Here is a 57,671-nt window from a genome sequence, read left to right as displayed (position 1 = left end):
CCTTCCAGACATATCCGAAGGGCTGGACGTGAGCTACACCGTCATCGGGAGCCTGGTCTCCATATTCGCGCTCAGCTATGCGTTCCTCGCACCCACCATATCCGGCGTCTGCGCAAGGTTCGGCCGCAGGAGGCTGTTCTTCGCCATGGCCGCGCTGTTCGTGGCATCGGACGTCTGGACGTTGCTCTCCGCCTCGTACGTCTCCATAGCCGGCTCCCGCATCCTGACCGCCGCATCCAGCGGGGCCCTGCTGTCTGTCGGGATAACCTATACCATGGACATAGTGTCCCCCAGGTACAGGGCATCGGCGGTCTCGTGGATATTCTCCGGGTTCAGCATCGCATCCGTGTTCGGGATGCCCCTGGGGAACACCATGTCCCACCTCCTCGGATGGAGGAGCGTCTTCGTGCTCATACTCGTCCTCGGCATCATCTCGATCGTCGCCGCGGCGAGGATCCTCCCCAAGGACGACCCCGAGCCTCCCGTCAGGAGGAGAGGCTCGTCCGGAAGGATGCTCCGCGACCCCCGCATACTGCTCGGGATGGTCATAACGATGTTCGGAGGCGGGGGCGTCTACGTGATGTACACGTACATCACCCCGATCCTCGAGGACGAGCTCGGCATAGACCCGACGATGGTCCCGATGGCGCTGATGGTGATCGGGTCCTGCATGCTCGTGAGCAACCTCGTGTCCGGGAGGATAGCGGCCGGCAACGGGATCGGGACCCTCAGGATCACGTTCCTGATCGAGTCCGGACTGCTCGTGCTCCTGCCCATGGCCCTGGGGTCCTTCGTCACGGGGATGGCCGACCTGATGCTGATCGGGCTCATGTTCTACCTCATGAACAGCCCCGTCCAGATGCACATGATAGAGATAGCCCAGAGGGACTACCCCGAGTCCCTGATACTGGCCTCCTCCCTGAACCCGTCCTCGTTCAACGTCGGGATAATGCTGGGTTCCCTGCTGGGCGGCGTCATATACGACTCGGCCGGAGCGGCATCCCTCGGATACGGGAGCGGTGCGATGGTCCTGCTCGCATCCGTCTCCGCCGTGGTCCTGTATAGGATCCGCAAGAAAGAATTGACATGAATGATGATTCATTCTATGCAGGACCCCGCTACAATCATATCTCACTTACTGTTACTATCTTATTATGGCCTACATTCTCATGCATAAGGACGTTCCGGTCGTATCCATTAATCTGACTGATAGTGGACATCTTGAGAATGTGAACGACGTATTCGACATAAATCGTATGCCTATCGGCACCACTGTAAACAATGATGTTTGCATGGATGGTTTCAGATCTTGGTGGAACGGTCGTTCGATACCAGCCAGTCGTGGGGGCCTTATCAGAATGATGGAGACATTGGGGATTAATGACACCAAAGCACTCCTCTCCAAATCAATGGGACTAAGCCTATCTGATCAGTACTGGATCAAACGGCTTCATGACAACATAAAATGGAATGATGTCAATTTCTTCACCAACTCATTCACAGATGATATTGGGAAACTATTATTTGGAGAGCAACTAAGTGGTGAAATAGATGTCTCATCACCAGACAATACCTCTGATGGCGTCCTGAGGAAGAGATGGACCATCCTCGACGGGAGACGGTGCCTGATCAAAGGTGGCAGCGAACCGTTCATGCAGGAGCCGTTCAACGAGGCCATCGCAACGATCATCATGGATTCGCAGGGCATAGAGAACGCGAACTACACCATCATGTGGAAGGATGATGTCCCATTCTCGATCTGTGACGACTTCATAGATGCGGACACGGAGCTGGTCACGGCAGCGAACATACTGAGAGGCATCGACAGACCGGATTGTGACTCCTATCGTGATATGTATGTCGACAGATGCGCCGAATCGGGACTGGACGTCCGCGACTCGATGTCGCGGATGGCCTTCATCGACCATATCATGCTGAACACGGACCGCCATCTCGGGAACTACGGGATCGTCAGGGATGCGGACACATTGGAATGGGTACGTCCCGCACCCATCTACGATACCGGGACCTCGTTGATGTGCAGGAACACGACCGAACGCATACGGAAATCGATCCCATCGGCGAACGACGACATGAGGATGGAGAACCGCATCTTCTCGACCGACCTGGACTGGCTCGACGTGGACGCCATGTACGGGACGCTCCCCTCGATCGACAGGCTGCTCCACTCCGCGGCCGACGATCATGGGAGCCCGGAGATGACCTCCGAACGTGCCGACGCCGTCCTGATGCTCCTCGAGAGGAGGATGGACGGCATAGCGGACATGCTGCTGTGAGTCACTCCTTCTTCTCCGGCTCCAGGAACGACTTGTCGACCTTCTTCCTCTGACGGCCCCCGGTCTTCTTCAGCTTCCCCTGGTTCATGGCCCACTCGAAGCTCTTCTGCTCCGGAGGAGTGACCAGGACGCGCTCGCCCTTGGCGTACTTCCTGCCCGTGGCCCAATTGGTGAACGGCGCCACGACGCGGTACTCGTCGGCATCCATGACGATCTCGCGGACGTTCTGCCTGCCCTTCATCTCCGAGTAGGTCCCGGCGAACTCCGTGGCATGCCCGTCCTTTACCTCGATCATCTTGGTGCAGACGGTGTCCAGGAAGTACCTGTCGTGAGTTACGGTTATGACCGTCCCGTCGTACTCGTTCAGCGCCTCCTCCAGGGCGTGCTTGGCGGGGATGTCCAGATAGTTTGTGGGCTCGTCCAGCACAAGGAGGTTGGTGGCGTCCAGCAGGAGCATCGCCATCGCGACCCTGGCCCTCTGTCCTCCGGATAGCGTGGATATCGGGCGCTCCACGTCCGTGTTGAATAGGAGGAAGCGGGAGAGCATCTTGCGGGCATCGGCCCTGCGGTCCTTCCCGACGACCAGGAGCAGCTGCTCCTCCGCGGTGAGCTTCGGGTCCAGCATCTCGTGGTGCTGCGAGTAGTACCCGATCTTCGCACCCGGCGCCATCCAAAGGTCCCCCGTGAACGGTATCTGCCCGAGGAGTGCCTTGACCAGCGTGGACTTGCCCTCGCCGTTGCCGCCGAACACGCCGACCTTCTCGCCCTTCTGGATGTCCAGCTCCACGTCGGACAGGATCCTGTTGCCCTCGATGTCCACGCAGAGGTTCTTGCAGATGAGGACGTTCTTCCCCGACTTGGGCGCGGACTGGATGCGGACGGTGACCTCCTGGACCTTCTCCGGCTTCTCCTTGACCTCCATCTTCGCGATCATCTTCTCGCGGGTCTTGAACGTGGTCATGTACCACTGGTCCTGGTGGAGCTGCTTCGCGATCTCCTCCTGGTGCTTCTTCTGGGCGGCGTACTTGCGGTACTCCTTCTCCATCCTGTCCAGGTCCAGCATCTTCTTCGTTATGAAATCTGAATAGTTGCCCTTGTACTCGCGGGACTTCCCGCGCTCGATCTCGAGCATGCGGGTGGCGATCTTGTCCAGGAAGTACCTGTCGTGACTCACGACGAGGACCCCGCAGTGCGATTTGATGAGGTAGTCCTCGAGCCACTCCACGGTGGTGATGTCCAGATGCGAGGTGGGCTCGTCCATGATCAGGAGGTCGCAGTTGTCCGCCTGGACCACTATGCGCGAGAGCATGACCTTGGTGCGCTCCCCTCCGGAGAGGGTGGACATGTAGCGCTCCATGATGTCGGCGGACAGTCCGACCTTCTTGAGTGCGGCGACCTTCCCGTCCTCGTCCTCGGCATCAGCCTTCGCGAGCTGCGCCTCCAGGGCGGAGTTCTCCTCGGCGAGCGCGTTCCAGTCTATGTCCCCGCCGGCCAGCATCTCCTGCTCGATCTCGTCGAGCCTGCGCTTGATCGCCTCTATGTGCCCGTACGGGCGTCCAAGCACCTCGCGCACGGTGACGTCGCCGGACTCCGCGAACTGCTCGAAATACCCTATGCGCTCGCTCTGGCCTATGAGCTCCCCGGTGTCCGGCTTTATCCTTCCCAGAAGGATGTTCAGGAAGGTCGTCTTCCCCGCGCCGTTGACACCGATCAGTCCGATGCTGTCCCCCTCGTTTATCTGGAGACTGACGTCTTTCAGCACCTTGACGGGTCCGAACGCCTTGGCTATGGACTGGGCCTTCAGCAACATGGGTGACGGGATTGGGTCACAATATAAGTGGATTGGGCAGACCGGGCGCGCACGCTCGGACGTACACGTCGGGGAGCTCTATCGGCCGGGCCTTCCTCTCGCTCAGGTCCGACAGCCTCCTGAGGAACTCCTCCCTCCTCTCCACCGGGACCTTGACCCTGATGTCGACGCGGTCGGTGTACTCGCATTCCGGGCGGCATGCCATGAGGTCCGCCATCTTGGACTCGAATGCGCTGTAGGCGGAATAGTCCAGATGGAACATGTAGGCGCAGCATGCGCGCCTCGCGACCCTGTCCACGCCATTGAGCGCGACCTTCGCGCCCTCCGTGTACGCATGGACCAGGCCCCCGGTCCCCAAGAGCGTCCCGCCGAAGTACCTCACGACTATGACCATGGCATCCGTCAGGCCGGACCCCCTCAGGACCGCGAGTATGGGCTTCCCCGCGGTGCCCGACGGCTCCCCGTTGTCGCTGGACCTCTCCCTCCGGTCGGAACCGTCGACTATGGCCGCCCAACAGTAGTGGGTTGCATCCCTCCATCTCGCGGATATCGCATCCAGGTTCCTCTGGATGGAGTCCTCGTCAGGGCAGGGCATGGATATCCCGATGAAACGGGAGCCTTTGAGCGTCAGCTCCCCCGTGCGCTCGGACGCTATGGTCTCGTAGTCTGAGATCCCGGCCATGACGACCCATTCGGGCGGGAGACTTCAATATAACGGTGATGACCGCCCCCGAAGGGGCGTAATTTGTTTGTCTCACTCGGTTGTGTTCTCGGTGTAGGTCTGCGCCGCATCGAACTCCTCGACCGCCTCCTGGGGAGGCTCGGGGGTGAGCAGGGCGACAACGATACCGACGACCAGAGAGATGAGGAATCCGGGCAGCAGGGAGTAGATCTCCGAGGGTCCGAACGTCTCCCAGAGGATGACGACGATGAAACCGGTGATCATGGCGGCCATGGCACCCTGCAGGTTCATCCTCTTCCAGAACAGGGAGAGGATCATGAGTGGTGCGAACGCGGATCCGAATCCGGCCCATGCGTATCCGACGAGGCCCATGATGTTCTTTCCACCGAAAAGTGCGATGAACACAGCGAAAACCGCGATGACCATGACTACGATCCTGGAGATCCACATGAGCTTCTCATCGGAGAAGTTGAACCTCTTGCTCTTCCCGAGGACGTCGTTGGTGATGGACGAGGACGAGACGAGGAGCTGGGAGTCTGCGGTGGACATGATCGCTGCCATGACGGCGGCGAAGATCACTCCTGCGATGAACGGAATGAACAGGTCCCCGGCCATCATGAGGAACGCGTGTTCGGGATTGTAGTCCACCGACGGGGTAAGTCCCTGGGCATCGAAGTACGCCCTCCCGACAAGTCCGATGAGACATGCGGCGGCAAGGGCGATGACTATCCAGACCAGTGAGATCCTACGGGCCACCTTGACCTCGTCGATGCTCCTGATGGACATGTACCTGACGACGATGTGAGGCATACCGAAGTATCCGAATCCCCACGCCAGGAGCGAGATTATCGCAACTGCGGACATGGGCGCCCCATCGCTGTAGAACAGGTTGGTGAACCCGTCCATGCTGTACTTCATGTTCACGTATTCCCAGCCGGGGGTGACCGCGTCCCATCCGCCCATGGAGCTGATCGCCGCTATGGGGACGATGACGATGGCCACCACCATCAGGATAGCCTGGAAGAAGTCGGTCCAGCAGACCGCCTTGTATCCGCCAAGGAAAGTGTAGATGAGAATGATCGCGGCACCGATGATCATGGCCAGCGTGATATCGACCCCGAACGCGTAGTTCAGGACCTCTCCGCAGCTCTTGAACCCGGACGCCACGTACAGGACGAAGAACACCAGGATGACAACGGAGCTTATGAGCCTCAGGTATCCTTTGGTGTCCTTGTAGCGATTCGAGAAGAATTCCGGCATCGTGAGCGAGTTCCCGGCGACGACGGAGTGTTTTCTGAGCCTCTTGGCGACGACGAGCCAAGAGATGTACGAACCTATGGCGAGTCCGATACCGATCCAGACCTGTCCCATTCCGGCGACGAGGATGGATCCGGGAAGTCCCAGGAGCAGCCATCCGCTCATGTCGGATGCCTGCGCGGACATCGCGGTAACATAAGGCCCCATCTTCCTTCCGCCGAGGAAATAATCCTCCATGCTGTGGGACCTCTTGTAGAAGTAGAGTCCGATACCCAGCACAAGGGCGAAGTAGAGGATGAAAGCCAGCAATATCTGGTAATCCAATCTAGCACCGATGCCGTTGACGCCTTACATCACATAAAAAACCCCCTCATGGGTCTTAAAGAAGGCAACGGCGTTAACACTATTCTATGCATCCTTGAACGGGATTGTTGCTCGGCGGAAGTCGAGCAATATGTCACGCGACCTCTCTGGAGAGAAGGGCCTGCTTGACCGTCGGCGTGGCGATTATCCTGCCGTAGATCTTGGTGCTGGAAACGGTCTGCTCGATGAGCTCGGGGGTCACGTCCTCGTCGGCATAGACGATGCCGACCAGCTCGATGTCCGTCTTCTTCCCGTCATCCCTCAGTTTCTCGAGATTTCTGCGGCTGAGTCTTACCGCACGGAATCCTACTTTGTTGGTCATTGGTATCAACCCCCCGTATCTCTCGGGTACAACCACATTAACCTCTAGATATAAATGTTTAATGTAAAACGATAAAGATGTAATCTTATGATATGATTGTATGTGTCGTATTATGAGATATTGATTTATAATGAAATGATATGGTAACGGATGATGGCAGGCACGAATAGTCTGACGAAGCTCAAACGGATCTGCAAGGCAGCCGTCTGGTTCTGTCTGATACTGGTGATCTTCACGGTCGGAATGACCATTATGAACTCGGTGGTCCTGGGGCTGTATCTCACGGACCCGGGGTTCACGATCATGGAATGGACCCGCAACGAGACGCTGGCCAGTGCCGCCAGGGGGGTCCTGTACAACATAGTCCTGGTGTTCACCGCGATAATGACGTACCGCATCACGGCCACCATCAGCAGGGAGGAGACCCCTTTCAGGGAAGAGAACGTGAGGAGCATCAGACTGGTCGCATACGTGGCGTTCATAGGACTGATCGTCCATATCACCCTGGAGGTGGCGATGTACGTGCTGACCAACGGCGATGTCCCGTTGGCGATCTCGCTGGCATACATCATCATCGCCACGCTCGCATACTCGTTCTCGCTGTTGTTCGAATACGGCACGGTCCTTCAGACCGAATCAGACGAGTTCATCTGATACCATGCCCATAATACTCAGACTGGACCGCATCATGGCAGACCGGAAGGTCACGCTGAAGGAGCTTGCGGAGAACGTGGGCATATCCTATGTGAACCTCTCCAAGATAAAGACCGGGAAGGTCCAGGGCGTGAGGTTCTCCACCCTGGAGTCGATATGCGAGACCCTCGGATGCCAGCCCGGCGACATCCTGGAGTACATCCCTTCGGAGAAGGGACGGGACAAGTGAATCCGTACCTGGGAAGAAGGTCCGGACCCGCGAGGGGTCCGGTTTTCATTGTAAAGGGGGATGTCCCCCGTTTCAGATCTCCTGTTCCTTTTCGGGAACGGGCTCCTTGGGCTGCATGAACTTCGGACCCTTCCAGTTCCAATCTCCGAGGAGGTGCATCACGGCCGGGACGATGTACGTCCTGACGACCAGCGCATCCACGAGGATGGCGAAGCACAGGGCGAATCCGAACTCCTGGAGCATCTCCATGGAGGACAGCATCAGCGTTCCGAAGGCACCGCCCATGATGAGTCCGCAGATGGTGATGACGGAACCCGTGTGGAGGACGGCCTGATGGATGGCCTCGTCGTTGGACATGCCCTTGGCCCTGACGTTCTCCTTGATCCTGGTGGTCAGCAGGATGTCGTAGTCCATTCCCAATCCGAGACATATTACGAGGAGGATCAGCGGGACGAGCCACATGACCTCCCCTCCGAGGATGTTCACGAACACTATGTGGGTGATCGCCAGGGTCCAGCATATGCTCATCAGGATCGTGAGGACCGACCTTATCGGGATGGTGTACGAGCGCATCACCACGAACAGCAGGATGATGATCAGCACGATGACGAGGACCTCGATGTTGTTGAACTCCCCGCTGATCACGTTGGACACCTCGTACATGACGGCCGCGGTACCGGTGATCCACGTGGCCTCCACGAGACCGGTGTTGTCCGCCCTGTACTCGTCCACGGATGCGGAGATCATGTTGATCGACTCCATGGACCTGGGCGCCATGGACGCCTCGTTGGTGGGTATCGACAGCTTGACGTAGGTCACATCGCCGGAACCGGTCTCGGAACTGGCATAGGACCCTCCGAGGAGACCGCAGTTCGAGTTGACGATGTAATCGATCATGGGGCTGGCGGGCTGGGGGCTGGTGACGTCTATGAGCATCCCCTGAGCGGTGCCGATGATCACTTCCTCGGGAGTCCCCTCCGGGAATTCCGACTCTATCATCTTCACGTAGTAGTTGGTCAGCATGGGGATGGACATGTTCAGGATCTGTGCGATCTCCGCATTGGAGTTCTTAACGATCAGGTCGAGGATCTGAGCGGGAGTCCCCTCCGGGAGCTGGGAGACGGCATCCGCGACTGCCAGCGACCACTCGAACGGGAGCGTCACCGCACCTATGTTGCTGTTCTCGCCGCCATCGCGCTCGATGATGTTGTCGACCAGGTCGTTCAACTGATCGCGAACACCACCCTCGCCCGTATACGCATCGTCCCACACCAGGTTGTACATCCCCTGTATGGCGACGCCGGTGGATGGATCCAGCACAGGCTCCACGTGTGCCAGGACGTCCTTGTACTGGATGACCACATAGTTGGGGTTCAGCATACCCTCGTCGGCGTACTCGCCGATCAGGTCCATGCCCTCTCCGGAATCGCCGTTCTGCATGGCGCCTATCATGTCGTAGGAGGTCTCGGATGTCAGTGCTATGTATGCGGCGGGGGCGGTCGCGAGGACCGCGACGATCGTGATAGCCTTGGCATGCTTGAGGGAGAAACGGGAGGACCTCTCGAAGTATCTGTGCCCGACCTTCCCGAACCAGTTGTGCCAGCCCCTCTGGGACTTGCCGGTCTCCTCGTAGCGCTTCGCGGTGGAGGGCCAGAATATCCTGTCGCCGACGACGGCGAGTATGGAGGGGATGAGGGTCAGTGCCGCGAGGAGCGCCACGATGATTCCCAGTGCGAGGCAGATCCCCATCGTGGAGACCATGCTGAACGAGCAGATGGACATGGCCCCGAACCCGATGATGACGGATGCTCCGGAGACCGCGATGGACTCTCCCGCCCACTTGACGGCCTCGTGCAGAGCGGCCTCGTGCTCCTTTCCGGACCTGAGCTCCTCCCTGTACCTGGCTATGATGAATATGCAGTAGTCGCACCCCGCCCCCATCATGGAGACCAGCAACATGATCTCCGTGATGAAGAAGATGTCGAACAGGTTCCCGAGGAAGAATATCATCGCGAGGACGAGCACGAACGCCACACCGATCGTTATGGGAGGCGTGGCGGAGGTTATGAAGGACCTGAAGAACAGCCCCACCAGTATGAGGATCAGGAGGATCGTGAACGGGTCGATCTTCTGGATGTCGCTCATGGCACCCGTCATCGTATCGTAGTTGATAGCGGGGGTCCCGGTCAGATAGACCTCCAGACCCTCCGTGCCAGTGGAGACGTCCTTTATGAACTGTCTGAGCTCGGGGGTGTCATCGGTGACGGACAGACGGGGATCGTCCCCCTTCACGAGCGACTGGTTGTACATCACCCCGACCATCATGACGCCGGGGCCGGTCTCCGAGGACACGGTCGCGGTCACGAAGGGCCCGGGCTGCATGTTCGTGTTGAGCTTGTACGTCCCGTCCTCCATCGTGAAGCCGGTCGCTTCCTGGTTCAGCTTGTTTATCAGGGCCTCTGCCGAGGCCAGACCGTCCGCATCGTCGTACTGTATGACGATGATGGGCGTCGCAGAGATGTCGGCGGACGAGCCGGGGAAATAATTGGAGATCACCTCCATCCCCTGGACCGATTCCGAGTCCTCCCCGGCCATGTCGTTGACGTCGTATTTCATGACATCAGCCGCCTTGAGGGCCAGAGGGACTGCGCAGAGCAGCACCACCACCCATATGGCCAGGATGGCCTTATGGTGACGGACGATGCCGCTCGCCAATCTATCGAATATCATGCCGCCGTCCAGGAATTGTGATATTAAATAGTATCACCCGAAGGGCATGACGGGGGACGAAACGTCGCACGGCTGCGGACCCTCGTCTCCTTTTTATATCTCATTATAGTACGCAGGCGCGTTTATTATGGCACAGTACGACTCGGCCTCCATTGAGAAGCGCTGGGAAGAGATGTGGAAGGCCAAAGAGGTCTACCGCTTCGATCCCGCGTCCGACAAACCCGTATTCAGTATCGACAACCCTCCCAGGTACACGTCCGGACCTCTCCACCTCGGACATGCCACCGGATACTCCCTGATCGACTTCGTGGCGAGATACAAGAGGATGAGAGGACACAACGTGTTCTTCCCGCTGTGCTTCGATGTGAACGGGACCCCCATAGAAGTCAAGGTCGAGAAGAAGCACCACATCACCAAGCTCGACACCCCCAGGCAGGAATACAGGAGACTCTGCGAGGAGTACGCCAACGGGTTCATCGCGGAGATGACCCATCACTTCGAGATCCTCGGGGAGAGCATGGACCCCAGCATCTACTACCAGACGGACGCCCCCTACTACAGGAGGATCACCCAGCTCTCGTTCGTCGAGCTGTTCAACAGGGGACTCGTGTACAAGGCGAACTATCCCGTCAACTGGTGCCCGAGCTGCATGACCGCCCTCGCCGATGCGGAGGTCGAGTACAGGGACAATGTCAACAAGCTCAACTTCATCAAGTTCCAGGTCGCGGACTCCACCCCCGACGACTTCGTGCTCATCGCGACCACCAGGCCCGAGCTGCTGTGCACATGCCAGGCGGTGGCCGTCCATCCCGACGACAAGGAGAAGGCCCGCCTCGTCGGGAAGGAGCTCGTCACCCCCCTGTTCGGCAAGAGGGTGAAGGTCATCTCCGACCCCAAGGTCCAGATGGAGTACGGTACCGGGTTCGTCATGATCTGCACGATCGGCGACAAGGACGACCTCGAGTGGGTCATGAAGTACCACTTCCCCCTGGAGAAGGGGATCGACGAGGCCGGAAGGATGACGGAGCTCGCCGGGAAGTACGCCGGCATGACCGTCACGGACGCCAGGGAAGCCGCCATCAACGACCTCAGGGACGTGGGCATCCTCGTGGACCAGAAGGACAACCCCCAGCAGGTCTCCATCTGCTGGAGGTGCCACACGCCCATCGAGTACCTCCAGGTCCCCCAGTGGTTCCTCAGGACCCTCGACTTCAGGGAGAAGATCCTCCAGAGGGCCGACGAGATCAACTGGCATCCGGAGTTCATGAAGACCAGGCTCAGGGACTGGACCAACTCCCTCCAGTGGGATTGGGTCCTGAGCAGGCAGAGGGTCTTCGCCACCCCCATCCCCGTGTGGGAGTGCTCCAAGTGCGGACATGCTGTGTGCGCCACCAAGGAGATGTGCTACTGCGACCCCACCCTCGATGCGGCGCCCGTTGAGAAGTGTCCCGAGTGCGGCGGGGACCTCGTGGGATGCACCGACGTCTTCGACACGTGGATGGACTCCTCCGGATCGTCCCTGTACAACACGTTCTGGGAGAGGGACGAGGAGCTCCACAAGAAGCTGTTCCCCATGTCCATGAGGCCCCAGTCCCACGACATCATCAGGACCTGGGCGTTCTACTCCATCCTGAGGGCGGAGCAGATCGAGGGGACTATCCCCTGGAAGGACATCATGATCCACGGGTTCATCATGGCACCCGACGGGACCCCCATGCACTCGTCCATCGGTAACGTCATCGACCCCATACCCATCCTGGAGAACTACGGGGCGGATGCGCTGAGGTACTACGCGGCGACCTGTTCCCTCGGCATCGACCATGCGTTCAGGGAGAAGGACGTCGTCCGCGGAAGGAAGCTCTGCAACAAGGTGTTCAACCTCGGCCAGTTCGCGGGAAGATACGTCGAGAACGCCCCGAAGGAGATGCCCGCCGACCTCCGCACCGCGGACAAGTGGATCCTCTCCGTCTACTCGAAGACTGTCGATACCGTCACCGAGTGCTTCGAGTCGTACCAGTTCGACAAGGCCATGAAGGAGGTCGAGGGATTCATCTGGCACGAGCTCGCCGACAACTATGTGGAGATGGTCAAGGGCAGGACCGACGCCGCCGTCCGCTACACCGTGTACACCGTCCTCCTGGGAAGCCTGAAGCTCCTCGCACCGTTCATGCCCCACGTCACCGAGGAGGTCTACCAGACCCTCTTCGTGGGGACCGAAGGGATCGAGAGCATACACCTAACTGCCTGGCCCGTGTCCGTCCTGAAGGACGATGCGGCCGAGGCGACCGGGGAGTCCCTCAAGGACGTCCTCGCAGGGATCCGCTCCTGGAAATCCGACAAGAAGATCCCCCTCAACGCACCGCTCGCTCTGATCGAGATGGTCGGCGCCGATGCCGCGAAGCTCGAGTCCGCGAAGCAGGACATCGCCGAGACCACCAAGGCGGCGGAGGTCAGGATCGCGCCCGAGGCGAAGCTCACAGAGGAGATCGTCGGTGTCAAGCCCGTGCATGCGAAGCTCGGACCCGCGTTCAAGGCCCAGGCCAAGGCGATCGTCGCGGCCATCTCCGCGATGGACCCCGCCGATGTCGCGGCGAAGCTCGCCACCGGACCCGTCTCGATAGACGTGGACGGGACGCCCGTCGACGTCGGTGCGGAGTTCTTCGAGCTCGAGAAGCGCCTGATGCTCGACGGAAGGGCCGTCGAGACCCTTCAGATCGGGAACATCCTCGTCCTCATCGAGCAGTGAAACCGGAGGTCGGCGGGAGCCGGCCTCCATCAACCTTCAACAATCACATAGTCCCTATAGACGGTCACGGGTCCGAGAGGCGCCCGTTGTCGTCCCATTCGCCGTACATCCTTCCGTCCCGGGTGTTGTCGACCAGTTTCCGGAGCCTGCGACGGAAGACCTCCGGCTGACCCCTGGTGACCTGTATCGTGTCCACACGTACGCGCTGATAGAGCGGCGGGAAGGATACGAACATCTCCCAGACGTCCCTGTCCGCCTGCAACGCGCTCAGGACGTCATCGTCGATCACGAAGCCGGAAGGGGACATGTCCGGCAGGACGGCGCGTCCGGCATCGGTCATCCTCCCCAGCCTCTCCATCCTCCGACAGCGCTCCTTGTTGAGCTCCGACCATCTGCCGCCCTTCCTGCGGGGGGCCAGCCTCTGGGCGGTCACTCCGCTGTCCAGTCTCTTGACGGTGCTGTCTATCCATCCGAAGCACATGGCCTCCTCCACCGCATCCACATACCAGAACGTGCCGTCATCCCTGGGCCTGCCGCGCTTCACGACCACCCAGCACTCCCTCTCGACGGGATGGTTCCTCTCCAGCCACTGCCGCAGCTCGTCGCGGTTCGCGACATCCAGGAGATTGACGGGTTCCATGTACGTGTCCCGAAGGGATCACTCGTGGAAGAAGCACTTGGTCTGGTACTCCGGCTCGCTGGATGCGTACATGCCCAGCTTCTTGTACAGCCCCTCGTCGACCTGCGATATGACAACCGAGGAATGGACGTCGCATCCCTTCAGCTCGGGAAGGACGGCGAACGCCCTCTCGGCCTCGGGATGCGTGTTGGCGACGATCGACAGTGCGACGAGCATCTCGTCGATATGGAGACGGGGATTCCTGTTCCCCAGATAGTCGACCTTTAGCCTCTGCATAGAACGGATCGCGTCCGGAGAGATCAGGAACACCTCATCATCCGTACCGGAGAGGATCTTCAGAGCGTTGAGGATCATCGCAGACGATGCCGTCAGCAGAGGCGATGCCTTGCCGGTGACGATCCTGCCGTCCGGGAGCTCGGCTGCGACCAGAGGACGCTCCGACTCCGCCATGAACTCCCTCACGGTCCTCACGGCCGGACGGAACTCCGGCGTGATCCCCGCCCTCTTCATCAGGATCTCCGACCTGAACACAGAGTCCTCGTCGGCCCTTCCCTCGCGGCGGTCCCTGAGGACGTTGAAGTAACGTCTGATGATCTCGTAATCGGCTGCCCGACGGACCGCTCCATCGTCCGTGATGCAGTTGCCCGCCATGTTCACGCCCATGTCCGTGGGCGACCTGTACGGGGACTCGCCGGATATCTCGCTGAGGATGGCATTCAGGACCGGGAATATCTCGACATCGCGGTTGTAGTTCACGGTGGTCTTCCCGTATGCCTCAAGATGGAACGGGTCGATCATGTTGCTGTCGCTGAGGTCGGACGTCGCCGCCTCGTACGCGATGTTCACAGGATGGTTCAGAGAGAGGTTCCAGACGGGGAACGTCTCGAACTTGGCATACCCGGCACTGACCCCCCTCCTGTGCTCATGGTAGAGCTGCGAGAGGCAGACCGCCATCTTCCCGCTGCCGGGGCCCGGAGCCGTGACGACGACCAGCGGCTTGGTGGTCTCGACATACTCGTTCTTGCCGTACCCCTCATCGGACACGATCAGCTGGATGTTCGACGGATATCCGGCAATCGGATAGTGACGGTAGACCTTCAGACCCAATGCCTCCGCCTTCCTCTGGAACGCATCCGCCTGGGACTGGCCGGTATATTGGGTTATCACCACGCCGCACACTGGGATCCCCCTGTCCAGGAACGAGTCTATCAGCCTGAGGACCTCCGAATCGTATCCGACACCGATGTCCTTGCGGACCTTGTTCTTCACTATGTCCTCGGCATTGATCACCACTATGGCCTCGGCATCCCCTCCAAGGGACGTCAGCATCTGGATCTTACTGTCTGGATGGAATCCGGGAAGCACACGCGAGGCGTGATAGTCATCGAAAAGCTTTCCGCCGAATTCAAGGTACAGCTTTCCTCCGGAGCGCGAGATGCGCTCGCGGATGTGCTCGGACTGCGTCCTGAGGTATCTGTCGTTGTCGAATCCGGGGATGGGCATAACGCCTTCAGAGAAGAAATGGATAAAGATTTTTCGACAAATGCGAAAACATCTGCACATGCTGCACAACTGAAGGATGACGGGTCACATCGCGTATCATAGCTTGACAGAAATAACTTTAAATGTTGTTTTAAAACAACAAAAACAGCTTTTTTTACTGCAACATAAATATATTCGATATGTATATTCACAATACATGCTAAGACGCAAGGCCTTGGACCGCCTGATGAAATGGAAGGAAAGGCCTTCGCACAAGAGCCTCCTGATCAAGGGACAGAGACAGGTCGGCAAGACGTTCATCCTCAAGGAATTCGCAAAGACGTACGAGACCTCTGCTTACATAGACCTCTCGAACAATGCTGACATGAGAGCCGCGTTCGACGGGGACATCGATGTCGATGACATAGTGACGAGTATCGAAATCTCGAATCCGGGTCTTGAATTGAGGCCGGGAAACTGTCTGATAATTCTTGACGAGATCCAATCCTGCCCGCGTGCAAGAACATCCCTCAAAACATTCACAATCGATGGGAGATACGATGTCATAGCTTCGGGATCCCTGCTCGATGTACGCATGGGGTCGACCTCCGACACATCCCTGATCCCCGTCGGATACGAGGAGCACATGAGGATGTACGGTCTTGATTTCGAGGAGTTTCTATGGGGGAAAGGGTACAGCGAAAAGACTGTGGATTCGGTAAAGAAAAGCATAAGGGACCGTACAGAGCTGAAACCCGTCGTCCTGAAGGCAATGGAAGAGGCATTCAGAGACTTCATGACAATCGGCGGGATGCCAGAGGCCGTACAGCAGTATGTCGACAATGAAGGCATCGTCGAAATCCAAAGGACCCTGGACAACATCCTGTTGTCCAGCAAGGACGACATGACGAAGTTCAGCCCGGAGAATGAGACGCTCAGGATAATACGTTGCTACGACTCGATCCCCAATCAACTCTCCGAGACCAACAAGAGATTCATGTACTCCCGCATTGACGGAACAGGATCCAGGACGGGTTCGAGACAATACATGGAGGCGCTCCTTTGGATAGAAGGGGCGGGTATCGGCAATTTCTGCTACCAAATGACCGATCTCAATGCCCCCGCATCGAAGTCCACCAACATGGACCAGTTCAAGGTCTACATGTCCGACACCGGCCTACTGATTAGAAAATCTGATGGAAACACGAACACCATACTATCGGCAATCCGTAACAGGGACGAAGGATTCAATCAAGGTGCGGTAATGGAAAATGAGATCGCCGAATGTCTCATGAAATCCGGATACAAACCACACTACTACATCAAAAGGAACGGGAAGGACATGATGGAGCTTGATTTCGTCATCGACCTTGGATCCGAACTGACTGCGATAGAGGTGAAATCCGGAAAGGACAGGTTCGCCCCATCCTTGAAAAAGACCCTCAAGATGGATTGTAAGATCGATAGGAGGATCGTCTTCGAGAATGCGAACATCGGAGTGGATGATGATGGCATAGAACACTATCCTCTGTTTGTCGCATCGTTCATGGACCTGTTGAGGACTGATAGCGAGCTGTCCATAGACAACGACCCCGTCGTGGATCTGGATTGACACGTATCATGATTGTCAGGATCCGAGAGGTGGAATGGTGGTCATGCCCAACATCGACCGGGATCCTAGTTCCTAGATGACAATGAAACGGGAAAACCACGATTCATCGTAATGATCCGTCGGAAGAACTACGATGACATATCCCGAAGTAATGCATCAAAAATCGACGAACTGAGTTACCAGCAGGTTGGTAATCTCTGAAAGACAGGGGACATTCCCGATGACCCTCCTGTCATCCCCGATAACATCATGGACGATGCGACATCCGTGAGGCACGGAAAACATCCGCACGACCGATGACAGGGTCGAACATTACTGCGACCACGTTCATCGACCCCGTTGAGAAGAAACGGAACGGACCGGAGCCCCCGAGGCCGTCAAATGGGTCAGAAGGTATGAGGGACCCCGAAGGGCCCCTCCGTAATGTTTTTGGATCAGTTCTTCGCGATCGCCGCGTCCACGTAGCCCTTCCAGACGGCCTCGAGGTCGGGCCTCTGGATGGTCTCCATGATGTACTCGGCGAACTCGTCACCGGTGGCGCCGGTGTCCCTTCCGGTCATGACCAGCTTCTTCTCGAACTGGACGCACACGTCGAGGGCCATCTCGAGCTGCTTGCTCTTCTCGACCTCTCCGATGTGGTTCATCATGAGCGCGACGGCCTTGATCATGCTGCAGGGGTCCGCGTACTGTGCGCGACCCTCGGTGACCATCCTGGGGGCGGAACCGTGGATCGCCTCGAACATCGCGTACCTCTTCCCGATGTTGGCGGAACCGGCGGTCCCGACGCCTCCCTGGATCTGGGCGGCCTCGTCAGTGATGATGTCACCGTAGAGGTTGGGGAGGACGAACACCTTGAAGTCGCTCCTCCTGGCGGGATCGATCAGCTTGGCGGTGGTGATGTCCACGAACCAGACATCGTGCTTGACACCGGGGTAGTCCTTGGCGATCTTGTCGGCGAGGTCCACGAAGAGACCGTCGGTGGTCTTGATGATATTGGCCTTGACGATGATCGACACGTAGTTGGTGCCGGCCTTCTTCGCGTGCTCGAACCCAGCGCGTATGATCCTCTCGGTCCCCTGGACGGTCGCGACGCAGAAGTCCATGGCGAGGTCGTCGGAGATGAAGAACCCATCGGACCCGAGGGCGTAGGACCCCTCGGTGTTCTCCCTGTAGAACGTCCAGTCGATCCCGAGCTCGGGAACGGAGACGGGCCTGACGTTGGCGAAGAGGTCGAGCTCCTTCCTCATCGCGACGTTGGCGGACTCGATGTTGGGCCAGGGGTCCCCCTTCGCAGGTGTCGTGGTGGGTCCCTTGAGGATGACATGGCACTTCTTGAGCTCCGCGAGCGTGTCGTCGGGGATGGCCTTCATGACCTCCACGCGGTGCTCGATCGTGAGTCCGTCGATCTGCCTGATCTCGACCTTTCCGGCCTTGATCTTGTCAGCGAGCAGGAACTCCATGACCTTCTGTGCGGATGCGCATATGTAAGGTCCTATCCCGTCACCGCCGCATACACCGATGATGAGCTTGTCCAGCTTGGAATAGTCGATCCAGTCTCCCTCGTTCTTGAGGACCTCGACCCTCTCGAGCTGTCTTCTGAGAAGGGCGCCGAATTTCTCCTGCGCCACCTGAATGGCTTTCTCGTCGACCATTTGTATCGCTCAGCGGGATGTACCCGTACTATTAAAACGCGCATATCCGCGACACGTGAGCGGGTCCCTGTCAGGACGCGTACCGCAACGTGTCAGAGGAACATCGCCATGTAGACGGGGATGTATACCAGGTCCCCGTCCACGCGCAGGTCCTTCGTGTGTACCACATACATCTGGTCGATCCATTCATCGTACTTGTCGGCATACCGGTCCAACGATGCATGCTTCGTCGATTGACCCGATTTTACCTCTATCGGCATCACGCGCTTCGAATCGGCTATGAGGAAGTCCACCTCATACGACCTCCTGTCGGTCTGATCGACAAACCGGCCGAACCAGAGATGATGACCTGATGCTACCAGGGCCTGAGCGACCGCGTTCTCCAGAAACATGCCCTTGTTTATGCCCAGCCTACCGCTCACCAACGCCTTGTAGATGTCACTGCGGTCTCCCGAATTGGACATGAACGTCGAAGTTATCAACAGTCCCGTGTCCGCCATGTATAGCTTGAACATGGACTCGTCGACGCTCAGAGCCATCGCGGGACTCGGGTCGGATATCCTGAAACATCCGTTGACCATCTTAGAGTCCATCAGCCAATTGACGGCCTTGATGTACTCGCGTGTGCGGCTGTCCTTCCTGATCGCCGAAGGCGTGAATCTCTTCTCATGCCTGGACAGCATCGCGGGGAGCCTTGTAAGAATCTGTCTGGTCTTGGGCCCGAGACTGGCGCCGCTCTTCTCCGTATCATCCAGATATAGGTTCAGGATCCTGGTCTTGGACTCCTCCACCCTATCGAAATTGTTGGTCTCTATGAATTCGGACACTGCCTGGGGCATCCCTCCGACCAGCATGTACTCCGTGAACTTCCTCATCACGGTATCATGGACCTCGTTCAGAGGGGTCCTGTCATCGAACGACCTCCGGAGCAGTTTGGAAGTGACCATGTCCCCTGTTGCCCACAGGAACTCCTCGAAATCCATCGGATTCATCTGTATGCGGTCCTCCTCCGAGGGTATGAGTATCTCCCTGGATGTCCCGCGTATCGAGACGAGCGAACCCGTCTCGATGTAATAGTAGCGGCCATCCTTCACGAGATGCTTGATCATCTGTCTGGCAAATGGGAAGAATTGGATCTCGTCGAACACTATGACGCTCCTCTGCTCGAACAGTTCGACCCCGAATTCCAACTGAAGATATAGGAAGAGCGAGTCCAGGTCGTTGCTGTACCTGTGGAACAACCCTGTGACATCCTTGGAGGCTATGGAGAAGTCTATCAGCAGATAGCTGTCGAATTCGTTCCTGGCGAACTCTTCGACAACAGTGGTCTTGCCAACACGGCGAGGACCCTCTATGAGGAGTCCGGTCGAACCTTTGCCGGCCTTCCATTCCATGATCCTGTCGTAGACCTTCCTCCTGAACATAGTTCATGTGAAAGTCTTACGGACTAATAAAACAATCATGTCTGGATGCACGTATTCCGAACTTGTTTCATGGAAAATATACACGTAGCGACAACTTCCGAAACATGAGATATACACGTAGCGACGACTTTCGAGCATCGCCCGTGTCAGACGCGGTCCTTCATCTTGACCTTCTCGGGCGCACGGATCGCATGGACGCCGACCGGGCCGAGACGCCTGCGCTCCGCATCCCTAAGAACCTTCTCGACATACTCCGATGAGACCTCCACGAAGGATGTGCGCTTCCCAAGCCCGATACGTCCGATGGCCTCCCTCGGGACACCGACCTTGTTCGTCAGGAACTCGGTGATGTCGTTGCGGGACACCCCGTCGGACTTCCCGGCGTTGAGGGATATCTGCTCGTACACGCCCTCCGCGCGCTGGGGCTGGACAGGCCTGCCCTTCGCCTTGGCGGCACGCTCCGCATCCCTGGCATCGCGCGCCTCCTGGATCATGCGGACCTTCCCCTCGTGATATTCCTTCACCTCAGGACTGGAGAAGTCCATCCCTGCGATCTTCTTCGGGTTGATCTTTGCGATCCTCACACCCGTGTAATCCTCGTACATCTGGACCCTGCGGTCCTCCCTGGGGGTGACGAAGGACACCGCGAACCCTCTCTTCCCGGCCCTTCCCGCCCTCCCTATGCGGTGGGTGTAGGTCTCCGGATCTGTAGGGGTGTCGTAATTGACGACGCACTCTATGTTGTCGATGTCCAGGCCCCTAGCGGCCACATCCGTGGCCACCAGTATCGCCATCCTGTCGTTCCTGTATGCGCGGATGGTCTTCTCCCTGCGGCTCTGCGGCATGTCCCCATGGATGGACCCCACGCGGAGACCGTCCTCTGACATCCTCGATGCGAGGTCGTCCACCATCTTCTTCGTGGCGCAGAACACCAGCGTCTTCGGGTCGTTCTTGGAGACGATGTGGCGGAGGACCTCGTACTTGCGGTTCCTCTCCACGATCACATAGCTCTGCTCCACCAGGTCGGAGGCGGGGCACTCAGGGGATATCGAGACCTCCTCAGGAGAGTCCATCCACCCCTCCGCGACCTCGCGGACCTCGTCCGAGAACGTGGCGGAGAACATCAGTGTCTGACGCTCGGACGGGAGCATGCCCACGATCGTGCGCACCTCCTCGGTGAACCCCATGTCCAACATGCGGTCCGCCTCGTCGATGACCAGCTCGGTTATCCCGGAAAGGTCCAGGACCTCCCTCTCGCACATGTCGATGACCCTGCCGGGCGTCCCGACCACTATGTCGCATCCTGCCGAGAGCCTCCTCATCTGATCGGAATACGGAGCCCCGCCGTAGATCGCGACGACCCTGTGACGGGTCTCCTTCGAAAGGGCGTACATCTCATGGGAGACCTGGTCCGCCAGCTCCCTCGTGGGGGACAGCACCAGGACCGTCGGGACCCCTGGTCCGGGACGGGTCCTCGCCAGGACGGTGAACGCGAACGCGCCGGTCTTCCCGGTGCCGGTCTGAGCCTGTGCCAGGACATCCCTGCCCGTGATGCCCACGGGGATGGCCGCGGCCTGGATGGGGGTCGGTTCCGTCCATCCCATCCTCGCAGCCGCTTCGCAGAGATTCTTGCCTATACCGAGTTCGCTGAATGAAGTCATGATAAATCGCCTCACGGAAAATGTCAGTGGGCGACAGCTTCCAGCTCTGAATTGCCTCCTGTATAAAAAGTATGGAGTCCGGGCCGCGATTGCCGATAGGAATGACTAATAATAAATTACTTTCAATATTGAAAATAGTTGAAATAACTTTCAAATTTGAAAGTAAATTAAATAACTTCATTTTGTGAAAGTAATTTTATCTATATTGAAATCCTTGAACAATCCATGGCATTCATAGGCAGAGATCGCGAGTTGGAGAGTCTGAACGACCTGTACTCCAGACGGGGAGCCACCACCTGTGCGATCTATGGAAGAAGGCGTATCGGAAAGACCAGCCTTCTGACAGAATTCTGCAAAAACAAGAGATCTCTCTACCTCACAGCATTGGGTGTGACACAGGAGACCACGATGGATGATTTCGGCTTCGATCTCAAAGCCTTCTTCAATGATGATATCGAACTGCCGAAAAATCCCCATGAACTGGTTGAACTGCTCTCAACCATTGATGGTAATGAGAAGACAGTAGTGGTTCTGGATGAATTTCCCAATCTCGTCAAGGTGTTCCCTGAGACGTCTGCAGTGTTCCAGAAGTACATCGATCACAGGATGAAGCAACAGAACATCATGCTCGTGATCTGCGGTTCGTCGATGTCCTCCATGGGACATGAGTTGAATGATGTGAGAATGCCGTTGTTCCACAGATTCCCATTACAGATGAAACTACAGCCTCTCCCTTACAGGGAGGCCCGCAGGATGAGCCCTGGTCTGAGCGAGGAGGACAGGATCAGAATTTATTGCATAGCATCCGGCATCCCGCTGTACCATGAGATGTTCGGTTCGATGACCCCCAAGGATGGCATCGAGAAGATGTTCCTCGGAAAGACCTCCTGGATGGTTCTGGAAGCGGACAACGTGGTCTCGATGGAGCTCAATCCTCCGGAAGTGTACTCGTCCATCCTCACATCCATTCGCAGAGGTGCCTCGCTGGAATCGATCGTAAACTCCGCCGGCATCAGCGAGAGTAGTTGCTGGAGAGCCCTCAACAACCTGATCACTCTGGGATTCGTCGAGAAGGACGTGTGCTTCGGGAAGAAGAGGAAGACGCTGTACAAGATCGGGGAGGGATTCATCGGATTCAGGTACGATGTGCTGATCAGGAACGAGAACCGCATCGCGATGATGGATGCCGACCGGGCCTATGACGACATCAAGACGCAGATAGACTCGTTCTACGGCCATCGGTTCGAGAGCATCTGCAAGGAGTACGTCGCATCGACGGAGAACTGCCGGAGCATCGGCTCCTGGTGGGGTGCCGTTCCCGTCACCACGGACGGCCGGATCATGAAGGACGAGAAGGGCAAGGTCGTGACGGAGGATGCGGATATCGACATAGTCGCGATCACCACCGAGAACGGTCTCGACCGCATCCTGCTCGGGGAGTGCAAGTTCACGAACAAGCTGACCGGGATAAGGGAGCTTGAGAGGCTCATCCAGCGCGGGGAGGTCATCCGCGAATGGCCCTCCAATCGCAGGTACATCATGTTCTCCCGCTCGGGATTCACGGATTCCCTGAGGGACTACCTGGAGGAGCATGGGGATATTGATGTCAAGCTGGTCTCGATGGACGATATTAAAGAATGGGCGGAATCGTCGGAATGAGAGGATCCTCATCTCAGCGAGTCCAGGCTCCCGTACACAACCCTACACACGGCGAGGACGTCCCCCAGTGGGCACTCCGGCTCACCTCTGAGCTCCCTGACCTCTGTCGGGGTGTACACGAGAAGGTCGAGATCCCTGCCCGGTTTCCCCATCGCATCCCTGACCTCGGCATTCCTGCGGGCCCTCGAGGTTATGGACGATTCCATTATCACGAGGATGGCGGTCTCGCCTGCGTATGTGGCGACAGCGATCGGCAGACATCTCTTGACGATGTTCGACACCGCACGGTCGAGGTTCCGGGACGACATGATGCTCCCAATCACTCGGAAGTATATCGTACTGCCGAAACCCCAAGCTTAAGACTGCGATCGCAATGTCGTCCCCGGATGCCCTCTGAAGATTCGAAGAAAGAAACCGCCGAGCCCGGCGGCAAGAAAGTGTCCATCGCGCACAAGATGGCCACGAAGCAGCAGGAGATCTCCGTGACGGAGTTCTTCGAGAAGAACAAACAGATCCTGGGGTTCGATTCACGCTCCAAGTCCCTGCTCATGGGCATCAAGGAAGCGGTCGACAACTCGCTGGACGCGTGCGAGGAGGCAGGTATCCTCCCTGACGTATCCGTGAGGATCGACAGGCTCAACGACGAGGACTACAGGATCCTGATCGAGGACAACGGGCCCGGTATCGTCCACAAGATGATGCCCAACGTCTTCGGACGCCTCCTCTACGGCTCCAGGTTCCATGCCCTCAGACAATCCAGGGGACAGCAGGGTATCGGTATCTCCGCTACCATCATGTACGGCAACATCACCACGGGGAAGCCCGCGCACGTGATATCCAAGATCGAGGGCGAGGACGAGGTCGCGTGGCAGATGGACATCGTCATCGACACGAAGACCAACCGCCCCATCGTCACCAACGACAAGGCGTTCGAATGGGAGGGACACGCCCACGGTACGAGCATCGAGTACACGATCAAGGGCAGGTACATCACCGGCAAACAGTCGGTCTACGAGTACCTGAGGGACACCGCCATCGTGAACCCACATGCGCAGATATCCTTCCGCGACCCCGAGGGCAAGGGCTTCGTCTTCGAGAGGGCGACCGACATCATGCCCCCGAAGCCGAAGGAGATCAAACCCCATCCAGAGGGCATGGAGATAGGTGACCTCCTGAAATATGCCGGGAACACGTCCCAGAAGACGCTCAAGGCGTTCCTCAAGAACGACTTCTCCAGGATCACCGACAGGATCGCGACGGAGATCTGCGATAAATCGGGGATCAAGGCCGAGAAGAATCCCAACAAGATCGACCGCGACGACGCGGTCGCCATACTGAAGGCGATAAAGGAGGTCAAGATCATGGCCCCTCCGACGGACTGCCTGTCGCCGATCGGGGACACGCTGATCAAGAAGGGTCTGATGCACGTCCTGGAGGGGATGCGCCCGGACTACTACGCCACCCCTGTCACCCGCTCGCCGAAGGCCGTCAACGGCAACCCGTTCGTCGTGGAGGCCGGCATCGTGTACGGAGGGGACATCCCGTCCGACGGACAAGTCCAGATCCTGAGGTTCGCGAACCGCGTCCCGCTGCTCTACCAGCAGGGCGCATGCGCCATAACCAAGGCCATATCCGAGCTCGACTGGAGAAGGTACGGACTGGAACAGAGGGGCGGGAAGGGCATCCCGTACGGACCGGCCATAATCCTGGTCCACGTGGCGTCCACGAAGGTCCCGTTCACGTCCGAGGGGAAGGAGGCGGTAGCGTCCCTTCCCGAGCTCCAGTCCGAGATCGGGCTGGCCCTCAGGCTGTGTGCCAGGAACCTCAAGAGCCATCTGAACAAGATGGAGAGGAAGAAGAAGACCCATGCCAAGTTCGAGATCGTACAGGAGATCCTGCCGGACATGGCGAAGAAGGCGGCCGAGCATCTCGGCAAGCCCGTCCCCAACCTCGACAGGACCATCACGAAGATCATGAACGTGGTCTGGGTGGAGCCCACCGTGAAGAAGGTGGACAAGAAGACCCGTGCGATAACGTACACGGTGTACAACTACACCAACCAGCAGAGGACGTTCATGGTCCATGCCCAGCTCCCGAAGGAGGCCGTGAACCTCACGCTTTTCGGGCACGAGTACTTCAAGGACATGAACGAGGAGGGGAAGGCTAACTGGACCATCTCGGACCTCCCCCCGTCCGAGCGCGCGACGATAACGTTCGAACTCGTCGGAGAGCTCGCGGACACGTTCGATGCCGATGACGTGTACTTCTCCGGGCTCAATCCGGCCATGGTCATGGGCGCGGACCAGCTCCCGGGCGACTGGGGGATAAAGGGTATGGAGATCGTGGAGACGGACGACTACGTCGAGGACGTCGACGAGGAAGAGAAGGAGGAGGTTGAGGATCTTGGCGAGGACTGACAGACAGAAGGAGGCCATGGAGAGCCTCACGGGGCTGGTCAGCCAGCTCTACGACCAGCTGGACGAGGGGGAGATCCCCGCGATGCAGCTCCCCCTCAGGTCGAAGAGGAACATCGAGTTCGACCCCAGGCACAACGTCTGGAAGTACGGGGACCTCAAGACGTCGCGTACGGCGAAGACCGTGAACGGTGCGACCATGATGCTCCGCACGGTCTACACGGCGGACTTCATCAACGAGATGATACGCGACTCCAAATCGTCCACACTGAGGGAGATGTACTACATATCGGAGGGTTGGCGCAACGCCAAGTTCCACTCCCAGGACGAGAGCAACCTCCTGGCGGAGGACCTCGAGACCATAACCAGCTGCATGCGCGAGGACTTCAAGCTGAGGCCGGAGGAGTCCGGGGCCCACATCTACGGCGACATCAACTTCACCACCCAGACCAAGAAGGGCATGAAGAAGATGAACTGCATCGACGATGTCTCCGAAGCAGGGTTCGCGGTGCCGTACAAGGTGGAGGACGACACGTTCCAGATCGACCCCGGGAACACGAAGTTCGTGATGGCCATCGAGACAGGAGGAATGTACGCCAGGCTGATCGAGAACGGGTTCCCCGAGAAGTTCGGATGCACCCTGGTGCACCTGTCCGGACAGCCCGCAAGGTCGACCAGGCGTCTGATCAAGAGGATGAACGAGGAGTACAACATCCCCGTGGTCGTGTTCACGGACGGCGACCCGTGGTCGTTCAGGATCTACGCGTCGGTGGCATACGGTGCGATCAAGACCGCGCACATATCGGAGTACCTTGCCACCCCCACCGCACAGTTCGTCGGGATCACGGCATCGGACATCCTGAACTACGAGCTTCCCACTGACAAGCTCAACGACAAGGACATCGGTGCCCTCCATGCGGAGCTCACGGACCCCAGGTTCACAGACGAGTTCTGGGTCACGGAGATCCAGGCGATGCTCCAGATGGGAAAGAAGGCTGAACAGCAGGCCCTGGCCAAATACGGGCTCGACTTCGTCACGGACAGCTACCTTCCCGAGAAGCTCACGAACATGGGCATCCTTTGAAACCGCGGGCGAAGGCCCGCATTCCCTTCTCCATGAACGGCCCGCCACGGACCTTACTCAGTCCGCGATCGGACATCGGTGCCCATCGATGAACAGCCGAACTGCGTAGTGAAAACTCGGCAAAGTGACGAATTATTTTCAGCCAAAGTGCGTAGTGAATTTTCGGCAAAGTGTTGATTTTATATTTTGAATATATATGCATTCATAAAGAGAGTAGTTGAATGGACTCGGGCATCACGACATCGTACAGGCCCAGAATAATAGATGATCAGATCGAGCACATGCTCTCGAAGATTGGTGCGATCCACCTCAAGGGCCCCAAGTGGTGTGGGAAGACCACCACTGCAGAACGCCATTCGAAAAGCGCACTTCGTCTCCAGAATCCACTTGATCCGAGAAACTACGAGGAGATCGCCAAGATCAACCTGAAATTGCTTCTAGAAGGGGAAACGCCCCGTCTAATAGACGAATGGCAGACGATACCGGAGATATGGAACGGCGTAAGGGCGATGGTAGACCTGAGAAAGGTCTACGGGCAATACATCCTTACAGGATCGTCCAGTCCCATCTACATGCCTGCCGAGAAGAACCATTCAGGAGCAGGTAGGATCGCGACCCTAAACATGCGGACGATGAGCCTGTTCGAATCGGGTGATTCGAGTGGGGCCGTGTCCATGAGATCCCTGTTCGATCCGGACACGGTTCTCGAAAGCGAATCCCGGCTTGAGATCGAGGACATCGCACGGCTCATAGTACGCGGCGGATGGCCGTCGAGCATCGTCAACAACATAGAGGATGGAGAGACCGTAGGCTGGTATTGCGATGCCATCCTAAACTCGGAGATAACCATCGACGGAAAGAGGAGGAATCGCGAGAAGATGGAACGGCTTCTAAGGTCGCTATCGCGCAACATCTCTACAGGAGCGAACAACACCACCATTCTGAGAGATATGACTGGTGACGATGAACTTCCAATCGGAGATGCATCCGATGAGGATGCATGGATCGACGAGAATACCGCAAGGGCTCCGATGAACCGCGACACTCTGCGCGATTACATCAGCATCCTGAAAAGCATCTGTCTTATCGAAGACTCCCCCGCATGGATGCCGAAACTCAGATCTGAGACCTGCATCCGTACATCGGACACGAGATATCTGACAGATCCATCCATAGGCGCATATTTCCTGGGGACATCGGCAGATGATCTCCTGTACGACCCCGAGACGATGGGATTGCTCTTCGAGAACATGGTCGTCAGGGATCTCCGCGTGTATGCGGAATCCATCGGAGGGACGGTGAAACATTACAGGGACAAGAGCGGCCTGGAAGTGGACTCGATAGTGCATTTGAACAATGGACAGTGGGGCGCGATCGAGATAAAGCTTAGCTCGCGTAATGCCAAATCCGGAGTGAAGAACCTGCTTCGCCTGAAGGAACGCGTGGATGCGGAAGAGAGGAACAAACTGTCCTTCCTGGCCGTGATCACCGGAGACGGCTATGCGTACACGGACGTGTCGAACGGTCAGAGGATCCACATGATCCCCATAGGATGTCTGAGGAACTGAGGCGTCCGCGACACTTTTTATCCATCCCCTCATTCTGGACATCATGAGCGGGACCCTCTATTTCGAATGCATCTCCGGGATCAGCGGAGACATGGCTGTGGCGGCGATGCTTGACCTGGGAGCGGACGAAGGGAAGCTCATGAAGGTCCTTGACAGCCTCGACGTCCACGGATTCTCGGTGAGGATCACGGACAAGGAGAAATCGGGAATCCTAGCGAAGGACTTCGACGTGGTGCTGGAACATGACAACCACGACCATGACCATGAATACCTGTACGGCGACGTGTGCCATCACGAGGGACACCACGGCCATGGGCACAGAGGATACGTCGAGATCGCGGGGATCATCTCCGATGCGGACATGTCCGAGAACGCCAGGGAGATCGCACTGAGGATCCTGAGGATCCTGGGGGAGGCGGAGTCCGAGGCGCACGGGGTGCCTCTTGAGGAGGTCCACTTCCACGAGGTGGGAGCGGTGGACTCGATAGTGGACATCGTCTCCCTTGCCGTATGCATAGACGACCTGCATCCCGACGAGGTCTGCTTCTCGGAGCTCTACGACGGGACGGGCACGGTCAGGTGCCAACACGGCGTTATACCCGTCCCCGTCCCCGCAGTCGTCAACATCGTCAAACGCTCCGGGATCGCACTGAGGATCACCGATTCCAAGGGCGAATACGTCACGCCCACCGGAGCTGCCTTCGCAGCATCGGTCCGCACCTGCGACAGGCCCGGATCGTTCCTCGTCGAGAAGGTGGGACTGGGTGCGGGGAAGCGCGAATCCGAGAGGACCGGCATACTCAGGGCGATGCTCATCCGTCCGAAGGACTGTGCGGACAGCGTGGTCAAGCTGGAATGCAATGTGGACGACAGCACCGGCGAGGAGCTCGGGTTCACGATGGAGAGGCTCTTCGCCGCCGGAGCGAGGGAAGTGAACTACACGCCCGTGTTCATGAAAAAGAACCGCCCGGGATGGCTGCTCACGGTCATCTGTCGCGAGGATGACAGACGCGCACTCGAGGACATAATATTCCGCGAGACGACGACCATCGGGATCCGCAGGACCTGTATGGAACGCACCGTCATGGACAGGACGACCGTGACGGTCGCCACCGAATACGGGGAGGTGTCCGTCAAGGTATGCTCCTCCGAGGGCCTTAAGAGGTTCTACCCCGAATACGAGGACGTCGCCAGGATATGCAGGGAGCGCGGAGTGCCGTTCAGAGAGGTCTATGACGCCGCGGCCAGAGGATGCAGGCGAGGATCATCGGGCCATCTCGTACTCTGACAGACAGAACTTGTAGAATCCCAGCACATCCGACGGGGACCTTCCCTTGCAGAATATCGCGGGATTCGTGCTGTAGGCCTCCCAGCCCATGCCGCATGAGCGCACCGTGACCTCGACGGGCTCGGAGAGCCTCATGTCCCATCCGTCGACCTCGCAGCCCTCGATCGATTCGGTCCAGCGAAGGCCGAGGGCCTCCTTCATCCTTTCCATGACAGCAATGTTGTTGTCGGCATCCCTTTGGAACATAACCCGGACTCAGCACGGGCCTATATGAAGCAGGCTCGAGGAATGTCAGGAACCGGGAATGGGAAAATACATCATTCGAACGAATGGAAAAGGGGAGCTGGTCCCCGGTTTGGGATCAGTTCCCGTATATGAGGTACGAACCGATCAGAATGACCGCGATGATCACGGCCGCGACGGCCATGAGCTTGACGTTTCCGGGCTTCATGACGGGCGGAATGCATCCACTAATTTATTTATGTCCCATCCAGGCAGGTCCCGCCCTCCCTCCGACATCCATTGCGGCTCCGATCCGAACATCATCCGTTCACATGGCAATAATACAAATATTATTATAGAAGTTCAGATAGTCATAGGCACAGCACCGCGGAAGCGGAGGTATGTAATATGGCAAAGAGACAGTTCAAGGCAGAGTCCAAACAGCTGCTCGACCTCATGATCAACTCGATCTACACCCATCGCGAGATATTTCTGAGAGAGATCATCAGCAACGCGTCGGACGCTATGGACAAGCTCCACTACATGGCGATGACCAGACCCGAGGATGTTGCGGTCTCCCGCGAGGATCTCAGGATTAAGGTGTCCGCAGACAAGGATGCTGGCACGATCACCGTCTCCGACAACGGCATCGGAATGGACAAGGACGACCTGGAGAAGAACCTCGGTGTTATAGCCCACAGCGGGTCCCTGGACTTCAAGAAGGAGATGGAGGACGGCAAGGACGTCGACATCATCGGACAGTTCGGTGTCGGATTCTACAGCGCATTCCTCGTCGCGGACGAGGTGACCGTAATAACCAGGAAGTACGGGTCGGAACAGGCGTACAGGTGGAGGTCCAAGGGTGCGGACGGATACACCATCGACGAGTGCGAGAAGGACTCGTGGGGGACCGAAGTCATCATGCATCTCCGCCCGGACGACGAGAACGAGAGGTACTCCGAATATCTCGAGCAGTACTCCCTCCAGAACCTGATCACCAAATATTCCGACTACGTCCGCTGGCCCATCCACATGGACGTCCAGAAGGACGACCTCGTGGAGACCGGCGAGGTCGACGAGAACGGGGAGCCCAAGAAGGAGTGGAAGACGACCATCGTCGACGAGGTGGTCAACAGCATGGTCCCCATCTGGCAGAAGTCCAGATCGGAGGCCACCGACGAGGAGTGCTTCAAATTCTACAAGGAGAAGTTCCGCGACTGGGAGGATCCCCTCTCGGTGATCCGTGTGAACGCGGAAGGGACGATAAGCTACAGGGCCATGCTGTTCATACCCAAGGTGGCCCCCTTCAACTTCTACAGCAGGGACTTCGAACCCGGACTGCAGCTGTACTCCTCAGGCGTCATGATCATGGAGAAGTGCAAGGACCTTCTCCCGGACTGCTTCAGGTTCGTCCGCGGGGTGGTCGATTCGCCGGACCTGTCCCTGAACATCTCCAGGGAGATGCTCCAGCACGACAGGCAGCTGGCGACCATCAGGGCGAACATCGAGAAGAAGGTGAAGGCCGAACTGGAGAGGATGCTCAAGGACGAGCGCGAGAAGTACCTCGAGTTCTTCAAGGCCTTCGGACTCCAGATGAAGTACGGGATGGTGGAGGCATACGGGTCCAAGGCCGACATGCTGAAGGACCTGGTCCTGTTCCACTCGATGAAGGATGACAAGCTCATCACCCTGCGCGAGTACAGGGATGCCATGCCCCCGGACCAGTCCAAGATCTACTTCGCCGCCGCCGAGAGCGTCGCGAGGGCGAAACAGCTGCCTCAGACCGAACAGGTGTCGTCCAAGGGGTTCGACATCCTGTGCCTCTCCGAGGAGGCCGACGAGTTCGCCCTGAAGACCTTGAGGGACTACGACGGGAAGGAGTTCTGCGACGTGTCCGGATCGGACCTGGACCTGGACACAGAGGACGAGAGGAAGGAGGCGGAGGAGAAGGCCGAGGCCGAGAAGGACGTCATATCGTTCATCAAGGACACCCTAGGGGACTCCGTTGCCGACGTCAAGCTCTCCAGGAAGCTGAAGACCCATGCAGTCTGCCTGAGTGCCGAGGGGGATGTCTCCCTGGAGATGGAGAAGTACTTCTCCGCGATCCCCGGAGAACAGAACAACATCAGGGCGAAGCGTGTGCTGGAGATCAATGCCGACCATCCCGCCTACGCCGCACTGAAGGAAGCCTACGAGAACGACAGGGAGAAGGCCGAGGACATGGCGAGGATCATGTACGACCAGGCCGCGCTGATCGCGGGGATGCCCATCGAGGACATCGTCGGCTACTCCGACAAGGTGTTCAAACTCTTCAAATGAGACGGGGGGGTCCACCCCTCCCCAAACATTCTATCGAGCCCCGTAGGCTCAGCTCGCCCTAACGCCGTGGAGCAGCTCGTCCATGATGTAGAGGACGCCGCGCAGACCGTACACGGGACGCGGTATGATGTCGTCGATCCCCATGGACGAGTATCCTATCGGTATCCCCACCCTGCACTCATCCGACAGCTGCATGGTCAGGGCGGCTATCCCCTCGCACAGCACCGCCCCGCAGGGCACGGGCTCCTTGTCCCACGATCCCCCGAACCCCACATCGGAAAGGAACCGCCTGAGGGCATCAGTCTCGTCAGCATCCGAACCGCGATCGGCCTTCACAGCGACAGGGGCCATGGCCAGATAGGAGTATAGCCACTCGGTCAACGGCCTTATCACGGATGCCGTCCCGGCGACCGAGAAGGTCAATCCCCTCAGCCGCAACGCGTTGTATCTCATGCCGGACAGCTTCTCGAAGATGTGTCCCCTGCATCTGTCGACGTTCGCCAGGGGGACCGCAGGATCCCTTCCCGTGAATTCCGCGACAGCCATTATCCATGCCTCGGTCGCATCCAGCCCCACGGGGGCACCGGCATCCGAACGGATCGCCGGGATCCCGAACCCCTCGTACCACTCCAGAAGCCCGGCACACATCTCCGGACAGACCACCACGTTGTACTCAGCATTCACCGACTCCGTCAGGTCCTCCACGGAGGATCCCGCGCCAGGGCACGATATGACCTCCAGACCCATGTCCGAGAGGTGCCTGCAGACCTCGTCGCGGGCCGCCTTCCAATCCTTGTCCATCAGAGACAGACCCAGGACGTTGACGGTCCCCCTCCGGACGCATCTGCGCTCGGGGCCCAGGAACTCCATCACCTTCCTCAGGGTGCCATCGAAGGAGACGGGGACCGGCACGGACGCCATGGACTCCTGGATGTGCATCGCGATCCCGCCGAGGTCGTTCTCGAGGATCGCCTTCCCGTGGTCGTCCCCGATCAGACCTGCGCCGGGGGAGTCCAGGACCACGATAAGGGATGGGGACGTCCTTCTCACCGTGCCGAGGCCCTCTCTCGACTTGTAGAACGCGCCGTTTATGAAATCGTACTCGTCCAGATAGGACGATGGGACCTGGGGGTATCCGTAGTAGTACGGCATGTAGGGATCCTCGACAGGCTCCTTGGGAAAGACAGCCGATGAGACCACCATGTGACGGACGCGGCATCCGCCGGGACCATGGAGGAAGACGACGGCATCCGATATCCCCTCGATGGCCATTATAGCCCCTGTCATCCCGTCCGGAAGTATCCTCCTCATGATCTGCCGCCCCCTCTCCATCCTTCCATCCCGGGCAGCCTCAGGGTGTTCTCCAGATACTCCACGTACTCCAACACCGGACGGTATCCCACCCCTATCCTGTTCATCTTCGCCATGACCGTGCCCTCCGGCACCTGCCTCACGATCCCCCCGATCATCAGGTCCGGACGAAGCTCCTCCAGATCCCTCATCAGGTCATCATCCGTGTAATCGTCGACATGGTCATGACGGGAGCTCTGGCGTCCTCCCGCCTTCCTCGCCGATGGGAAGAACCCGTATCTCAGGACCGACACGCCCATGTCCTCCAGCACATCGACCAGCCAGTCAAGGTTCGTCCCGATCCTCGAGACCACGATGGCCGTCCTCCCGCGCAACGTGTCGCGATGGGCGTCCAGGAATCCTCTGTACTCCGCTGTCGCCCTGGCGATCTCCCGCTCGGCATCCTCGGACCTTCCAGTCCAGGCTCCCATCTGGCGCATCCAGTCCAGATAGTCGTGCATGCCCACTGGCATGACGGCGGGGAACGGCAGCCTCCCGGTCCTCCGCGTGATCATCCCCATGAGCTCACGCGATGTCGGGGTGTCGTTCATCAGCACGTCCACCCCGGCACGACAGATCTCAGACGGCGGTCTGGGGGACCCCTCGTCGAGGAACATGCAGTTGACCCTCATCCCGAAGGCGCCCAGCATCCTGTCCAACTCCTTCCTGTGAGCGACCGACTGTACATCGAAGAATGACGAGGAGACGAGATTCACGAGACTCCCGTCCGGTTCGAGGCCTGTATCCACGGTCTCGACTATGGCTTCGGCCGCCATCATGAAACCGTCGTTGTATTCCCCTGTCATGTCCCCGTCCGCACGGACGAGGAATATCTCGACCGAAGGGTTCGATTCCATCACCGCATCCACTATGCTGAGACAGTCGTCCCCGATGATCCCCGACATGCATGTCGTCACAACCGCTATGCGCGAATAGCCTTCGGATATCGTCCTCTCCAGACAGGCCTTCAGATACAGGTTCCCGCCGAATATCGCGGACTCGTCGTCCATCATTGTGGAGCGCACGTTAATCCGGGGCGACCTCCTGAACACCCCGCGGGAGTACATCTCCAACATGGCCTTCGCGCGGGTGGTCTCCATGAGGTACGAACAGCTGACCGGCCCGTGGACGACCACGGCCGTGTCCTCCAACCTGAGGAACGCGGAGACCGCCCCGTATGCCGCGCATGACCCCATCACCCTCGTCCCCTCGATCGTCGTCCTGTGACAGCCGCCGCACCCGATTCGGGATACGGGGACGTCCCCGTACGGACGGATGGCCCTGCCCGCGGCGAGATCGGAGAGCTGGTCGTCATCCAGCGGGTGGGGGGAGGTCAGCTCCAGTCTGCCATCGCATGCGTCTACTATGCTGTCGGCGACCTTCCCGATCTCCCTGGCTATGACGCTCTCTGGAAAGAGCTCCACGACCGTATGTCCCAGGGATTCCGCCTCCGCGAACTGTCCGTCCCTCGGGACGACCGCCAATATCCTTGTCCCGGTGGCTTCGGCGAAGCTCTTCACGGCCTCATACTCGCCGTCGACACCTCTGGAGTTCAGAACTATCCCCAACATACGCGGCTTTCCAGTGTCGAAGTTGGAGAGTCCACGCATGATGTTGTTCGCGGCATACATGGCCATGAACTCGCCGGACGTGACCAGCACGACCGCATCGGCGTACTCGTTCCTCAAGGGGACCGCGAATCCCCCGCACACAACATCGCCGAGGACGTCATAGATCCGCACATCCACGTCGAGGTCGTCCGCCCCGAGCTTCCTCAATGTGTCGAACGTCGTCAGGATCCCGCGGCCAGCACATCCTATCCCCGGCTCAGGTCCGCCTGCCTCCGCGCACAGGACCCCTGCCGTGCCGGTGGCGATTATCCCATTCAGGTCCCTCTTGCCTATCGGGACCTCGCGGACATAGTCCAGCACCGTGCGCTGCGCCTTGCCATCCAGGAGAAGCCTCGTGGAGTCGTGCTTGGGGTCGCACCCGATCTGCATGACCTTCAGTCCCCTCCCGGCCAAGGCTACGGAGATGTTCGCCGACATCGTAGATTTGCCGATGCCGCCCTTACCGTATACCGCGACTTGGAACATGTCTCCCAGGAACACATTTCGATATATTAGTTGGTTGCTACATCCAACCAGCCATTGCATATACATTGTTCGCCCCGAGGTCCGACCGGGACATCGGGCGACCCATGATATGGACGGACATCTCATGCGACCATTGATGTATCCCTTCACACTTCACCGGACATCACCCGTCAGAGATGGCGGAAGGAGTGTCGGAAATGGGAATCAACATCGGTATCATGGAGATGGAAGCTCCAAGCGCCCCCTGCAAGGAGCTTCGCTCCGACATAGTAAAGGTCCACATGAAGGACGTCACTGGATTCGAGGATGCCGCCGTGTACGACGAGTTCGTCGAATACGACAAGGCGAAGGAAGCTATCTCCGACTGGGATGCATTCATCAAGAGGAACAGACTCAACGAAGATGCCGATGCGGTCTATCTCGAGAAGATCAAGAACAGTGCGGACATGGAGACACTGAGACCTCTGGCATCCCGTGTATGCACGGGCTGGGTCATCATGGACAAGGTCGATGACGGGATCAGGCAGAAGGCCATCGACGGTGCGGACGACATGGTCACCGGATGGGACCAGCTGGATTTCGACGAGATGAACGGGATGTGCGGGAACTGCCCTCTGTCCTGGGACAAGGGTCGCGGATGCATAGGCGCCTTCGGACCCGACAACAGCCTCCTGCCCGAGATCGCGGCGAGGCACGGATGCCCTATAGTGGCCTCGGTCCCGCAGTCCGTGAAGGAAGGCAGGAGGTTCACGTCCGAGGACGCGACCCAGCTCCTGAAAGAGGTGGAGATCCTGAGGGCCGCCCTCCCCGAGGAGGGGAAGATGATGGTCCGCAGGTACTCCGGCCCCGTCGACAGGATGGAGGCCGTAGCCCGCATCTCCGAGAGAGAAGGGTGCAGGTTCTTCTTCTTCTGAGGGCTCACTCGGGGTTCAGACGGACCAGGGCGTCCGTCATCCCCTCCACGAGGGAACGGACCCCCTTCATGCCCTCGCGGTCGTCCTCGTACGCAGGGGAGTTCAATGCCCTGATAATGGGCAGGGGGTTGGACCCGACGACCATGACCGCGTTCCTGAGGAGGAAGTCCACCATCTGGTTGTAGACCATGGACGCGCCGTCGTGGCCGCACACGGCGATGGCTCCGCCCACCTTCCCCCTCAGACCCAGGTCGCCCTTCTCGAAGACGAGCATCGCCCTCTCCATGAACGTCTGCAACACGCTCGGACAGGCGTTCATGTACGTGGGCGACGCGAGGAGTATGGCGTCCGCGTCCCTCATCTTCTGGAGTATGTCGTTGAGGCCGTCGTCCTCGTCATAGCATCTGCCGTCGCCGCGGATCTCGCATGTGAGACAGACGTTGCAGTTCATGAGGCGGTACTCGTAGATGTGCACCGTATCCATCTCGATGCCGTCCCTCTCGAACATGTCTTGGATGTCGTTCAGGATGTTGCTGGTGTTCCCCATTGGACGGGGACTTCCGTTGATGGCGAGGACCTTCATGCGCCTGCATCCCCGATACATCCCTTTAACTGTTCGCCTTTAATCCCACTAGTTTAATATGGATTGAATTATTCACACCGTTATAGGTGTCGCAATATGCCCGAAATGCTGAAAATCGTCGACCTTCACGCGGAGGCAGGTGACAGGGAGATCCTCAAGGGAGTCAACCTCACCGTGGAGGAAGGCCAGACTTGTGTCCTGTTCGGACCCAACGGATCCGGTAAGTCCACCCTGATGGCCACCATCATGGGATACAGCACCATCAAGGTGACCTCTGGAAAGATACTCTTCAAAGGGAAGGACATAACCGACCTTCCCGTGGACGAGAGGGCCAAGATGGGGATCGGCATGATGATGCAACGTCCCCCCAACATATACGGGGTGAAGCTCGGGGACCTGATCAAGGCATCCGCCCCGGAGAACGGGGACACGGTGATCGAGGGGGCTGACAAGTTCAAGATGGAGAACTTCCTGGACCGCGAGGTCAACGTCGGGTTCTCCGGAGGGGAGATCAAGAGGTCCGAGCTCCTCCAGCTCACCGCCCAGAAGCCCGAGTTCATACTCCTGGACGAACCGGAATCGGGAGTCGACCTGGAGAACATCGACCTCATAGGAAACAAGGTCCATGACCTCCTGTACGACACCTGCCCCGGAAGCAGGAGGCACGTCTCGTCATTGGTCATCACCCACACCGGCCAGATCATGGACTACATCGGTGCGGACCGCGGATACGTTATGAAGAACGGCAGGATCCAATGTAGCGGCAACCCGTTGGAACTGCTCAGGGAGATCAAGAAGAACGGTTACGGAGAGTGCGACGCATGCAAGATCATCAAGCTGTGAAGGACGCGCTGTCCAGGAAGGGCGCGTTCGGTGCGGACATCGACCTGGACAGGTTCGATGAGGGAAGCAAGGAGTCGGTCGTCATCGACGACCTCGAGAGCTCGGACTACAAGAAGTACATGGAGCGCGTCGGCGTGGTCGCCGACGAGATGGACCGTGCGGGCACCCTGCTGTTCATCGACAATGCTCCGAGCCACTGTTCCACCAAACCTCAGGAGGGTCTCGAGATGATGTCCCTCCAGCAGGCCCTGAAGGCCCATGACGGCCTGAGGGACTACATGTGGAAGGCCGTGGACCCGACCAAGGACAAGTACACCGCCAAGAGCTTCCTGGAGGATGCCGACGGGTACTTCATACGTGTGAAGGCCGGACATCACATCAAGGCCCCCGTGCAGACGTGCATGATGCTCAACACCGACAAGAGCATCCAGAACGTCCACAACATCGTCATAGTGGAGGACGACGCGTCCCTGGAGATGATCACCGGGTGCTCCACATCCCATCATGCCGACGATGCGCTGCACGTGGGAGTGTCCGAGATCTACATCGGCGACAACGCCGCGCTGACATTCTCCATGATCCACAGCTGGGGAAAGCAGACGGGAGTCCGTCCCAGGACTGGGACCATCGTCGGGAAGAACTCGGCCTACACCAACAACTACGTCATACTCAATCCGGTAGGGACCCTCCAGAGCTTCCCCTCGGCCACCCTCGGTGAGGGGAGCAGCGCCCTGTACAACACCATGTGCATCGCGCACGAGGGATCCGACATCGATACGGGCGGGATGGTATACCTCAACGGCAAGAGGAGCAACGCCCAGATCATGAGCAGGAGCATCTCCATGGGCGGACGCATGTGCGCCCGCGGAAGGCTCATCGGTAACGCCCCGGAGGTGAAAGCCCACCTCGAGTGCAGGAGCATCATCATGAAGGACGGCGGCTCCACCAGTGCCGTCCCCGAGCTCGAGGCGCACGTCGCGGACGTGGAGATGACCCATGAGGCGGCGGTCGGGAAGATCGCACAGGACCAGATCGAGTACCTCATGTCCCGCGGACTGGACGAGGACCAGGCGGTCAGCATGATCGTCAGGGGATTCCTCTCCGGAAGCATAAACGGGCTTCCGCAGGAGCTCCAGAACCAGCTCAACGATGCGATCGCAAAGGCGAACCTTGGCGATTGAGTACAAAAACTGCGGGTCCTCCCGAAGGAAGACCCGCGATTCTTTTAATTATTATAACCATAACATACACATGAGTGACAATCTGTACGAGCGTCCCCTACTCATAACGCTCATAGGAATCCTCTTTGGTCTGATTGCCATCATAGGGATAATCGGTGGCATAATGATCGTGATCGGCGGTGAATCGATCCTGATCGAAGCAGGCTACAGCGAATATTCGGGGTTCGCCGCGGCGGCGGGAGCAGTGTTCCTGGTCCTCGGACTGGTATATCTGCTGATCTGCATAGGCTTCTTCAAGGGCTGGCCCATCATGTGGTACCTCGGCGTGTTCTTCTCCGTGATCGGAGTGCTCATGTGCCTGGTATCGCTCCTGACCGGATCGTACTACATGGTCGTGGGTGTCGCCATATATGCGGTGATACTGCTGTATCTGTTCAGGGACAACGTCAAGCTCTATTTCCTGGGCTGACGCCACGAACGCGATGAAACGGGGCAACTGCCCCACCCTTTTTCTATCTCCTTTGCTTCATCAGGGTATGTCTGAATCTGAGCGCCCGCTCTCGTCCCTGATAATGGCGGCCCTCCTGATCATCGGAGGACTGATAACATTCGGGTCCGGAGCAGGATATACGGACGAACCCAGCGTTCACATCGTGGTGGCCATGCTCGACATCATCGCCGGCCTTATGCTGGTCGTCGGAGGCGTATGCTGCATCATCGGGAGACCGGCCCTGTGGAAGATCGTGTTCGCATCCCTTGTCGCGGAGATCATCGCCGGGATAGGGATGATGACCGTCACGATACCCGGCGGAGTGATACTGATCGCCATCAGCGCAGCGTTCATCTGGTGGCTCCACTCGATATCCATCAGGAGATGGTTCAAAGTTTGAACTCCGCACCACCCTCTATGACCCTTATGACATTCATGTCAGGGTCGTAAAACGCAGTGAATGTTCCGAGCGGACCCTTTGTCGGGTCCGTCCGGAACCTCACCCCTTCGTCCATCAGCCTCCTCCTCGTGTTGTACGGGGAGTCCACCATCAGATACACGCCGGGATCGATGCCGGTCTTCTCCGAGAGCTCCAGGACCATCCTGCACCCATAGCGTGACAGATATGCATGATTCCCGTCACGTCCGAGAAGCGTCATTCCCAGGACATCCGTGTAGAAAAGGACGGCCCTGTCCAGATCGGACACGGGCATCGTCACCGCGAATATCGCTTCCGGAAGTCCTTCCGTGGTATATTCGAACTCTCCGCCGTTCGGATCTCCTAGGGGCATGGATGGACATGACGGTGCGATTATATGGTTTCATCAGGAGCCGGATGTCTGGCTATGTAGAAATCATTAAATACATCCTGAGTATACCACGGATTACTGCCCTGGTAGTGTAGCGGCCTATCATGAAGCCCTGTCGAGGCTTCGACTCGGATTCGAATTCCGACCAGGGCGCTCATCTCCCTTTTTTGGAGATGCGCGGTTTTGATGCATCGATTCCTTGAGATCGTCCTTTCGCATAATGCTTTATATCACCATGATATGGAAGATTCAGTAATACGAATTTTAAATTCGTATGAATCGAGTGATAGAATGGATGCAAAACTACTGACACTTGTCGTTGTCGGAGTGTTTCTGTGTACCCCCATGGCATTCGTCGACACCGATGCCGCTGACCCCGGATTCGACATCACGGACGATGATGGCAATGTGTTCCATTTTGAGGGTGCCGCGAACAAGATAGTCGCATGCGGACTAGGTACCGTGCTGACCATTGCCGATGCAGGAGCGATATCCAAAATAGTGGGTGTGGACAAGTATTCCACATATGAGTACACCAAGAACGAGAAACTCAAAGACCTTGATTCGATAGATCTGAAGAGCTTCTATGGGGAGACCAACCACTCCGGGATAAAGACGGAACTGATCAACATGGTGGATTCGGGGAAGCTTTCCCTGGATGATCCGATAATCCTCACAACCTATGAAGCGAACAAGATTCTGAAGGAAGACCTTCTGGACCTGGGATTCACCCATGTGTTGAGATGGGCCACCACCAGCCTCGGATCGTATGATGACCTCATTAGCTTCGTGAAGAACGTCACAATGATCGCCACTGGTGAGGAAGGCACGACGATCAGGGACATGGAATCCAAGGTCGATCAGGTCACATCGGTGGTTTCGAACATCCCTGAAGACAAGATGAGCAAGGCTCTGACGGTCTGGTGCAGTGCGTCGGGAGACGTCAAGGTGACCAACAAAGGAATCTCCCACAGCATGATCGGCGTATGCAATGCGACCCATGTGGGGTACGATGACAGCAAGGGATCGTACTACGGGGATGTCAATACTGTGATCAGCCTTCTCGAGGAGAATCCGGGAACGGTCATATTCCTAAGCGACAAATGGGCAAGTTCCGGTAAGACCATCGAAGACTTCCGCAACGAGATTCTCGCAGGAAATACGGACTTCAAGATCGTCCAAATGGGCCCACAGTGGAACAACTACTGTCCTGAATCCGCCGACGGACTCTTGGAAATGGCCAAAGCCCTATATCCCGAAGAGTTTGGAGTGACACCGGAAGATGATCCCACGAACAGCAACGGAAACGGCAACATGACCATGTGAGTCATCGCCCTCATCGCAGCAATCATAATAGGTGCAGCGGCATACGTGGCCTTCAAGAGGACTCACAAATGAAACTGAAGACCAGAGCTGCAGGAAAACACACGTTCAGCAAAACGGTGCTGACCCTGGCCGCTCTGGTCATTCTCCTCATCGCTTTCACCCTGATGGACCTTGCTTGGGCAGGTACGAGGACCCTCTCGCTCGGAGAGGTATGGGCCGCCCTCATGGGCAACGGCACCTGGGGGACCGAAGCCATAGTGATAAATCAGAATCTCCCCCGCATCCTTACCGCGATATTCGTGGGTGCGGGATTGGCAGTTACCGGATGCGTGATGCAGGCGGTTTTCAGGAACCCCCTTGCAACTCCGTACATCCTGGGACTGTCATCCGGAGCATCGGTGGGTGCCGCCATCGCCATACTGTTCTCCATCCCCCTGATACCGATAGCGATAGCACAGCCGGTTATGGCTTTCCTCATGTGTCTCCTGACGACACTGCTGGTCTACACGGTCTCAAGGTCCGGCGGCTCGATGGTCAGGACAGAGACCCTCGTGCTCGCGGGAGTGGCGATATCGTCCCTGTTCTCCGCAGTAGTATCGTTCCTGACGTACATCGCGCCCAGCGAACAGATGGGAGACATAGTCTTCTGGTCCCTCGGCAACCTTGAGAAGGCGGATATCGGCGATGTCATGATCATAGCGACGGTCGTCATAACTGGCATCGTTCTGATGCTCACCCAGAGCAGGAACCTGAATGCGATGATGATCGGAGATGCCCATGCGATGGATCTGGGGGTGGATGTGCGCAAGGTACGCATAGGGCTCCTGATCGTATCGTCCCTGGTCGTGGCGGCATCTGTCGCATTCGTAGGGACGATCGGATTCGTCGGACTTGTCATACCGCATATCCTCAGGATGATCCTCGGCCCTGACAACCGCATCATCATCCCGATGAGCATCGTCGGAGGGGCGACGTTCCTGATGATCGGCGATTGGGCCGCCCATGCGCTATCGCCGTTATTCGGAGTGCTTCCCATCGGAGTCGTCACGGCCCTGGTCGGGGCCCCGTTCTTCATATACCTCCTGTGCAGGAAGAAGAAGGAGGTGGGATGGTGAACCCTCTCGAGGTGATGGACCTCGGGTACGAGTATTCCGAGAAGAAGGTCCTGGAATCCATATCGTTCAATGTGAGGCCCGGCGAGATCCTCGGGATACTGGGCCCGAATGGATGCGGGAAGACGACCATGCTGAAGAACCTCAACAGGAACCTGTCCCCTCACAAGGGATGCATACTCCTGGATGGGACCGACCTCGAGGAGATGCACAAGAGGGACATCGCGAAGAGGATCGCATCGGTCCCGCAGTCCAACGAGATACGCTTCGCATTCACCGTCAGGGAGATGGTGGAGATGGGCAGGATGCCATTCCAGGAGGCATTCCGCGGGAACTCGTCGGAGGACGAGAGGATCGTCGACGAATCCATGGAGCTCACCGGGATCTCGGGGATGTCCGACCGCCTCATCAACACGATGAGCGGCGGCGAGAGACAACGCGTGATCATAGCCCGCGCCATCGCCCAGTCACCGGAGATCATCCTGATGGACGAGCCCACACTGCACCTGGACATAAACATGCAGTTCGAGGTGCTAGACCTGGTGTCGGACCTTGCCAAGAGGAAGGGACTGACGGTCATCATAGTCTCCCACGACCTCCCGATGGTCGCCAGGTACTGCGACAGGATGATCCTGATCCATGACAGGACGGTCTATGCGGAAGGTACGCCCGAGGAGATCCTGACTCCCGAGAACATGCGCACAGTGTTCAACATCGATGCGAAGTTCGAGATCGACGAGAGGGGCATGAGGACCGTGAGACTCTTCGGCGCCTGTCCCAGACGCTGACGGTCGGCCGATGCGATCGACCCGGGTTTGACAGATTCATGTAACGATCCCATATAGGACACATATGTGATTGTATGGCAGCATCAATGAAAGGACCGACAGGACAGCCTCATGGGAAGAGGTCTGATGATGAGCCTATGCCCGTAGACCGATCCATCCTCGGAACCCTGGTAAAAACGAAGCCATACGTCCCTCGTATATACGATCCTTCTCAGAAACAAGAGGGATCGATATGATCCCGATACAAACATTCATAAGCACCGTACCCTAACCACAGGGCATGCGTTGGGTGTTGCGTTCAAAGATCCACCGTGCAACCGTCACGGAGACCCGTCTCGACTATGAGGGGAGCATCACCATAGACGAGGAACTTCTGGAACGCTCCGGCATCTGGGTCGGGGAGAAGGTCACAGTTGCGGATGTGAACAACGGCAACCGCTTCGAGACATACACGCTCCCTGGGAAGAGAGGGAGCGGGATCATCGCGATCAATGGGGCCGCGGCGCACCTCTGCGACGAAGGGGACAAGGTCATCATCATGGCCTACGAGCTTGTCGACGAGCCCATCCACGCCAAGGTCCTCCTGGTGGACTCCGAGAATGGAGTGGCCAGGGAGCTGGTCTATTGATCTCCGCGTATTCCGACGGGGGATCCCGCGGGAATCCGGGGAAGTCCGCCTTCGCCATAGTCATCGTGAAGGATGGACGCATTGTGCACGAGCACGCGGAGTTCCTGGGAACCCATACCAACAACTATGCAGAGTACCGCGGACTGATCGCCGCCATCTCGAAGGTCATAGAGCTCGGGGAGACGGATGCGGAGTTCGTCATGGACTCCGAACTGGTCATCAAGCAGATGAACGGACTCTACAAGGTCAAGTCCCCGGACATGAAGGCGCTCCATGACGATGCCAAGGCACTCTCGTCCCTCATTCCGAACGTCACATTCCGCAATGTGCGCCGTTCCCAGGAGTTCATCCCCAGGGCGGATGCCCTTCTGAACGAGGAGATGGACAGGCATCGATGGGAAAGGCCCCCCGAGAGGGGGGGGGCATGATGCCAAACTGGATCAGCGTTTCTTCGCCATCGCGATCACGATGAACGTCGCCACGACGGACGCTCCGAAGATCGCCAAGAGGTATATCGGGGTCGAATCGACCTCGTTGTTCTTCGACCATACGGCCGTTAGGACGATGCTGTCCTCCACCGGAGTGGAGAAGTCGAACGGCTTCCCATCGTACGTCCAATAGAGGAACTGGTAGCCCCATTTGCTCGGCTCCGCTGGAGGAGCGGTAAGACCTCCCCAGCTCACGGTCGAGACCACTGGGTCCAGACCGAGTCCCGAATCGAACACTACCATACACTGGGAGATCGATGGCCCGCTCTTCTTCCAGATGTACATCTCGTCATGAATCGGTATGATCGCCGTGTCCTTGTGATAGCACAGGACCTCGGTCCTCTCGCCGTCCTTCTCCAAAGCGTATTCGACCTTGGACGAGAACTCCAGGACGACGATCACCTGACTGCCAACGACCGTGAACGATGCATCGCCGCCATCCGCATCGTAGTGCAGCACGGGTACGCCCGAGGCACCGGACACCACGGTGTCCATTCCAACGACCAGAAGGCCGAGGCTCTTACATCCTCTCAGGGCATCGTCCTCGAACGATACGTCGGACGCCCCGAGGCTCAGGGTCTCCAGGGACCAACAGGATTCGAAGGCATATTTGCCGAACTCTGTGCACGAGGCGAAGCTGACCGTCTGAAGGTTGGTGCAATACCTGAACGCACTGTCCCCGACCTTCGTGACCTTGTCCGCTCTGACGGTCTTCAGGGACGGACAGTTCGCCAGGGCATCCACCCCGAACTCCAGATCCGCCTCTATCGTCAGGTCCGTGAGGTTCGCCATGCCCCCGATGGATGATTTGATCCCTATGAACTCGGAATCTATCCCGTGGTAATGGACGTCGTCCCCGATCAGGCCCTCCCCGTCCCCGGTATATCCGGTCACCACGAACTTCAAAACGTCCACATCCTTCACGAGGCCTTTCTTGGACGGATCCAGCCCGGACACGCTGACCTTCCAGTCCCCGAACGAGTCAATCTCCGCGAGATCCTCGTACTTCAGGACGTTGATCCCCATCGGGTACACCTTCGCGACACTGGATGTGAACTTCACGGTCATGGTCGTCGCGGATGCGTTCGTGACATCGGCACCGGTGCTGAGCATGGAGTCCCCGGCGACCGTCCATCCCTTGTAGAGTGAATAGTCGATCACCAGCGATCCTCCCACGGACCTGTACTCGACACCGTCCTTCATACCGAGGGTCGAGAAGCTCACGGCCTTTGCTATCGGGTCCTTGATCGAGGCATCGAAGGTGATGCCGGACAGACCGTCGACCTCATCCACCACGTAGATCACGTTGGCGTAGTCGAGGTAGACCTTGTTGACACTGCTGGGAAGGTCGTCGATAACACTGTCGGCATATCCCGTCGGACACATGTAGAGCGTCGCCCCGTTGTCCGACATGAGGATGCCGTTGTGTGCCTTGAACACCGTGCTTCCGGTGGCTGAGAAAGTCGTCAGCTTCGTGCAGCCCTTGAAAGCCGTGCGGTCGATGCTCGCGACCTTCTTCACATCGACCGCGGTGAGCGATGTGCACCCCTCGAAGGATCCAGACCCGATGCTCTTGACCCCTTCAAGATCCACCGTGGCGAGACGGGCGCAGTCCTTGAACATACCTGCCGGGATCTCCATGTCCGTTCCGAAACTGACGGAGACCGCGCCCAGCCCCTTCATCGTGCCGGACGATGCGGTCACGCCGGAGGCGACATAGAGGTTTACGGACCCTTGGATTATCTCCGACACGCTGTAGTCGGAGATTTCCGATGACGGAACCTCGCTATTGTTCAGCTTAAGCTCCGTAAGCTTCCATTTGGAGTCGGAGAGCGTGTCGAACGCCCCCGAGAGAAGACGTAGGGAGTTTGTGTCCGCATCCCTGGAGTATGCCCATGTGGCGGTGCCGCATGTTCCTTTCGCCTCGACGGTCATGTCCGTTGTGTCCATTGCCGCGGCATCCGAATCCTCCGATAACATAGGGACGACCGCGATCGCCATCAGGGCGACGGCCATGAGAGCGATGATCCTGCGGTCCATCACTCCTCCCTCCACGGTCCGATGATGCGCGGACCCTCGTCGTCGCAGTCATCATCTATGATCAGCTCGCCGATCGTATCGTCGTCATAGTCCGGGGTCCTCTCCATGAGACTCTCCGGCATCTCCTCCCGGAACCCGGTCTCGATGGCATCCTCCCCGATGACCACGTCGTCATCGAAGAAGCGGAGCCTGCGCTCCTTGTGGTGCCAGATCTCCATGATGGCGGCCCCCAGCTCACGGGTCATGTCCCAGTACTGGTTCTCCGCGGTCAGCGCACGGCTCCCCGTGGCGCTCCATCCGCCGTTGAACGACTTCACACAGATGCCGCGTCCACTGGTTCCGAGGCGGATGCTTATCCAGTCCTTGGTACGGTTGGAGATGAGGTACACGACGGACCCGCTGACGAACACGAACGCCCCGATGACGGCGAGCACGAGACATGTTCCCGTGGGATTGTGATGGGTCTTCAGATCGCTCGGTACGGAGAACACCGCATCCGCGGCTATGTCCGCGACCGCCCTCTCCACGCCCAGGGCATTGCCCTTCTGATAGCCTGAATAGTATTCCTGCGAGACGAACGAGTCCGGAGGATAGAAGAAATAGCCGTCAGGTATGCCGTGCGTGACCTCGCCCGCCTGCACGGCCTCGAGATACGTCTTGAAATAACCGTACTCGACGCCGTCGTTGTATCCGTCCTGGTAGTCCATGTCGGTGTCGAGTGCCCCCGTCTCCGAGAACACCGCGAAGGGGACGAACATCATGAGGAAGCCGATGACTATCAGGAGCATCGGGACCCTCAGGTCCCTCCCGAACTTGGACATCATCGACGATACCGCGGACACCTCCGAGAGGCGGACCTCCTGCCTGTCGTATGCCTTGCCGGACTCCGTGCTGAGATGGAATATCACGCGACGGTTGGTCAGGGTGAGGACCCCTTCGGACTCCGTCCTGCCGGGCAGCGGCATCACGCTGCCGGCGAACATCGCCACACGGTCGACGGCGGTGCACGAGTAGCGCCGGACGATCTCCTCGCCCGCGGCGAGCACCGTCTCCTCGGATGCGGTCATTCACCCTTCCAGTCGGGGATGCAGTCGTCCCCGCGAGACTGGATGTCGAGGATCAGTGCGCCGATCTCCTGGGACATCTTCCCGAAGTCCCTGTCGGGGACCATGTAGAAGGAGAGGGTCTCCTCCTCGCGCCTGCTGAGCCCGGACACGTTGATGCCGGACTCCGAGGACTGCGTGTTGACGCGCATGAGCATGAGGGGACGGACGACCAGGAGCGCCGGGACGAACATCGCGATCCCGAGCGCGAGGACCGCTATCCCGGGTATCATGAACATCATATCGTCCGCGACCGCGGCCATCGCCGCTATCACTGCGCCCAGGACGATCATCGCCAGGGGGAACAGCGACTTGCGCTGGGTCTCCGCCTGGATGAACTCCATGGACGTTATGCGGTCTATGAACGCCTCCTGCGAATGCATGGACGGCATCTCCGTGCGCTTGGAAGGCGTCTTCGACTCGGCGAAATAGATCACGCGACGGTTGGTCACAGTGACGGAACACTCCGTCTCGGGTTTCTTCCTCCCGAGGCCGAACGCCTCGAGCGTGCTGTCCGAGGACATGAAGTCCACCTTCGCACAGTTGTACGTGCGGATGACCTCTTCGCCCTCCGATAGGAATATTGCCATAATCTCACTCCTTGAACCGTGAAACGGCGCATCGGCCGCGGATCCTCTCGACCAGGTCCCCGATCCTCACGTTCGACTGGTCGCCAGTGTTCATGTCACGGACGGTGACCTCTCCATTCTCGAGGTCCCTGGCCCCGACGATGACTGCGTACCTAGCCCTTGCGGAGGATGCGAACTTCATCGCCTTGGCCATCTTCCGGTCCATTATGTCCATGTCCGCCGAGATCCCAGAGCTCCTCAGGGTCGTTGCGATCTCCGCGGCCTTGATGCGGACATCATCCGATGCGCACAGAACGTACGCGTCGATACCGTCGTAATCATAGACGGCACCCTCCTTCTCCAATGCGAGCAGCGCCCTGTCGAACCCCACTGCGAATCCCGTGGAGAAGACCTTCTCCCCTCCGAAGAGCTCTGAGAGGGTGTATGACCCTCCTCCGCAGATCTGCTTCTCGGCCCCGAGTGCGGGAGCCTCCGCCTCGAAGACCATCCCGGTGTAGTAGTCCAGTCCGCGCACCACACCGAGGTCGATCTCCAGGTCGTCGACCCCCATGACCTCCAGATACGACACGACCTGTCTGAGCCAGTCCCCGGCCTCTCCCGGGACCTTGGACAGGACCTCGGTGCCCCCGATGGTCTCGGTGAGGTCGAACAGGTCGTCCATGTCATCGGACGAGACGCCCATGTCCTCCAGCAGCGGCCTCGCCTCGTCGTAGAGCTTCTTGTCCAGCTTCTGGAGGACCTCTGCGGTCCTCTCGGGAGGGACCCCGATGTCCGCGATCTTGGACCTGAGGACCCCTATGTGTCCGATGCGAAGCCTGTAGTCCTTGATCCCGAGAGCCTTGAGCATCGACGATGCCATCGCGATAGCCTCGGCATCCGTCTGAGGCGTGGCCCCGCCGATGATCTCGGCCCCGAACTGGAAGAACTCCCTGTACCTTCCGCTCTGCGGCCTCTCGTACCTGAAGCACTGGCCGAAGTAGAACACCTTGATGGGCTTCGGCTCGTTGCTCATGCCGTTGACGAACATGCGGATCGCGGGAGCGGTCATCTCGGGCCTGAGCGCGATGGCCCTGCCGCCCTTGTCTTCGAACGCGTAGAGCTCCTTGAGCACGTTCGGACCGGACCTGAGGATGAAGAGCTCGGAATCCTCGAATATGGGGGTCTCGACCTCCCTGAACCCGAAGGTCTTCGCGGTCTCCCTCAACTTCCCCTCGTAGAACCTGCGCCTCTCCATCTCGTCGGGGAGGAAGTCCCTCGTTCCGCGCGGACACTGTATCATGTGCCATCCGATGACGGACTCCCATATTAATATGCCCTATTGCACGCGCATCGCACGCGCGCATGCGAACAGGAATCGCATACGACTGCCGTGTCCCGATGACAGGATCGTACGGGTTGAACGCACATCGGGATGCTTCGATGATGGTTCCGCAAAGGTTCAAGAAAAGGGGCCGGGACCGAGATTTGAACCCGAGTCAAGGGATCCACAGTCCCCTAGGATAACCAAGCTACCCTATCCCGGCCATGATGTAAGACCGCCGAACACATTCCCTTACATAAACATTTGGAATGACCACACCTGGGAACAATGCTCATGGTTATAATCGAAGGAGTCGTGTGGCGGCCGTGACGGAGGTGCTTGGGCATGACATTCATTAAAACAACCTGTCAAGACTGCGGCGAGTGCATACTGATGGACGAGCGCAACGGCATCGGATACTGCATGTACTGCGGTGCCGAGGTGGACGCATCCGATTCCAAGAAGCTCCCGTTGGGCCTGAGAAAGATTCTGGAGGACGCCCTGGAGGACGAGTCCGTCACCAACGGGAAGGTCTGGCACAAGAAGTACCAGCAGATAGTCGGGACCCTGGATGCCGATGGCCCGGGTGCCGCCGCTCCCCTGTTCTCGGAGATACTCGGCACGGGTCTGGGCTCGGATGAGCTGGACGAGCTCCGCATGCACCTCAGGGATGCGACGATGAGTTGGTTCATGACACAGATAGACTCCATGGAATCGGGAGGATACGCAGGCGGATGCAAGACGCTGATAGACCTCGTGGACGAGGGCTCCGGAGAGTCCACCTTCGGGACGTTCTACCAGATCGGCGTGATGCAGATGGCGCCTCTCATCGAGATCTGCGAGACGGAGGACGAGGCCCGCTGCTACCTCCGCACGTTATTCAACCTCACCCGCGAGTTCATGTCCTCGGAGACGGACCCGATTGCGGTCCTGGAATCCATCGCCAACGTATTCGACATCGTGGGACGCCTCAACGACGTCCTGGGGATCCGGGCCAACGACAACGGGGCCGACCCCGACGACCCGTACCGTGTCGACCGCTTCATGTCGATGCTGATGGCCAACACGGCCGTCCTGATCATCAGGAAGATCGACGAAGCCGGCGGAAGGAAGGCACTGGTCAAGATAGGCAGGAACCGCGCCGGGGTGGACCTGGCTGCGGCGCACACGTCCATAGATATGGCGTTCGATGCCGCGCTCGCGTGCGACCCGGACGCCATGATGGGACATGTCGCGGACTACACGGACATCATGTTCTCCCAAGGCGAGGTGAAGAAGCCGAGGAAGGCATCCAAGAAGGTCCGTCGTCGATTGTAACGGCGGGAACATTGTGCGTGTGCACGCGCATAGTATAAGAAGGTCGAACAATACCCGGGACTGTTAAGGCCCGGGGTCTTCCTCACGGGGCCGGAGATGAATCACATGAAAGCGCTCTATTCGGACGGATCCGTGAAGGAGGCCGAGGATGTCCTCCCCATAATCAGACACACCGCCTCCCATGTGCTGGCCCAAGCGGTCCAGAGGCTGTATCCAGGGACCAAGCTGGCCATCGGCCCTGCCATCGACGACGGGTTCTACTACGATTTCGACAAGGAGGGCGGATTCTCGCCCGAGGACCTCGAGAAGCTCGAGGCCGAGATGAAGAAGATCGTCAAGGAGAACCTCAAGATCGAGACCTACACCCTGCCGAGGCAGGAGGCCATCGATTTCCTGAAGTCGAAGGGAGAGGACTACAAGGTCATGCTCGTGGAGGACCTTCCGGAGGACGCGCCCATCAGCTTCTACAAACAGGGCGAGTTCGTGGACCTCTGCGCAGGGCCCCATGCCCTCTACACCAAGGCCGTCAAGGCGTTCAAGCTCACCTCCCTCGCCGGAGCGTACTGGCGCGGGGACGAGCACAACAAGATGCTCTCCCGCATCTATGGTACCGCATGGGAGAGCAAGGAGGACCTCGAGAAGTACCTCACCATGCTGGAGGAGGCCAGGAAGAGGGACCACCGCAAGCTGGGCAAGGAGCTCGGCATCTTCTCGATCGTCGAGGAGGGGCCCGGGTTCCCGTTCTTCCTGCCCAACGGGGTCATACTGAAGAACACGCTCATCGACTACTGGAGGGAGCTGCACACCAGGGACGGGTACCAGGAGATCAACACCCCCCTGATCCTCAACCAGGCGCTCTGGCTCCAGTCCGGCCACTGGGACCACTACAAGGACAACATGTACACCACCACGATAGACGATGAGATCTATTGTGTCAAGCCCATGAACTGTCCCGGTTCGACCATAGTCTACAGGACCGAGCCCAGGTCCTACAGGGACCTGCCCATAAGGCTCGGGGAGCTCGGACTCGTCCACAGGCATGAGAAGTCCGGGACCCTCCACGGCCTCTTCCGTGTGAGATGCTTCACCCAGGACGATGCCCACATCTACATGACCCCCGACATGATCGAATCGGAGATCGAGGGTGTCGTGCGTCTGATCGACGAGGTCTACTCCCAGTTCGGGTTCAAGTACCATGTGGAGCTGTCCACCCGTCCCGAGGACTCCATGGGATCCGACGAGGAATGGGAGACCGCGACCAATGCCCTGAGGAACGCGCTCGGTGCGATGAACCTCGAGTACGCGGTCAACGAGGGGGATGGGGCGTTCTACGGCCCCAAGATCGATTTCCACCTGGAGGACTCCCTTGGAAGGACGTGGCAGTGCGGGACCATCCAGCTGGACTTCCAGATGCCCCAGAGGTTCGACCTCGAGTACACCGGGGCGGACGGGGCCAAGCACAGACCCGTCATGGTCCACCGTGTGATCTTCGGATCCATCGAGAGGTTCATGGGGATCCTCATAGAGCACTATGCCGGCAAGTTCCCCACCTGGCTCGCACCGGTCCAGGTGAAGGTCCTCTCCGTCTCGGAGAAATCGTTCGCATACGCCCAGGAGGTCTTCGAGAGGCTGAAGGACTCCGGGATCAGGGCGAAGCTGGACAACAGCGACGAGAAGATCGGATACAAGATCCGTCAGGCCCAGCTCCAGAAGGTCCCGTACATGCTCGTCCTCGGAGAGAAGGAGACCGAGAACGGGAACATCGTCACGGTCAGGACCAGGGACGGGAAGGACCTCGGACAGGTCCCTGTCGAGATCTTCGTGGGTCAGGTCCTCAAGGAGATCGCTCGCAGGGAGTGATCTGAAACCATGCCCCCGGAAGGGGGCATCTTCCAACATAATATACATTAAGGTTTTGCGGAGCCGCCGGACCGGCGGCCCCGAAAGGTTCAGACGGACCCGGATGTGGAGCGCGCCTCGTGCCTCTTCTCACGGGCGTTCTTCCGTTCCTTGCGCTTCTCTTCCCTTTCCCTCTTCGTTTCGACGTGCTTCTCCTTCATTGCCATGTCGCATACCTTCTTTGACCGTGGTCGGAATAGCTCCGGCGGACCGGCATCTTGGAGGCGCTCCGAGATTGACTCCCAGCGTCTTCGACGTGCGGCTTGCACTCTCGGCTATTTGAATGGTGCGACATATCTTTCTAACAGTTTTTTGGGTGGAGAGACAGATATAAATCGACCTTGTGCACCGGGACGGACGTCATTGTCATTCGTATGGCGTCGTGGATCCACATCTCCCATCATTCTCATGGGCATCATATAATGGGAATGACCCATGGAAATGCATGATACAATGGGTTCCTGTGGAGCGTGGGGAGCCCCACAGGGTGTTGAAACAGAAGAAATGGTTTGCCGTCTCGGGGACGGCGTTATTCTCAGACTTCTCCGGTCATACCTGCATAGCGCATCTTCACGCGCTCGACGACCTCGGGAAGCATCATCACGCTGAGGGCGTCGACCAGGCTGTCCCAGTCTTCCTCGCTCACCATGACAACGTTCCCGGTCTTCGAGGAGATGGTAATCTTCTCTCCGGAGAGAGATCTCTCGACCAGCTCGCTCATCCTGCCCTGGGCCCCATCAACGTTGTAGGTTGCCATGATTCGTGTCAGATTTTTCAACTATATAAAACAATGCATAACATACTTCGAGAATGTAGAAGCACAATTTAGGGTTTAGACATTCATCTAAAATCTATGATAAAATTAGATGATTACTATAAATATATATTCTATATATCTTCTAATGTTGGATTAGGTTTCATTAAAATAATTTCCTAAAATGGAAAAATAATCCTATACATGACAAACAATTTCTGATATATTTATCGTTTATCATGAAATTATGATTGCATACGAAGGACCGGCATCCAAGTATGTACAATAATTGGATGATTCATCCAATATTGGTGAAAAAATATGCGGAACCACATGGTTCCGCATGAAGCCGTTTCAGTCCTGAATGACCCTGACGCGGATCTGTTTGCCGTTGTACTTGGTCTTGGTGAGGTCCATGGTCATCCTGTTCCCGAAATCCTTGTGGACCTCGACAATGGATGACTCGGAACCGAGCTCGATCTTCCCGATAGACACGTCCCTTATGCGTGCGTTCTTGATTATGAGGTCCGCGAGTCCGACCTTCTTTAGACCGTCCTTCTTACCGAGGTTAATCTCGAACTTGCACATCCCGAACACATCGGAGATCTGATCGTAGTCTATGACCTTCCTGATGGTGTCCTTGGAGCCGGGCTCCGCATCCGGGACATCCCTCTTCACGATCTCCATACCGGTGCGCATCTCGAACTCCTTCACGAGATGCTCCTCCTCGGAGGTCACGAACGATACCGCGGTACCCTCGCGTCCCGCCCTTCCGGTCCTCCCTATCCTGTGGATGTAGGTGTCGATGTCATCGGGCATGTCGTAGTTCACGACGTATGTGATGTCGTCGATGTCCAGACCCCTTGCCGCCACATCGGTGGCGATGAGTATGTCGGTCTTGTCGTTCTTGAAATCCGACATGACCTTCTCCCTCTTGCTCTGGGGCATGTCGCCGTGGATCGCCTCGACCTTGTACTTGAGGTCTGTCAGCCTCTCGTCCAGGACATCCACCATCTTCTTGGTCTGACAGAATATGATGGCCTTGGGCTTGTCGAGGTCCAGTATCCTGCACAGAGCCCAGGACTTGTTCCTTCTGCCGACCGAGATGTAGTACTGCTTCGTGAGGTCCAGGACGACCTCGTCCTGGGAGACGGAGATCTCCTTGGGGTTGCGCATGTAATCGAACGCCAGCTGCTTCACGTTCTCCTGCATGGTAGCAGAGAACAGCATGGTGTGGCGCTCCGACGGCATCGCCCTCATGATGAACTCGATGTCGTCGACGAACCCCATGTCGAGCATGCGGTCCGCCTCGTCGAGGACGAGGGTGGTGATCTCGCTGAGGTTCAGGACCTTCCTGGTGATCATGTCCCTCACGCGACCTGGCGTGCCTGCGACGATATCGCACCCCTGCTCCAGCTTCTTGATCTGTCCTTCGATGGATGCCCCACCGTATATGGGGATGCTCCTGTGGCCGGAGTATTTGGCGAGCTTCGTGAGTTCGGTCGAGACCTGGTTGGCGAGCTCCCTCGTAGGAACGAGGACGATCGCCGAGGGGACCTTGCGCTTGGAATCTATCGTCCCGAGGATGATGGAGCCGTACGCACCGGTCTTCCCGGTCCCGGTCTGGGCCTGGGCAAACATGTCGATGTTCTGAAGTCCGAGGGGCACCGAGTTGACCTGGATGGGAGTGGGCTCTTCCCAGCCCATGTCGTCCATGGCCTTTGCAACATCCTCGGGGATGCCGATGTCTGTGAATTTGGAAATCATGCGGATCACTGATCCGAAACCTGCCTGAGACTGACTCAGACAACCTTCTTCGGTTGGCCGTACCTGGTTCTCTTTTATAAAGCTTTATAAGCGGTCGTTTCACGTATCCCTCATGACTCTGTCCTAGGCTTTCCACCGGACAGCGGAAAAACCATAACCTTTATATGAAAGGAGAGAATCCCAGTTTTGCCCGTGTGGACGTGGTGTAGCTGGTTATCACTTAACCTTGCCAAGGTTAGAACTCGGGTTCGAATCCCGGCGTCCGCACTTTCTCACAATTTTTTCCATATACTGGCTCGTTCCCCTCCGCATGATCGGTCGAAGACGTGTTCGAGGAATCCTCTTCATCCGCCCATGTCCTGCGAGCGGCCTCGATGGCCTTTTCGTTCCTCCTGCGAGCGTAATAACGCTCGGTGGTCGAAGTGGAGGAATGTCCCATCAGGACAGAGACGGACTCGATGGAATCTATCCCCGAATCGAGATACTGCTGCCCGAACGTCCTGCGAAGAGTGCGGGGATCAGTGTCTATCCCGAGGTCGTCGAGGGCGAATCCGAGGGTCTTCCTGATGGTGTTCGCAGAGAGATGACCCTCAAAGGAATGGTGAACCGACGGGAACAGCGCGATGGATCCTTCGGGACAGTTGTCGGAACGCGCCTTCAGATACGCGGACAGGACCGGACGGAACACAGGCGGAACCGGAACGGACCGGGAGGAACCGTATGATGCCTCCCCCTTCACATGGACGATCTCGAGGACCCACTCGTCCGTATCGAGATCCCTGAGGTCTATGAGGCGGAGCTCCTTAGTCCTGCATCCGCATCCGAGGAACACAGCGAGCATCGCATAGGAGCGAAGTAACCTGTAATCCTCGATCTGCGGAACCGATGACATGCGGTCCAGGATCGTAGAGACATCTTCATCATCCAGTGGCTGATGCCTTACCAGACCCCTTGCCGGACGAAGGCCCGGATACTTACGGAGACACGCGCGAACGGCAGTGTTCTCGCAGAAATCGAAGAAGGACGTCATACATGTCAGCTCATGCGAGTACTCGGACGGTGTCTGACCGAGACTGCGGCGATAGACCAGATGGACACGGACGTCATCAGGTGTCATCGTCCTCGGGGATGTCGTAGAGATCTTCTTCCTCTCGAACTCGGAACGTATGTCCAATCCCATCCTCCGGAGACGGCGGGCGACCCCCTTATGAGTCATATCGGACCAGATCCCGACCATGGAATCGAGATAGCGCTGGGCATACTCATCCCAAGGATAACGGGACATCGGGCATCACCGTCCAGCGGGCAGGTCTGCATCTGGCTGATGTACTCGTCGAAGAGGCAGCATATCCCGTCGAAGGAATCGAACTCCAGGAACAGGCATTCGCCGCAGGATTCGCAGTTCATCGCCTGCGCCTCCTGAGTCTGCCGAAGATCCTGACGCCGCCGGATGCAGTACCGATATCCTTGCCGTTCTTCTTGACGGATTTCTTATCCACACGACGACCGGTGACGATGACCTCGGTATCCTCCCCTTCGAGGACGGTCCCCGTCTCGGGACGGACATCCTTGTCCTTCCCGGGGAGGGACCTATTGACCTCGATCACCACATCGCCCTTTGCGCGGAACCAGTTGCCGCCGTGAACTCCGGAGCGAGGGAAATAATCGGGTTTGTCTATGATGTCCGCCCTGACCTCTACGCTCTCAGCCTCATGGTCCGGCTTCCTGCCGGACTCGGACCTCTTGGCACGCGGCCTGGACATCGGTACTCCTCCGGATCGTAGAACTTCACTCCGGGCGGAAGCACGAGCCGTCCCTCGGCACGGAGCCTGTCGACGACATCGTATCCCTGGCCGTCGGTCAGACCGTAATCCACCAAGTCGCATCCGTAGAAGTCCTCGATCGCACGTGTTGCGGCATAGATCGCAATCCTCTCAGCCCAGGCATCCGTCGTCAATTGACCCGGTTCCCAATGCACATCATCCTCAACGGCCTTGACTTCCATCTCGGGCCACCTACAGTCATCGCCCTGCTCGCTGCGAAGCATCGAGTAGAGCGTGCGCATGTGCATGAGCTCGATGATGAGGTCCTCCTTGGACCAGGACTCGAGCTCCTCCCAATCGCTTGCCATTCCTTTCTCACCTCCCTTTCCGTTTTCGGAGGAAATCGGAAAGGTCC

50 protein-coding genes and 3 tRNA genes (1 of these 53 running past the window's edge) are annotated in these 57,671 nt (G+C 58.1%); 26 read left to right on the top strand and 27 right to left on the bottom strand.

Annotation, left to right across the window (positions count from 1 at the left end; translation table 11 throughout):
• A protein-coding gene (locus tag V5D86_RS08000; protein ID WP_414596159.1) for an MFS transporter crosses the window boundary here: on the top strand, window positions 1-1,090 show its 3' portion. It extends 107 nt beyond the left edge of the window; only the last 1,090 of its 1,197 coding nucleotides appear in the window; its start codon lies beyond the left edge, outside the window; the stop codon is at window positions 1,088-1,090.
• Window positions 1,091-1,652: 562 nt separating this feature from the next.
• Complete coding sequence (locus V5D86_RS07995; protein ID WP_414596158.1) at window positions 1,653-2,297, top strand: hypothetical protein; 645 nt, start codon at window positions 1,653-1,655, stop codon at window positions 2,295-2,297.
• A 1-nt stretch (window position 2,298) separates the two neighbouring features.
• On the opposite strand, the gene V5D86_RS07990 is transcribed toward V5D86_RS07995, so the two are convergent.
• The 4 genes from V5D86_RS07990 to V5D86_RS07975 form a co-directional block, all read right to left on the bottom strand.
• Window positions 2,299-4,107, bottom strand: coding sequence for an ABC-F family ATP-binding cassette domain-containing protein (locus V5D86_RS07990; protein ID WP_414596157.1), 1,809 nt, complete (start codon window positions 4,105-4,107; stop codon window positions 2,299-2,301).
• A 16-nt stretch (window positions 4,108-4,123) separates the two neighbouring features.
• Window positions 4,124-4,789 carry an IMPACT family protein gene (locus V5D86_RS07985; protein WP_414596156.1) on the bottom strand — a complete coding sequence of 222 codons (666 nt, stop codon included), beginning with the start codon at window positions 4,787-4,789 and terminating at the stop codon, window positions 4,124-4,126.
• Window positions 4,790-4,861: 72 nt separating this feature from the next.
• The gene (putP, locus tag V5D86_RS07980) at window positions 4,862-6,370 is read right to left on the bottom strand and encodes a sodium/proline symporter PutP (RefSeq protein WP_414596155.1); all 1,509 of its coding nucleotides are present in this window, start codon (window positions 6,368-6,370) and stop codon (window positions 4,862-4,864) included.
• Window positions 6,371-6,503: 133 nt separating this feature from the next.
• Window positions 6,504-6,731, bottom strand: a complete 228-nt coding sequence (locus V5D86_RS07975; RefSeq protein WP_414596154.1) for a hypothetical protein — start codon at window positions 6,729-6,731, stop codon at window positions 6,504-6,506.
• Window positions 6,732-6,884: 153 nt separating this feature from the next.
• On the opposite strand from V5D86_RS07975, the gene V5D86_RS07970 reads away from it, so the two are divergent.
• A complete protein-coding gene (locus tag V5D86_RS07970; RefSeq protein WP_414596153.1) occupies window positions 6,885-7,385 on the top strand; it encodes a DUF2975 domain-containing protein in 501 nt (166 codons plus the stop codon).
• Window positions 7,386-7,389: 4 nt separating this feature from the next.
• The gene (locus tag V5D86_RS07965) at window positions 7,390-7,614 is read left to right on the top strand and encodes a helix-turn-helix domain-containing protein (RefSeq protein ID WP_414596152.1); all 225 of its coding nucleotides are present in this window, start codon (window positions 7,390-7,392) and stop codon (window positions 7,612-7,614) included.
• Window positions 7,615-7,686: 72 nt separating this feature from the next.
• Here the strand turns inward: V5D86_RS07965 and V5D86_RS07960 are convergent, their stop codons facing one another.
• Window positions 7,687-10,344: an MMPL family transporter gene (locus tag V5D86_RS07960; protein WP_414596151.1), complete on the bottom strand. Its 2,658-nt coding sequence runs from the start codon at window positions 10,342-10,344 to the stop codon at window positions 7,687-7,689.
• A 127-nt stretch (window positions 10,345-10,471) separates the two neighbouring features.
• Here V5D86_RS07960 and V5D86_RS07955 point away from each other — a divergent pair, with 127 nt between their 5' ends.
• Window positions 10,472-13,090 (top strand): valine--tRNA ligase, encoded by a 2,619-nt coding sequence (locus V5D86_RS07955; RefSeq protein WP_414596150.1) that lies wholly within the window; start codon window positions 10,472-10,474, stop codon window positions 13,088-13,090.
• Window positions 13,091-13,154: 64 nt separating this feature from the next.
• Here the strand turns inward: V5D86_RS07955 and V5D86_RS07950 are convergent, their stop codons facing one another.
• Together V5D86_RS07950 and V5D86_RS07945 are read right to left on the bottom strand one after the other, a co-directional pair.
• Window positions 13,155-13,730, bottom strand: a complete 576-nt coding sequence (locus tag V5D86_RS07950; RefSeq protein WP_414596149.1) for a YdeI/OmpD-associated family protein — start codon at window positions 13,728-13,730, stop codon at window positions 13,155-13,157.
• An 18-nt stretch (window positions 13,731-13,748) separates the two neighbouring features.
• Window positions 13,749-15,233, bottom strand: a complete 1,485-nt coding sequence (locus tag V5D86_RS07945; protein WP_414596148.1) for a DUF1846 domain-containing protein — start codon at window positions 15,231-15,233, stop codon at window positions 13,749-13,751.
• 76 nt (window positions 15,234-15,309) lie between these two features.
• Between V5D86_RS07945 and V5D86_RS07940 the strand changes: the two genes are divergently transcribed.
• Window positions 15,310-16,824 (top strand): ATP-binding protein, encoded by a 1,515-nt coding sequence (locus V5D86_RS07940; protein WP_414596147.1) that lies wholly within the window; start codon window positions 15,310-15,312, stop codon window positions 16,822-16,824.
• Between the two features lie 434 nt (window positions 16,825-17,258).
• On the opposite strand, the gene V5D86_RS07935 is transcribed toward V5D86_RS07940, so the two are convergent.
• The 3 genes from V5D86_RS07935 to V5D86_RS07925 form a co-directional block, all read right to left on the bottom strand.
• Window positions 17,259-18,476, bottom strand: coding sequence for an isocitrate/isopropylmalate family dehydrogenase (locus tag V5D86_RS07935; protein ID WP_414596146.1), 1,218 nt, complete (start codon window positions 18,474-18,476; stop codon window positions 17,259-17,261).
• Window positions 18,477-18,568: 92 nt separating this feature from the next.
• Window positions 18,569-19,900: an ATP-binding protein gene (locus V5D86_RS07930; protein WP_414596145.1), complete on the bottom strand. Its 1,332-nt coding sequence runs from the start codon at window positions 19,898-19,900 to the stop codon at window positions 18,569-18,571.
• 146 nt (window positions 19,901-20,046) lie between these two features.
• Window positions 20,047-21,561, bottom strand: coding sequence for a DEAD/DEAH box helicase (locus tag V5D86_RS07925; protein ID WP_414596144.1), 1,515 nt, complete (start codon window positions 21,559-21,561; stop codon window positions 20,047-20,049).
• 225 nt (window positions 21,562-21,786) lie between these two features.
• On the opposite strand from V5D86_RS07925, the gene V5D86_RS07920 reads away from it, so the two are divergent.
• Window positions 21,787-23,220: an ATP-binding protein gene (locus tag V5D86_RS07920; RefSeq protein ID WP_414596143.1), complete on the top strand. Its 1,434-nt coding sequence runs from the start codon at window positions 21,787-21,789 to the stop codon at window positions 23,218-23,220.
• Window positions 23,221-23,228: 8 nt separating this feature from the next.
• On the opposite strand, the gene V5D86_RS07915 is transcribed toward V5D86_RS07920, so the two are convergent.
• Window positions 23,229-23,528 carry a hypothetical protein gene (locus V5D86_RS07915; protein WP_414596142.1) on the bottom strand — a complete coding sequence of 100 codons (300 nt, stop codon included), beginning with the start codon at window positions 23,526-23,528 and terminating at the stop codon, window positions 23,229-23,231.
• A gap of 78 nt (window positions 23,529-23,606) precedes the next feature.
• Here V5D86_RS07915 and V5D86_RS07910 point away from each other — a divergent pair, with 78 nt between their 5' ends.
• The 4 genes from V5D86_RS07910 (at window position 23,607) to larC (ending at window position 29,574) form a co-directional block, all read left to right on the top strand.
• Window positions 23,607-25,637 (top strand): DNA topoisomerase VI subunit B, encoded by a 2,031-nt coding sequence (locus V5D86_RS07910; RefSeq protein ID WP_414596141.1) that lies wholly within the window; start codon window positions 23,607-23,609, stop codon window positions 25,635-25,637.
• A 16-nt stretch (window positions 25,638-25,653) separates the two neighbouring features.
• Entirely contained in the window at window positions 25,654-26,718 is a 1,065-nt protein-coding gene (locus V5D86_RS07905; RefSeq protein ID WP_414596161.1) for a DNA topoisomerase IV subunit A, read from the top strand.
• Between the two features lie 221 nt (window positions 26,719-26,939).
• Complete coding sequence (locus V5D86_RS07900) at window positions 26,940-28,286, top strand: ATP-binding protein (protein WP_414596140.1); 1,347 nt, start codon at window positions 26,940-26,942, stop codon at window positions 28,284-28,286.
• Window positions 28,287-28,329: 43 nt separating this feature from the next.
• Complete coding sequence (larC, locus tag V5D86_RS07895; RefSeq protein WP_414596139.1) at window positions 28,330-29,574, top strand: nickel pincer cofactor biosynthesis protein LarC; 1,245 nt, start codon at window positions 28,330-28,332, stop codon at window positions 29,572-29,574.
• Here larC and V5D86_RS07890 read toward each other — a convergent pair.
• Window positions 29,551-29,820 (bottom strand): hypothetical protein, encoded by a 270-nt coding sequence (locus V5D86_RS07890; protein WP_414596138.1) that lies wholly within the window; start codon window positions 29,818-29,820, stop codon window positions 29,551-29,553. The two genes, larC and V5D86_RS07890, sit on opposite strands and share 24 nt — an antisense overlap.
• Before the next feature lie 384 nt (window positions 29,821-30,204).
• Between V5D86_RS07890 and htpG the strand changes: the two genes are divergently transcribed.
• A complete protein-coding gene (gene htpG / locus V5D86_RS07885; protein WP_414596137.1) occupies window positions 30,205-32,115 on the top strand; it encodes a molecular chaperone HtpG in 1,911 nt (636 codons plus the stop codon).
• Between the two features lie 48 nt (window positions 32,116-32,163).
• Here htpG and V5D86_RS07880 read toward each other — a convergent pair whose 3' ends face one another.
• Together V5D86_RS07880 and V5D86_RS07875 are read right to left on the bottom strand one after the other, a co-directional pair.
• Complete coding sequence (locus tag V5D86_RS07880) at window positions 32,164-33,426, bottom strand: nitrogenase component 1 (protein WP_414596136.1); 1,263 nt, start codon at window positions 33,424-33,426, stop codon at window positions 32,164-32,166.
• Entirely contained in the window at window positions 33,423-35,561 is a 2,139-nt protein-coding gene (locus V5D86_RS07875; RefSeq protein ID WP_414596135.1) for a nitrogenase component 1, read from the bottom strand. The genes V5D86_RS07880 and V5D86_RS07875 overlap by 4 nt, the downstream gene beginning before the upstream one ends.
• 197 nt (window positions 35,562-35,758) lie before the next feature.
• Between V5D86_RS07875 and V5D86_RS07870 the strand changes: the two genes are divergently transcribed.
• A complete protein-coding gene (locus V5D86_RS07870; RefSeq protein WP_414596134.1) occupies window positions 35,759-36,475 on the top strand; it encodes a hypothetical protein in 717 nt (238 codons plus the stop codon).
• Window positions 36,476-36,479: 4 nt separating this feature from the next.
• On the opposite strand, the gene V5D86_RS07865 is transcribed toward V5D86_RS07870, so the two are convergent.
• Window positions 36,480-37,058, bottom strand: coding sequence for a flavodoxin family protein (locus V5D86_RS07865; protein ID WP_414596133.1), 579 nt, complete (start codon window positions 37,056-37,058; stop codon window positions 36,480-36,482).
• A 105-nt stretch (window positions 37,059-37,163) separates the two neighbouring features.
• On the opposite strand from V5D86_RS07865, the gene V5D86_RS07860 reads away from it, so the two are divergent.
• From V5D86_RS07860 to V5D86_RS07845, 4 genes are all read left to right on the top strand, one after another.
• Window positions 37,164-37,901, top strand: a complete 738-nt coding sequence (locus V5D86_RS07860) for an ABC transporter ATP-binding protein (protein ID WP_414596132.1) — start codon at window positions 37,164-37,166, stop codon at window positions 37,899-37,901.
• Window positions 37,880-39,082, top strand: a complete 1,203-nt coding sequence (locus tag V5D86_RS07855; protein WP_414596131.1) for a SufB/SufD family protein — start codon at window positions 37,880-37,882, stop codon at window positions 39,080-39,082. The genes V5D86_RS07860 and V5D86_RS07855 overlap by 22 nt, the downstream gene beginning before the upstream one ends.
• Window positions 39,083-39,152: 70 nt before the next feature.
• Entirely contained in the window at window positions 39,153-39,551 is a 399-nt protein-coding gene (locus V5D86_RS07850; protein WP_414596130.1) for a hypothetical protein, read from the top strand.
• A 67-nt stretch (window positions 39,552-39,618) separates the two neighbouring features.
• On the top strand, window positions 39,619-39,972 hold the full coding sequence (locus tag V5D86_RS07845) for a hypothetical protein (RefSeq protein WP_414596129.1): 354 nt from the start codon (window positions 39,619-39,621) through the stop codon (window positions 39,970-39,972).
• Here V5D86_RS07845 and V5D86_RS07840 read toward each other — a convergent pair.
• Complete coding sequence (locus V5D86_RS07840) at window positions 39,962-40,363, bottom strand: VOC family protein (RefSeq protein ID WP_414596128.1); 402 nt, start codon at window positions 40,361-40,363, stop codon at window positions 39,962-39,964. The genes V5D86_RS07845 and V5D86_RS07840 overlap by 11 nt on opposite strands.
• Before the next feature lie 98 nt (window positions 40,364-40,461).
• Between V5D86_RS07840 and V5D86_RS07835 the strand changes: the two genes are divergently transcribed.
• The 6 genes from V5D86_RS07835 (at window position 40,462) to V5D86_RS07810 (ending at window position 44,663) form a co-directional block, all read left to right on the top strand.
• Window positions 40,462-40,534, top strand: a tRNA-Asp gene (locus V5D86_RS07835).
• 138 nt (window positions 40,535-40,672) lie between these two features.
• The gene (locus V5D86_RS07830; protein WP_414596127.1) at window positions 40,673-41,707 is read left to right on the top strand and encodes a hypothetical protein; all 1,035 of its coding nucleotides are present in this window, start codon (window positions 40,673-40,675) and stop codon (window positions 41,705-41,707) included.
• A 68-nt stretch (window positions 41,708-41,775) separates the two neighbouring features.
• Window positions 41,776-42,822, top strand: coding sequence for a FecCD family ABC transporter permease (locus tag V5D86_RS07825; RefSeq protein WP_414596126.1), 1,047 nt, complete (start codon window positions 41,776-41,778; stop codon window positions 42,820-42,822).
• The gene (locus V5D86_RS07820; protein ID WP_414596125.1) at window positions 42,819-43,607 is read left to right on the top strand and encodes an ABC transporter ATP-binding protein; all 789 of its coding nucleotides are present in this window, start codon (window positions 42,819-42,821) and stop codon (window positions 43,605-43,607) included. The genes V5D86_RS07825 and V5D86_RS07820 overlap by 4 nt, the downstream gene beginning before the upstream one ends.
• A gap of 280 nt (window positions 43,608-43,887) precedes the next feature.
• Complete coding sequence (panD, locus tag V5D86_RS07815; protein ID WP_414596124.1) at window positions 43,888-44,235, top strand: aspartate 1-decarboxylase; 348 nt, start codon at window positions 43,888-43,890, stop codon at window positions 44,233-44,235.
• Window positions 44,232-44,663 carry a ribonuclease HI family protein gene (locus tag V5D86_RS07810; protein ID WP_414596123.1) on the top strand — a complete coding sequence of 144 codons (432 nt, stop codon included), beginning with the start codon at window positions 44,232-44,234 and terminating at the stop codon, window positions 44,661-44,663. Before panD ends, V5D86_RS07810 begins: the two co-directional genes overlap by 4 nt.
• A 12-nt stretch (window positions 44,664-44,675) precedes the next feature.
• Here V5D86_RS07810 and V5D86_RS07805 read toward each other — a convergent pair whose 3' ends face one another.
• The 5 genes from V5D86_RS07805 to V5D86_RS07785 form a co-directional block, all read right to left on the bottom strand.
• Window positions 44,676-46,763 carry a leucine-rich repeat protein gene (locus V5D86_RS07805; RefSeq protein WP_414596122.1) on the bottom strand — a complete coding sequence of 696 codons (2,088 nt, stop codon included), beginning with the start codon at window positions 46,761-46,763 and terminating at the stop codon, window positions 44,676-44,678.
• Window positions 46,763-47,830 carry a hypothetical protein gene (locus tag V5D86_RS07800; protein ID WP_414596121.1) on the bottom strand — a complete coding sequence of 356 codons (1,068 nt, stop codon included), beginning with the start codon at window positions 47,828-47,830 and terminating at the stop codon, window positions 46,763-46,765. Before V5D86_RS07800 ends, V5D86_RS07805 begins: the two co-directional genes overlap by 1 nt.
• Entirely contained in the window at window positions 47,827-48,456 is a 630-nt protein-coding gene (locus V5D86_RS07795; protein ID WP_414596120.1) for a hypothetical protein, read from the bottom strand. Before V5D86_RS07795 ends, V5D86_RS07800 begins: the two co-directional genes overlap by 4 nt.
• A 4-nt stretch (window positions 48,457-48,460) precedes the next feature.
• Window positions 48,461-49,735: a histidine--tRNA ligase gene (gene hisS, locus V5D86_RS07790; protein WP_414596119.1), complete on the bottom strand. Its 1,275-nt coding sequence runs from the start codon at window positions 49,733-49,735 to the stop codon at window positions 48,461-48,463.
• Between the two features lie 170 nt (window positions 49,736-49,905).
• A tRNA-His gene (locus V5D86_RS07785) sits at window positions 49,906-49,979 on the bottom strand.
• 122 nt (window positions 49,980-50,101) lie between these two features.
• Between V5D86_RS07785 and V5D86_RS07780 the strand changes: the two genes are divergently transcribed.
• Window positions 50,102-51,073 (top strand): hypothetical protein, encoded by a 972-nt coding sequence (locus V5D86_RS07780; RefSeq protein WP_414596118.1) that lies wholly within the window; start codon window positions 50,102-50,104, stop codon window positions 51,071-51,073.
• Window positions 51,074-51,178: 105 nt separating this feature from the next.
• A complete protein-coding gene (gene thrS, locus V5D86_RS07775) occupies window positions 51,179-52,933 on the top strand; it encodes a threonine--tRNA ligase (RefSeq protein ID WP_414596117.1) in 1,755 nt (584 codons plus the stop codon).
• Window positions 52,934-53,507: 574 nt separating this feature from the next.
• Here the strand turns inward: thrS and V5D86_RS07770 are convergent.
• Together V5D86_RS07770 and V5D86_RS07765 are read right to left on the bottom strand one after the other, a co-directional pair.
• Window positions 53,508-53,729, bottom strand: a complete 222-nt coding sequence (locus V5D86_RS07770; RefSeq protein WP_414596116.1) for a type II toxin-antitoxin system Phd/YefM family antitoxin — start codon at window positions 53,727-53,729, stop codon at window positions 53,508-53,510.
• A gap of 351 nt (window positions 53,730-54,080) precedes the next feature.
• Complete coding sequence (locus tag V5D86_RS07765) at window positions 54,081-55,493, bottom strand: DEAD/DEAH box helicase (protein WP_414596115.1); 1,413 nt, start codon at window positions 55,491-55,493, stop codon at window positions 54,081-54,083.
• 194 nt (window positions 55,494-55,687) lie between these two features.
• Between V5D86_RS07765 and V5D86_RS07760 the strand changes: the two genes are divergently transcribed.
• Window positions 55,688-55,760, top strand: a tRNA-Gly gene (locus tag V5D86_RS07760).
• Here V5D86_RS07760 and V5D86_RS07755 read toward each other — a convergent pair.
• From V5D86_RS07755 to V5D86_RS07740, 4 genes are read right to left on the bottom strand one after another with little or no spacing between them, the layout of a single operon-like run.
• Window positions 55,729-56,709, bottom strand: coding sequence for a tyrosine-type recombinase/integrase (locus V5D86_RS07755; RefSeq protein ID WP_414596114.1), 981 nt, complete (start codon window positions 56,707-56,709; stop codon window positions 55,729-55,731). The two genes, V5D86_RS07760 and V5D86_RS07755, sit on opposite strands and share 32 nt — an antisense overlap.
• Window positions 56,706-56,900 (bottom strand): hypothetical protein, encoded by a 195-nt coding sequence (locus tag V5D86_RS07750; protein WP_414596113.1) that lies wholly within the window; start codon window positions 56,898-56,900, stop codon window positions 56,706-56,708. The genes V5D86_RS07755 and V5D86_RS07750 overlap by 4 nt, the downstream gene beginning before the upstream one ends.
• Window positions 56,897-57,256 carry a hypothetical protein gene (locus V5D86_RS07745; protein ID WP_414596112.1) on the bottom strand — a complete coding sequence of 120 codons (360 nt, stop codon included), beginning with the start codon at window positions 57,254-57,256 and terminating at the stop codon, window positions 56,897-56,899. Before V5D86_RS07745 ends, V5D86_RS07750 begins: the two co-directional genes overlap by 4 nt.
• Window positions 57,190-57,624, bottom strand: a complete 435-nt coding sequence (locus V5D86_RS07740) for a hypothetical protein (protein ID WP_414596111.1) — start codon at window positions 57,622-57,624, stop codon at window positions 57,190-57,192. The genes V5D86_RS07745 and V5D86_RS07740 overlap by 67 nt, the downstream gene beginning before the upstream one ends.
• Window positions 57,625-57,671 lie beyond the last annotated feature (47 nt).

This window comes from Candidatus Methanoprimaticola sp. MG2 (genome assembly GCF_047501175.1).
Classification (GTDB): domain Archaea; phylum Thermoplasmatota; class Thermoplasmata; order Methanomassiliicoccales; family Methanomethylophilaceae; genus Methanoprimaticola.
The sequence above is the reverse complement of the archived record's forward strand: the minus strand, read 5'-3'. Positions and strand labels throughout refer to the sequence as shown.

What these genes read in the sequence shown, in the direction of transcription:
- thrS (WP_414596117.1), top strand. Translation starts at nt 51,179, where the DNA reads ATGAAAGCGCTCTATTCGGACGGATCCGTGAAGGAGGCCGAGGATGTC.
- V5D86_RS07945 (WP_414596148.1), bottom strand. Translation starts at nt 15,233, where the DNA reads ATGCCCATCCCCGGATTCGACAACGACAGATACCTCAGGACGCAGTCC.
- V5D86_RS07875 (WP_414596135.1), bottom strand. Translation starts at nt 35,561, where the DNA reads ATGTTCCAAGTCGCGGTATACGGTAAGGGCGGCATCGGCAAATCTACG.
- V5D86_RS07840 (WP_414596128.1), bottom strand. Translation starts at nt 40,363, where the DNA reads ATGCCCCTAGGAGATCCGAACGGCGGAGAGTTCGAATATACCACGGAA.
- V5D86_RS07870 (WP_414596134.1), top strand. Translation starts at nt 35,759, where the DNA reads ATGGGAATCAACATCGGTATCATGGAGATGGAAGCTCCAAGCGCCCCC.
- V5D86_RS07750 (WP_414596113.1), bottom strand. Translation starts at nt 56,900, where the DNA reads ATGAACTGCGAATCCTGCGGCGAATGCCTGTTCCTGGAGTTCGATTCC.
- panD (WP_414596124.1), top strand. Translation starts at nt 43,888, where the DNA reads ATGCGTTGGGTGTTGCGTTCAAAGATCCACCGTGCAACCGTCACGGAG.
- V5D86_RS07880 (WP_414596136.1), bottom strand. Translation starts at nt 33,426, where the DNA reads ATGAGGAGGATACTTCCGGACGGGATGACAGGGGCTATAATGGCCATC.
- V5D86_RS07890 (WP_414596138.1), bottom strand. Translation starts at nt 29,820, where the DNA reads ATGTTCCAAAGGGATGCCGACAACAACATTGCTGTCATGGAAAGGATG.
- V5D86_RS07960 (WP_414596151.1), bottom strand. Translation starts at nt 10,344, where the DNA reads ATGATATTCGATAGATTGGCGAGCGGCATCGTCCGTCACCATAAGGCC.
- V5D86_RS07925 (WP_414596144.1), bottom strand. Translation starts at nt 21,561, where the DNA reads ATGACTTCATTCAGCGAACTCGGTATAGGCAAGAATCTCTGCGAAGCG.
- V5D86_RS07900 (WP_414596140.1), top strand. Translation starts at nt 26,940, where the DNA reads ATGGACTCGGGCATCACGACATCGTACAGGCCCAGAATAATAGATGAT.
- V5D86_RS07985 (WP_414596156.1), bottom strand. Translation starts at nt 4,789, where the DNA reads ATGGCCGGGATCTCAGACTACGAGACCATAGCGTCCGAGCGCACGGGG.
- V5D86_RS07745 (WP_414596112.1), bottom strand. Translation starts at nt 57,256, where the DNA reads ATGTCCAGGCCGCGTGCCAAGAGGTCCGAGTCCGGCAGGAAGCCGGAC.
- V5D86_RS07805 (WP_414596122.1), bottom strand. Translation starts at nt 46,763, where the DNA reads ATGGACCGCAGGATCATCGCTCTCATGGCCGTCGCCCTGATGGCGATC.
- V5D86_RS07740 (WP_414596111.1), bottom strand. Translation starts at nt 57,624, where the DNA reads ATGGCAAGCGATTGGGAGGAGCTCGAGTCCTGGTCCAAGGAGGACCTC.
- V5D86_RS07950 (WP_414596149.1), bottom strand. Translation starts at nt 13,730, where the DNA reads ATGGAACCCGTCAATCTCCTGGATGTCGCGAACCGCGACGAGCTGCGG.
- V5D86_RS07910 (WP_414596141.1), top strand. Translation starts at nt 23,607, where the DNA reads ATGCCCTCTGAAGATTCGAAGAAAGAAACCGCCGAGCCCGGCGGCAAG.
- V5D86_RS07770 (WP_414596116.1), bottom strand. Translation starts at nt 53,729, where the DNA reads ATGGCAACCTACAACGTTGATGGGGCCCAGGGCAGGATGAGCGAGCTG.
- V5D86_RS07995 (WP_414596158.1), top strand. Translation starts at nt 1,653, where the DNA reads ATGCAGGAGCCGTTCAACGAGGCCATCGCAACGATCATCATGGATTCG.
- V5D86_RS07850 (WP_414596130.1), top strand. Translation starts at nt 39,153, where the DNA reads ATGAGTGACAATCTGTACGAGCGTCCCCTACTCATAACGCTCATAGGA.
- V5D86_RS07800 (WP_414596121.1), bottom strand. Translation starts at nt 47,830, where the DNA reads ATGACCGCATCCGAGGAGACGGTGCTCGCCGCGGGCGAGGAGATCGTC.
- V5D86_RS07860 (WP_414596132.1), top strand. Translation starts at nt 37,164, where the DNA reads ATGCTGAAAATCGTCGACCTTCACGCGGAGGCAGGTGACAGGGAGATC.
- V5D86_RS07755 (WP_414596114.1), bottom strand. Translation starts at nt 56,709, where the DNA reads ATGACTCATAAGGGGGTCGCCCGCCGTCTCCGGAGGATGGGATTGGAC.
- V5D86_RS07905 (WP_414596161.1), top strand. Translation starts at nt 25,654, where the DNA reads ATGGAGAGCCTCACGGGGCTGGTCAGCCAGCTCTACGACCAGCTGGAC.
- larC (WP_414596139.1), top strand. Translation starts at nt 28,330, where the DNA reads ATGAGCGGGACCCTCTATTTCGAATGCATCTCCGGGATCAGCGGAGAC.
- V5D86_RS07765 (WP_414596115.1), bottom strand. Translation starts at nt 55,493, where the DNA reads ATGATTTCCAAATTCACAGACATCGGCATCCCCGAGGATGTTGCAAAG.
- V5D86_RS07845 (WP_414596129.1), top strand. Translation starts at nt 39,619, where the DNA reads ATGTCTGAATCTGAGCGCCCGCTCTCGTCCCTGATAATGGCGGCCCTC.
- V5D86_RS07955 (WP_414596150.1), top strand. Translation starts at nt 10,472, where the DNA reads ATGGCACAGTACGACTCGGCCTCCATTGAGAAGCGCTGGGAAGAGATG.
- V5D86_RS07935 (WP_414596146.1), bottom strand. Translation starts at nt 18,476, where the DNA reads ATGGTCGACGAGAAAGCCATTCAGGTGGCGCAGGAGAAATTCGGCGCC.
- V5D86_RS07970 (WP_414596153.1), top strand. Translation starts at nt 6,885, where the DNA reads ATGGCAGGCACGAATAGTCTGACGAAGCTCAAACGGATCTGCAAGGCA.
- V5D86_RS07975 (WP_414596154.1), bottom strand. Translation starts at nt 6,731, where the DNA reads ATGACCAACAAAGTAGGATTCCGTGCGGTAAGACTCAGCCGCAGAAAT.
- V5D86_RS07865 (WP_414596133.1), bottom strand. Translation starts at nt 37,058, where the DNA reads ATGAAGGTCCTCGCCATCAACGGAAGTCCCCGTCCAATGGGGAACACC.
- V5D86_RS07795 (WP_414596120.1), bottom strand. Translation starts at nt 48,456, where the DNA reads ATGGCAATATTCCTATCGGAGGGCGAAGAGGTCATCCGCACGTACAAC.
- V5D86_RS07930 (WP_414596145.1), bottom strand. Translation starts at nt 19,900, where the DNA reads ATGTTCAGGAGGAAGGTCTACGACAGGATCATGGAATGGAAGGCCGGC.
- V5D86_RS07915 (WP_414596142.1), bottom strand. Translation starts at nt 23,528, where the DNA reads ATGTCGTCCCGGAACCTCGACCGTGCGGTGTCGAACATCGTCAAGAGA.
- htpG (WP_414596137.1), top strand. Translation starts at nt 30,205, where the DNA reads ATGGCAAAGAGACAGTTCAAGGCAGAGTCCAAACAGCTGCTCGACCTC.
- hisS (WP_414596119.1), bottom strand. Translation starts at nt 49,735, where the DNA reads ATGATACAGTGTCCGCGCGGAACGAGGGACTTCCTCCCCGACGAGATG.
- V5D86_RS07780 (WP_414596118.1), top strand. Translation starts at nt 50,102, where the DNA reads ATGACATTCATTAAAACAACCTGTCAAGACTGCGGCGAGTGCATACTG.
- V5D86_RS07940 (WP_414596147.1), top strand. Translation starts at nt 15,310, where the DNA reads ATGACGGGTCACATCGCGTATCATAGCTTGACAGAAATAACTTTAAAT.
- V5D86_RS07825 (WP_414596126.1), top strand. Translation starts at nt 41,776, where the DNA reads ATGAAACTGAAGACCAGAGCTGCAGGAAAACACACGTTCAGCAAAACG.
- V5D86_RS07965 (WP_414596152.1), top strand. Translation starts at nt 7,390, where the DNA reads ATGCCCATAATACTCAGACTGGACCGCATCATGGCAGACCGGAAGGTC.
- V5D86_RS07990 (WP_414596157.1), bottom strand. Translation starts at nt 4,107, where the DNA reads ATGTTGCTGAAGGCCCAGTCCATAGCCAAGGCGTTCGGACCCGTCAAG.
- V5D86_RS07920 (WP_414596143.1), top strand. Translation starts at nt 21,787, where the DNA reads ATGGCATTCATAGGCAGAGATCGCGAGTTGGAGAGTCTGAACGACCTG.
- V5D86_RS07830 (WP_414596127.1), top strand. Translation starts at nt 40,673, where the DNA reads ATGGATGCAAAACTACTGACACTTGTCGTTGTCGGAGTGTTTCTGTGT.
- V5D86_RS07855 (WP_414596131.1), top strand. Translation starts at nt 37,880, where the DNA reads ATGCAAGATCATCAAGCTGTGAAGGACGCGCTGTCCAGGAAGGGCGCG.